Raw genomic sequence first — 41,107 nt, 5'->3', positions numbered from 1 at the left:
CGGTCTTCTTTCAACACCCGATTGATGTCTAGCATTTTTCTGTCTCATTCCAGTTGCTAATCGTTACTCTACCTTATTAAGCGACAAGTCTATTAGTTATTCTTCCCCAATGCCCAATGCCTACTGACCCTTATGCCTGGCTAGAACATTCCTTAGCAACAATTCATCGTGCAGACTGGTATCGTTCAGTACAAACAATCCACGGTCGTCCGAGTGCAACGGTGATTTTAGCTGGCCAAAAGGTAATTAATTTTGCCAGTAATGACTATTTGGGGCTGACTGGGGATGAGCGGTTGATGGCAGCCGCAACTGCTGCGATCGCAGAATTTGGAACTGGTAGTACTGGTTCTAGATTACTCAGCGGACATCGAGAATTGCACAGGGATTTAGAGGAGGCGATCGCATTTACCAAACAAACAGAAGATGCCTTGGTATTTAGTTCAGGGTATCTAGCCAATTTGGGTACAATTACCGCCCTCGTTGGCAAGCGTGATTTAATTTTATCTGACCAGTACAATCATTCCAGTCTGAAAAATGGGGCGATTCTCAGCGGTGCAGCAGTTGTGGAATATCCGCACTGTGATCTTGCAGTACTAAAAATCCAGTTGAACTTGCAGCGACAAAACTACCGACGTTGTTTGATTCTTACTGATACTGTCTTCAGCATGGATGGCGATTTATGCCCGTTGCCAGCACTGTTGGATCTCGCTGATGAGTTTAGCTGTATGCTGCTAGTTGATGAAGCTCATGCCACTGGGGTACTAGGAAAAACTGGTGCTGGGTGTGTGGAACATTTTGGGTGTACAGGAAAGCAGTTAATTCAAGTTGGCACTTTGAGTAAAGCTTTGGGTAGTTTAGGCGGGTATGTGGCAGGAAGTAGCGCCCTAATTGACTTCTTGCAAAACCGCGCACCCACTTGGATTTATACCACTGGGCTTTCACCTGCTGATACAGCTGCGGCCTTAGCAGCAATCAAGATAGTGCAACAAGAACCGCAACGCCGTGCCCGATTGTGGCAAAATGTACATTACTTGAAAAATTTGCTGCAACAACAGTTACCTAATTTAAAATTACTGCCTTCAGAATCACCTATATTATGTTTTCAATTGCCCAGTGCGACAGATGCTCTCAAAGCTGGAAAACAGCTAAGAGATGCTGGCATTTTTGCTCCAGCAATTCGTCCTCCCACAGTGCCCACAAGTCGGATCAGAATATCTTTAATGGCAACTCATGAAGCAGCACATATTAACAAATTGGTAGCAGTGCTGAAGGATATCTCTTCACTCATAAGGTTCTAAGTAAGTGGGCAAAAATAAATCAACCTATATTATGCAATGTAAAATTAATTAAATTGGAACGTAGAAAGCGGCTCCAATTTAATTATTCACGCCTACTTACTTATAGCAATCCTAAACAGTATCTCTGACTTATTTGAGAAGTCAGGGATTCTGTGGCTTTGAATTTTTACAAATCAAACAGGATTGCTATATATAATTAAGGATAAATTTTTACTTTTAATACTATATTCTTGAGGAATTAGCTTCTAACAAAAGAGGTTATTAAAACTAAATAAAAATCTATCTGTGGATAAGTTACTAAAATATACAAACTAGCTTAGGGTATGTACAGCCGCTGCAATAAGTATTGGTTGATCCAAGACATTTTCATGCCCCATATTCATTATTCCCAGTTACTGCGTTATGGCATTGTTGTATTAATTGTTGCACTTACATTAGTGCCAATGTTGATACTAGACCCTTGGTTCAGCATGAATGGAACTCCTTTCTTGCTGTTTTTTAGCGCTGTAATGGTGAGTGCTTGGTATGGTGGTTTAAAGTCAGGGCTGTTAGCAACTTCCTTATCTACGTTACTGAGCGATTACTTCTTTCTCCCCCCAGTTTATGAGTTGAGTTTGGACTTATCCAATTTTGTGCAAATTGGATTGTTTGCATTACAAGGATTACTCTTTAGCATCCTATGTGAGGTATTAAAGACTGCTAAAAGATGGGCTGATGGAAATCTCCAAAAGCTGAAACTTAGTGAGGAGCGATTTCGATTAGCGTTAAGCAGTTCAGATATCGTGGTCTTTCAACAGGATCGCGATTTCCGATATCAGTGGATTCATAATCCGCAAGGTTTAACCACTGCTGAGGAAATGTTAGGTAAGTCTGATGATGAATTATTTCCAGCTTTAGTAGCAGAGCAATTGAGGGCTATTAAGCTGAAGGTACTAGAGACTGGTATTGCAACCCGTGAAGAGGTTTATCTGACAATTGCTGGAGAAGATCGCTACTATGATTTGCTGGTTGAACCGCTAAGGGATACAGACAATAGTATTCAGGGTATTATCTGTGCAGGTGTGAATATTACTGGGCGCAAACAGGCAGAACTAGAAACCGCCAGGTTGTATCAGGAACTTCAGCAAGCTATTCAGCAAAAAGATGAATCTCTGGCGTTACTCAATGCTTGGGTTACTTGTTCACCAGTAGCGCTGGCTTTTCTGGATAGTGAACTTCGCTACGTTCATGCTAATGAAGCGCTAGCCGCGATTAACGGTGTACCGCAAAGTCAACATATTGGTCGTACCTTTAGGGAAGTACTACCGGAATGGGCAGCGCAAATTGAGCCTGTTTTTGAGCAAGTGATGAGAAATAGGCAATCCTTGCTTAACCAGGAAATGAGCGGTGAAACTTATCCGCCTGGGGTGTATCGTTATGGTCTTGTCAGCTACTATCCAGTCTGTTTGCCGGATGGACAGTTGTTGGGAGTAGGCATCAGTTCAATTGATATTACTCAACTCAAACAAACTGAGCAAGCACTGCAAGAAAGCGAAGCGAAGTTTCGCAGCGTGGTTGAGTCAAATATGATTGGTATTGGCTTCTGGGATAGAGACGGTAGGATTACAGATGCGAACGATGCCTTGCTGAGTATGGTGGGTTATACCCGTGAAGAATTACTTGCCGGAACACTTCGCTGGCAAGACTTGACTCCCACAGAGTACGTGCAACTCGATAAGCAAGCACTGACTCAATTTCAAAACAGCCCCTTTTGCACACCCTATGAAAAGGAATATATCCGTAAAGACGGCTCACGCTTGCCGATTTTGGCAGGTGGTAGCCATTTTGAAGGAACTGTAGATCGAGGAGCTTTTTTTATTCTCGATACTACAGAGCGCAAGCAGGCTGAGGAAACACTCCGCTATATCGCCCAAATTAGTAGTGTACTCTCTACTTCGCTAGATTATGAACAAACATTACAACAGATCGCCAAAATTTCAGTTCCCCAGCTAGCTGATTGGTGTAGCGTTGACATTTTAAATGAAGATGGTTCGATTCGCCGCCTACCTATTGCTCATGCAGACCCATCTAAAGCGGAGTTAGCGCGTAAACTTCAAGAGTATGTGACAAATTATAAGATTGTAAGTGCAATTACTAGAGTACTGCAAACCGGGCAAAGCGAATTAATCTCAGAGGTATCTGACTCGCTATTAGTGGCAACTACTCAGAATCAGGAACACTTAGAACTTGTTCGGCAATTGGGGATGAAGTCTGTGATGATTGTGCCGTTAATCGCACAAGGGCGAGTCCTGGGCTGCATCAGCTTTGTCATCGCTCAATCAGACCGTCGCTACGATCGCTCTGATTTAACTTTAGCAACAGATATTACCAATCGTGCTGCCTTAGCAGTGGAAAATGCGCGACTTTATCGAGATATCCACCAGGCTGTAGTCCATTATGCCGAATCTCTATCTCTTCTAGATGCGCTCTTAGGAGCTGCTCCTGTTGCAGTATGCTTTTTGGATCGGGAACTGCGATATATCCGAATTAATCAAGTTTTTGCTGAGATTAACGGTTTGACCATAGAAGAGCATCTAGGACGCAAATTTGGGGAAGTGTTGCCAAAGATGGCGGCTGAGTTGGAGCCACTCTTACAGCAGGTGTTGGATAGTGGAGAACCTCTGCTGAATGTAGAAATTAGCGGTGAGACAAGGGGGCAACCTAAACGTTACGGCTACTGGCTGGGCAACTATTACCCGGTCAACAATACAATAGGCGAAACGGTAGGAATTGGAATTATTCTGGCAGAAGTGACAGCAGCAAAGCAAACAGAAGTTGCTTTGCGGGAAAGCGAAGAAAGGTTCCGGGCAATGTTTAACCAGGCAGCTGTGGGCATTACTCTAATAGGATTGGATGGACGATTTCTGCAAATTAATTCTGCTCTGTGCGAAATTACTGGGTATAGCCATGAAGAGTTGATTCAAATGAACTTTCAGGAAATTACCCACCCTGACGATTTAGAAGTTGATTCGGAGAATGCTCGGCGAGTTTTGGCACAAGAAATTAGTGATTATTCCCTAGAGAAGCGCTATATCCGCAAAGATGGTTCCATTGTTTGGGTAAACCTAACTTCATCAGCAGTTTGGGATGCTAATGGACTTCCAAAGTATGCATTAGGCATTATTGAAGATATTAGTAAACGCAAACGAGTTGAAATTACACAAAACTTTTTAGTTGAAGCCAGCACCTTACTAGCCGCCTCATTGGATTATGAAATCACGTTGGAAAGTGTAGCTAATCTAGCAGTTCCTACCCTAGCTGACTGGTGTATTGTAGATGTTTTCCAGGAAGATTGGTCAAGTAAACAAATTGCGATCGCAATTGCCGATCCCACAAAACAAAATACTTTAAACGAAATCCAACGGCGTTACCCATCCCAAACCAGAGCAAAACAGCTTGTGCAGCAGCTAAGGCGGGGAATATCTGTCTTTTATCCCGAATTATCTGAGTCTCATCTTGTCCAGATGGCTCAAGATGATGAACATCTGCAATTGCTGCGAAGTCTGGGTATTCATTCTCTAATGGTGATTCCAGTTCGTTCCCGTGGGCAATTATTTGGAGCAATCTCTTTTTTTACAGCCGAGTCAGGTCGGCACTACAAACAGACAGACTTGGCTTTAGCAGAGGATATTGCTCGTCGGGCGGCGACAGCCATCGACAACGCCAGACTCTACCAAGAAACTCAACAGGCAAAACAGGCAGCTGAACGGTCTGTTAATCGCACGCTACTTTTACAAAGAATAACTGCTGCCCTCTCGGAAGCGCTAACTCCGCAGCAGGTGGCTGATGTAGTGGTGAATCAAGGGATTGCCGCCTTGGAAGCCACTGCTGGTTCTGTTGTCTTACTTTCCCAAGGAGATACTACCCTAGAAATTGTGCAAGCAAATGGCTATCCGCAATCACTCATAGATGCTTGGACAAATTTTCCGATTACTGCACCTAACCAAATAGCGGAAGCAGTCAGAACGAGGCAGCCGATTTTTTTAGAAAATTTAGCAGCCATGAATGTTAAATATCCGAACTTAGCAGATGCTGTGGCTCTTACAGGGAATAATGCCTGGGCTTCCATTCCCTTGATAGCAGAAGGCAAAGTAATTGGGGCACTGGGATTAAGCTTTGCCACTGCACAAATATTTAACGAAGAAGACTGGGGATTTATGTTGACATTGGGACAGCAGTGTGCGCAAGCGATCGCTCGCGCTCAACTTTATGAAGCCGAAAAGACTGCAAGGGCACAAGCCGAGACAGCCAACCGAATTAAAGATGAATTCCTCGCTGTCCTTTCCCATGAACTGAGAACTCCCCTGAATCCTATTTTAGGGTGGGCAAAGTTACTCAGAACCCGCAAGTTTGACGAAGCCAGTACAATCCGGGCTTTGGAAACAATCGAGCGCAATGCCCAGTTACAAACCCAATTAATTGGAGATTTACTTGATGTTTCGCGGATTCTACAAGGTAAAGTCAATCTAAATCTCTATACAGTGGATTTGAAAGTGCCGATCGCAGCTGCACTAGAAACGGTGCGTTTAGCAGCAGAAGCTAAATCAATTCAAATTCAAACAGTGCTGAGTAATGATATCGGCAAAGTTCTGGGCGATGGCGATCGCTTGCAACAAGTGATGTGGAATCTCCTCTCCAATGCCGTTAAATTTACACCCACAGAAGGACGAGTAGAAGTGCGTTTAGAGCGAGTTGGGTCAGATGCTCAAATTCAGGTGATTGATACAGGTAAGGGAATCATCGTAGAATTTTTGCCTTACGTATTTGACTACTTCCGACAAGCAGATGCCAAGACAACCAGGATATTTGGCGGACTGGGATTGGGACTGGCAATTGTGCGTCATATAGTAGAACTTCACGGTGGTACAGTTCAAGCAGAGAGTCTGGGAGAAGGACAAGGGGCTACCTTTACAGTCAGGCTGCCTTTAATCAAAAATTCTCAGTTGCGAGTCAGCAGTGCTGAGGCTTCTCAACCAGAACTCAGTACTGAGGACACATTACTTGCTGGAGTGCAAATCCTGCTGGTGGACGATCAAGCTGATGTGCGAGAGTTTTTTAGCTTTGCGCTAGAACAATATGGAGCAACTGTAACAGCAGTTGAATCAGCCGCCCAAGCGTTGGAAACATTAGCCCAATCAAAGCCAGATATCCTGTTAAGCGATATTGGAATGCCCTTGATGGATGGTTATATGTTGCTGCGCGAGGTGAGAAAATTACCGCCACAGCTAGGAGGGCAAATTCCCGCGATCGCTTTGACTGCTTATGCTGGAGAAATTAACTACAACCAAGCAATGGCAGCAGGGTTTCAAAAACACCTACCTAAACCCGTTGAAATAGGGGATTTAGCTACAGCGATCGTCAATCTTATCGGGCAAAATCAACCTTGAAAGAGGCACAAGACAAGAAGGTTTGGTCAACCAATGGGGCGATTACCAGGATTGACTGCATGAATATATTCACTACCCGATCGCGGTCTTCCTCGTTTATAATAAGCTTCTTCTGGTTTACCCCATCCTAGCTGCAAAATCATTTCCAAAAAGTTAGAATTTTCCCACTTGCACAAACTTGCCCATTCTGTTCTTTGAACAATTCTCTCCACATCAAATGTGAGAATTTGTTGGTATTGTTTACTATTATTGAAACTCAAGTATAAATCCATCCCCATAGAGACTTCATGCCAAAAATCTACGATAGAATTTTTAGCAGCTTTTAATATCTCTAAATCACTGGTGAGGGCTATTAGTTCGGTATTTATTTCGGGATAGCTCAAGTTTTTACCTTTGACTGTTACCTGCCGCCAGATAATACCTGAAACTTGATTTTCTTTCTGATAGTCGTGAATTGCAGCTTTGAAATCTTGATAGGCTGTGAATTGTTGCAGTCCATCAGTTCTGATAAACTGGTCAATTACAGGATTGCCAGAGACTGTGATTTCTAATTTTAGGCGTTTTCCGTTGAGGCAAGCTTGGCGTTCGGCTGCCAAAATTTGAATTAGCTCCTGGGTGGTGTAAACCTTTGACATCAGAATACACTTTATACGGGACTATAGATTAACTTCCTAAATGGTTAACACAGATATTCTAATATTATGCTTTTACATCAGCATAAATGTAGTAACAAGCACCAAAAGTTAAGGCAGACCAATTTGGTCTACCCCATAAGTTACTTAGCTAACTCACTACTGAACTCATTGAAAGCTCGCCGCTTTAGCTGTGCTGTTTCCGTGCGTGGTAACAAATCAAATATTTTGCGAAATTCATCGTCTATCTCTTCAAAAGGTACTTGACCCTTTTTATTCAAAACTACCTGACCTGATTTATTAAACACCAAGACTTGAGGAACAGTCCCAGAATAGTAATATCCTGGTTCTGTAGGGTCGTAGGTCTGTTTAGGTGGGATACTATCTACATTAATAGGCATAATCTCTGCTACCCGACCATAGAATTCCTGTACCCGTGAAATGGAAATGGCGTATCTTTTGGAATCGCTGCTGTCATCCACATAAAAGGCCAAAAATATAGGTTTATGTTCCGCTAAAGTCTGTGCAAGTGTCTGTCTGGGAGGAACCAATGAACCATTGCCAGCATAAACGACAAAGATGTTGCCATCATATAAATCATTATTGAGACCAGCATATGCAGGTTGCATACTTATAATGAAAAGACTTGCAAACAACAACAGGCATTTAGACAGCAACCTTCGCCAGTCAGTAATTTGTTTATGTAAAAAAAGAAACTTTGTGCTATTCATCAAAAGGAACCTTGCAAGCTACTACTTGTCGTGAGTTTGTGCTGAATTCGGCAAACTGGGCTGGATATGTAATTACGCCCGCGCACTACTTTTTAAGATAACGCCTACTGAGATTATCTCTCGGAAGTGGGGAGTAGCGGATGAAAGGAGGTTAACGCTTTTTCATCACTCTCATGAGATAATAGAGTTAAATGTCGCAAACTCTTTGCTGATATAGGTTTTAGGCAAGAGAGCCTGCCGAAACTATAAAATTTGTTGACGATTAGTATGAATGCTACAAAAGGCTATTTCTAGAAGTGATATCAATTCTTTAATTTACTTAAACCTTGGCTTAGGGTCTTTCCAATTTCACATTTCTCGTCAATTAAAGGGTTTAAGACTCTGACATTTTGAAGCGTTCTAGGCAGTCGGGAATCTTCAAAGCGTTTGCTATAGCCGTCATACTATTCGGCTGGAGCTAGTGACTTCAGGCAACTGGGAGTTAAAAGCCGTAAAAACTGTAAATAAATTTAATAAATACTTAAGTTTTTATAGCGATACATCCTCAATATTTGCCCTCTGATGTCAATTTTATGGAAAAATTACTGGAGTTTAGATATATTATGACTTTTTAGACCATCTTGCAGTAAATTAGACAAATCTTGGTTTAATGCCTAATATAGTCAAAATAGCCTCTATTAGTAGCTCTGGTTCAATTGGTTTGGAAATATGGCGTTGAAATCCGGCGGCTAGTGCAAGTTGTTGATCAATTTCTCCAGCATAAGCAGTGAGAGCGATCGCCGGAATTTCTCCGCCTTGGTCAGGCGACTGCTTTCTAATTTGACGAATTAGTGTGTAGCCATCCATATCAGGCATACCAATATCACTAATTAGCAAATCAAATTTTGCTTGCCTTAAACTGCTCAGAGCATCATGTGCTGAGTCCGCTTCAGTCACTTGCGCCCCATACTGTTCCAGCACGAAGGCGATAAACTCCCGCGAATCTCTGTCATCATCTACAAGCAGCGCTTGCAATTTATTTAGATTGAAGTCTGAGCGATTATCAAACTCAGTATCATCTTGATTCAGTTTTACCGCAGCGATGAATGGAAGCTTGACTGTAAATGTTGCTCCTTGCCCTTCTCCAGGACTCGCCGCCTGAACGGTTCCTCCGTGCAGTTCAACCAAATGACGCACGATCGCTAACCCCAACCCCAACCCCCCAAATCTTCGGGTCGTTGTCCCATCGGCTTGGCGGAAGTAGTCAAAGACGTAGGGCAGAAAGTCACCAGAGATACCCTTGCCAGTGTCGCTAACAATGATTTGAGCATATTCCAAAGGATGAGTATCTACTTCATTCATCCTTTCACCTTCATCGTTGATCCTTTTTAACTGCACCTTTACTCGACCACCGTGGGGGGTAAATTTAATCGCGTTAGAAAGTAAATTCCAAACAACCTGTTGCAGGCGACCGGAATCACCCAACACTTGGGCAATGTTCGATTCAAATATTGATTCAATTTGAATAGATTTAGCTTCAGCCGCAAGCCGCACGGTTTCAAGGGCAGCTTTGATGGTGGACGTTAAACCAATTGGCAGTGTATTCAAACTCAACTTGCCTTGGAGAATACGCGATACATCAAGCAGATCCTCGATTAGTTGTGCTTGTAGTTTGGCATTGCGTTCGATCGTTTCGAGCGCGTACTGAGTTTTGGCTGCGTCCTGCTGGCTCGTTTGCAGAATTCTTGCCCAACCCAGGATTGGATTTAGGGGCGATCGCAATTCATGAGACAGCACTGCTAGAAACTCATCTTTGATTCGGTTGGCTTGCTGTGCTTGTTCAGTTTGTTCTTGCAAGGAAATCATCAGCTGATTGAGGCGATCATTCTGATCTTGCAGTAAGGTTTCTGCCTGTTTGCGCTGCGTAATATTTGACAGGATGAAAACGGCGCCTGTGAGAGTCCCCTGCTGATCAAATACCGGGTCGATGGTTTTGGCAAACCACTGTCCTTTGAACTGAAATTCTAGAATTTGCCGTTGATGAGTTTCTTTAGCACGGTGAAAACACGTGCCGTCGCCCATTCCCAATTGTGCGTTCATCAACTCATGGTGAGCACAACCTAAAATTTCCTGGGAGGGCTTGCGAAAAATCTGCATTATCGCTCGATTACAGCGCAGAATTATACCTTCTCGGTCTACCAGACATACGCCGTCGTTGATCGAGTCAAAGGTCGTTTGCCACTCTCGTGCTGAGGACAGAGCAGCTTCCTCCGCCTGCCGAATTCGCAGCAGCGATCGCACCGTGGCAAGCAGTTCAATGGGTTCAACTGGTTGTGCTAGATAGGCATCGGCACCACTGTCTAAGCCTTCTGCTTTATCCTGGCTTTGGACAAAACTTGCAGAAAGATGTAGCACGGGAATAAAAGCCGTTTCGGGGTTTGCCTTAATTTGACGACAGACTTCAAAGCCGCTGATATCTGGTAGTTGGACATCCAAAATCACCAGAGCAGGCTGATGCTCGACAACTGCCTCTAATCCTGTTGCTCCAGTTGCTGCCTCCACGACCGTAAAGCCTGCATTTTGCAAAATACGGGACACAATGTAACGGTTGGCTTCATTATCATCAACATGCAGAATCGTCACCTGTGACTCAGACATTGCTTTCCTCCCAAGCACCCAGAACTAGTCCGGCTTTGATGAGCGCATCTTGGAGTTGGGCGTAGACGCCTAGCGGTGAGGGGGTCGCAGTCTTGGCGGTTCCCGTCGATTGCGACCCCCCGAACCCGAAGGGCTTGTCGTCAGACATCGCCGCCGTTTGAGAGCCTGTTTCTTTAGAAAGAATGGCGATGCTTTGTTCAGCTAAACGCTTGTGCACTTCTGCATCCAGTTGGACAGATGAGTGGATAATCACAGGAATCGACTGAGTGACGGAATTGTTTTTAAGCTGCTTGAGTACATCAAACCCGCTGATCTCTGGCATATCCAAGTCAAGCACGATCACACTTGGCTGCTGGCGTTGTGCCAAATTTAATCCTTCTTGCCCGTTGGCAGCTTCTAAAATACTCAACGGTGTATTTGCCAACAGTTTTTTTATAAGATACCGATAAGCGGGGTCATCGTCAATTAATAAAATTTTTTGAGGTCTATTCTGATTAATTAGCGCATTGAGTTTATTCAACAGCGGCAATCTGTCCACAGGCTTAATTAGAAAGCCGTTAGCTCCTAGCGCCAGTGCTTGCTTCTCGTTATCAATAATGGTAATAATCAGTACAGGGATGGTGCGAGTTATTTCATCTGCTTTGATTTCTCGCAAGAACGTCCAGCCGTTTTCTCCTTCTAGCATAATATCTAGCATAATCGCCGCCGGTCGAAGTTGTTGTAAGGCAAGCCTTGCCTGGGCTAAGGTGCGGGTCGCAATTAATTGATAGGTTGACTCCCGAAGGTGGTTTTCGTAAATAAATAGTGTTTCCGGATGATCTTCAACCACCAGAATGGGCAGGCGAGTTGGCTCAAGTGATGTGATGGGTTGCAGTAGGGTGGGAAATTCAGTCGCATGTGGGTAGGCGATCGGAATTGATAGCGTAAAGGTGGAGCCTTGACCTAGATCACTTGTAAGCGAAACGCTGCCGCCCAGTAGCTGTGCTAGCTTGCGCGATAACGGCAGTCCTAACCCGGTTCCCTTCACCTGCTTTTGCAAAGGGGACTCAATTTGCACAAAATCCTCAAAAATGCGCTCTTGATCGGCTGGAGCAATGCCGATGCCCGTATCTAATACGGAGAATATTACAGTATAACCCATTTGCATTGCACTGACGCGCACCTCTCCCTGCTCGGTAAATTTGAGCGCATTCGAGACAAAGTTTCTCAGAATTTGAGCGACTTTGCCCTCATCGGTATAGAGCGGAGGTATGGTATCGGGTTCCTCCACAATCAGGGCGACAGAGGAGCCTTGAACCAATAATGGGCGCAGCATTCCTCGCAGCGTGGCAAACAAGTCGCTGACTTCAAAGGAACTGGGACGCACTTCAATTTTTCCAGCTTCCACCTTTGCTAAATCCAGCAGGTCATTGACTAATTCTGATAATCCGCTCGCCGCCTTTTGGATATATGTCACCTGCTTTTCCTGCTCGGTAGTCAAATCGCCATCCATCCGTACCAGCAAGATCCGAGAGAGCGACAAAATCGAGTTGAGGGGCGTGCGAAACTCGTGGCTCATGTTCGAGAGAAAACGGGTTTTTAGCTCGTTTGCCTGTTGCAAAGAACTTGCCTTCTCATCCAGTTCTGCATAAAGGGCAATCACACCGCGATTGGTATCTTCCAGTTCCCGGTTTAGATGGGTCAGTTCTTCCTCGCGCTTCCGTAGCTCTGCCATTGCCCGCAGTAACTCCTGGTTTTGTCGCTGGATTTCTTCATAGGGATTCTGGGGCGATCGCCCGATCACGGTTTCTCGAATCTGCTGCAATTGCGAATCGGTAAAAGTAGGTGTGCGCTTCGACAACCTTTTGCTCATCACCACCGTTGTTCCCTCTCCCGGCAGCGATTCAATCTCAAAGAAATCCATCAGTCTGCGGGTGCCCACGATGCCGAGCCCCATTCCTGTGCCAGAGGTATAGCGTCCTGCCAAAACGTCTGCCAGATCAGGAATGCCCCCACCCCAATCTTGAATCCGAATCAGAAACGCCTGAGGCTCTCTTTCCAGACAAAATTCAACCCTTCCGCCTTTGGCATACTGAAACGCGTTGCGGGCAATTTCTGAAACTGCCGTTGCCAATCGTGCCTGATCTTGAGTATCCAAGCCCAACTGCTCGGCGATCTCGCGAGTTCGTTGCCGAGCTTGCACAACATCCTGTTCATAGTGGATTTCGAGCGTGAAAATGATTGTCATCTGCCCATTCCTTTTACCACTAACACCGTCACATCGTCCCGTTCTCGGTTAAAGTCCCGGTATAGCATACCTGCAATCAAACTAGGATGTTTTTGACTCAAGCCTGGATAGCGATCAAGCTGCCACTTAGCGCCTAATCCGTCAGAATGCATAATTAAAAGTCCGTTGGAATACCAAGGGTAGCTAAACTCTTGAATTTTGCGGATTTCATGCCCGACCGTGCCGTTATGAGACAGCAGATTGTGGTGTTTAGTAAACGAGAAAATGCTGGCAGCGATATTGCCAATTCCGGCAAAGCAGACGGACTGTTGTTCAAAGTCTATTTCGGCAATGGCGAGTACTGCTCCTCGTGTACTTCGCAAGGCTGTGTGGGCAGCTTCGAGGATTGCACCAGGAGAACGATGATGATTGTCTTGAAAAATTCTCACGGCTTGTGAAGCAGCAGTGGCAGCCGCAGGTCCATGTCCTAAGCCATCAGCTACTAGCAGCAGGCTACGGCGACCATCGACAACACAAGCCCAGGCATCTCCTGAAACGTCTTCTCCTCGTTTGGGCAAACAGATCGCTCCAATTTCTAAGGTCTTTTCAGGTGGATGGGGTGTCGAGTCTGACCAGAGGTGGGCGAGGAGCGCTGTCCCTTGGTTGGGAATGGAGTAAATTTCAAATAAACCAGAGAGGCGACGAATTGCGCCCATTCCATTACCTGACGTTCCAGCTGTGGAAAAGCCATCTTGCAAACACTGATCTACATCGACCATGCCCGATCCTTTATCAAGCGACAAAACCTCAATGCCGACTGCTAAATGCTGGTTGAGCGTCCGCAGCAGCACCACTCCGCCATCAGCGTGCTGCACTAGATTGTTAGCAACCTCTGTCACCACAATGCCAACCTTGGCCCGTTCCGTTTCCTGAAAGCCGAGCCGAGTTGCCAAAGCCATCGCTACCCGTCGAGCTTCCCCGGTCTGGCTGGATTCAGTAATTGTGATGGCGAGAGATTCTCTCATTTTATTTCCATCGTACAATTTTTACCCGTGTCCCTTCTCCCACCGCAGACTGAATCTCAAACTCGTTGGCAAGTCGTCTGGCACCGCCCAGCCCCATACCCAATCCACCCCCAGTAGTAAACCCATCCTTCAGCGCCAGCTCAATATTAGAAATTCCCGGACCATGATCTTCAAAGATGAGCCTCAGTCCTCGTCGTCCCCCTTCCTGAAGCGTTTCTAGCTTTACTGTGCCGCCTCCCCCATAGTCTAAGGTATTGCGGGCTAACTCACTGGCGGCGGTCACAATTTTAGTTTGGTCTACTAAGCTAAAGCCAATCTCCACGGCAAACTGGCGCACGGTCTGCCGAACCAAGACTACATCTGTAGAAGATTGAATGTCCATCGTTTCAGTCTTCTGGATCGTCATCTGCCCTCCATTTGGTGGCAGTGATTTGATCTGTGGTTTTATCGAGTGATGATCGCAACAGTGCCATGCCCTTTTCTACGTTTAGAGCAGTGCGAATGCCCGTCAGCGATAGCCCCAATTCCACTAAGGTGATTGCCACGGCAGGCTGCATTCCAACGACAACTGTTTGTGCATCCAGCACCCTTGACATTCTGGCAATGTTGCTTAAAATCCTCCCAATGAAGGAATCAACAATCTCTAATGCAGAAATATCGATCAGGACACCGTGAGCATGAGTTTGAGTGATGCGGTTGGTCAGGTCATCCTGTAGCGTCATCGCGAGGCGATCGTGCATGTCTACTTGGATTGTCACAAGCAGTAAATCGCCCATTTTGAGTATGGGAATGCGTTCCATTGGCTTTTCCTATCTCCCTATTTGGGTTGAGAGCGGGTGATGGTCACTCCCATCCGTTTTAGCGCCGTAAGAAAGGCATCGGCTAACGTTGCCTTTGTTGTGACATTAGCCAAATCAATACCGAGGTAGACGATTGTTTGGGCAATTTGAGGACGAATGCCACTGATCATACAATCGGCTCCCATGAGACGGGCAGCAGTAACGGTCTTGAGCAGATGTTGAGCAGTGAGGGTATCGACGGTGGGAACCCCAGTAATGTCAATGATCGCAACTTCTGACTCGGTTTCGACAATCTTCTGCAATAACGATTCCATCACTATTTGAGTGCGGGCACTATCCAGAGTGCCGATAATGGGCAATGCCAAAATTCCCTCCCAGAGTTTAACTACTGGGGTAGACAGCTCCATCAACTCTTCCTGCTGTCGCAAAATCACCTCTTCCCGCGTCTTCTGATATACTTCCATGATCAGCAATCCCATCTGATCAAGTAAGTTTGTAGCTAGCCAGATTTCTTCACCCAACTCAATCGGGTCTTTCAATTGTTGACGCATCCGGTTAAAGAGGGGTTGCTTGAACGAAAAAATGAATGTAGCCGTTTCAGTGGGTGTGAAGCCTTTTTGCGATCGCGATCGAGAAATGCTAGTCAGCATTTCCCGCATCTCGCGCCATGTCACTCCCTCAATATTGGTTAAGTTGCCTTGCCCAACGGCGATCCGAAACAAGCTAAGAAATTCCCGGCACTCCTCCTTGATCTCAGCTTGTTTAATCAAACCTCTGCGAATATTAATAGTGGCTAGCTCCTGAATCCACTCCGACAGCATATCTGCCTCGAAAGTTTCCAGGATCTCTGGTATCTTACTTTCGCTCATCGTTCCTATAAGGGCAACCCCTTTCATTAGTTCAAAATCAGTGTATGACGATTTAGCCTAACCTGAAAGCTGAAGTTAGAGAGCGATTTTTTTCCAGGGGTTCGGCGACATGGAATAGTTTATTAAGCTCCCTAACAATGTTGAGACTGGCTTTTTAAGCTAGGATTCGCTAAACTCACAAAATTAAATTTGCAACTAAAAACTTTCAATTAGCAACCGCCAGAAGACTAAGGTACGGATGTGGGAAACAAAATACAATTCATAGATAGGCTGCGACTGGGTTTCGCGGTGTCAGTGGCAAAAAGTGTGACGTTTATAGTGCGATCGCTCCGTCTGGGTGCTGCTAGTGTATTACCAGGCTCGATTGCTCGTCGCATTGAACCCCGACTTTTACAGTTATTGAGTCAGCAAGTTAAAAACGGGGTGATTTTAATTGCTGGTACTAACGGCAAAACCACTACAGCACTGCTTTTATGCACGATATTAGAACGCAAGGGTTACCGCATCGCTCATAATTCTACAGGTGCAAATCTAGAAAATGGCTTGATAAGTGCGCTATTAGAAAGCACCACTTTGCTAGGTACACTAGATGTTGATTACGCCATTTTGGAGGTGGATGAAAATATTGTACCAAGAGTATTAACACCACTCCAACCGCGAATTATTTTCTGTTTAAACTTATTCCGCGACCAACTCGATAGGTACGGGGAAGTAGACACAATTAGTAAGCGTTGGACAAAAGTTATTTCTACCTTATCAGTAGAAACGGTGGTAATTCCCAATGCTGATGACCCAACTTTATCTAACCTTGGTCAGCAGTTACCCCAACGGGTGTTATTCTTTGGCTTGAATGAACCAGAACATTATTTAGAAGCTATTCCTCACGCTGTTGATTCTATCTATTGTCCTAGATGTGGACATTCCCTAGATTACAAGGGTGTTTATTTGTCTCATTTGGGAGATTTTACTTGTCCCAAGTGTGGTTTTAGTAAAAGTAAACCGATTCTCGAAAGTAGTGAATGGTCGCAAATTCTTGTTGGTTTATACAACAAATATAATACTTTGGCTGCTGTGACTGCGGCTATTGAGTTAGGAGTTGATGAAGCAACAATTAGAGATACTATTAACAACTTCCAAGCTGCGTTTGGTCGGGCAGAAGATTTAGTAATTAACGGTAAACGGGTGCGGATTCTGTTATCAAAAAATCCTGTGGGAACGAATGAAACCATTCGCGTAGTTACTCAAAGCACAGATAAAACCACACTGCTAGTTTTGAACGATCGCACACCCGATGGCACTGATGTATCCTGGATTTGGGACGTGGATACCGAGAAATTAGTCGAACGTGGAGGGACTTTAGTAGTGAGTGGCGATCGCGTCTACGATATGGCACTACGTCTACGTTACAGTCAGAAGTCCTGTGAGAGTAAGTTAAATTTAATAGTCGAAGAAGATTTGCCACAGGCCATCGCTACTGCATTAGAGCATACACCAGAGAATGAAACTTTGCACATTCTGCCTACCTATTCAGCGATGTTAGAAGTGCGAGAAGTCCTGACGGGTCGAAAAATTCTTTAAATTAGGGAGTGGGGAGTAGAGAAATTTTTCCCTATGCCCCATATTTCGTTACTCAAAGAGTTTTCAACCACCAGACACATCACCGAGGACAAATTCACGATATGCTAACCCAAACGGAAATTGCTCCTCCAAGTCTGGATATGCACAGAGTAATTTCAGCATAAGTTGATAAAAACTATTAGTTATTAATCAAGAGTTATTTATGAGTTCTCAACATTTGGAATTAACAATTGGTTGGCTTTATCCAACGCTGATGAGTACCTATGGCGATCGCGGTAATGTAATTACTATAGAACGTCGCGCCCAGTGGCGGGGATATGATGTTAAAGTGTTACCCCTGGATCAAAATGCCACAGCCGCAGATATTAAAACTGTAGATGTAATCGTTGGTGGTGGCGCACAAGACCGTCAGCAAGAAATTGTCATGCGTGATTTGCAAGGTGCAAAAGCTGACGCCATGCGCGAGAAAATCGAAAATGGTACGCCAGGAGTATTTACCTGTGGTTCACCCCAACTGCTAGGACATTATTACGAACCAGGCTTGGGACAACGGATTGAAGGTTTGGGAATACTCGATTTAGTTTCCGTGCATCCTGGTGAAAATACTAAGCGCTGTATTGGTAACTTGGTAATTGAAGTGACAGCCTCACGTTTGGCGCGAGATTTAAAAGAGATGACGGGTAGCACACCATATTTGGTAGGCTTTGAAAATCACGGCGGACGTACCAAACTGGGGAAAGTAGAAGCATTAGGGCGAGTGGTGTATGGTTTGGGAAATAATGGTGAAGATGGGACAGAAGGAGCATTTTATCAGAATGCGATCGCAACTTATTCCCACGGCCCTTTGTTACCAAAAAATCCTTTTGTCGCCGATTGGTTAATTCAAACAGCACTGCGGCTAAAGTATCAGCAGGCGATCGCACTGCAACCTTTAGATGATAATCTTGCTGTACAAGCGCGGGAAGCGATGTTTAAGCGGTTGAAAGTAAGTTTACCAAGTGTTGCTGCGGCGAAAGTTTAACCTCAGTTCGCTAATTAAGCCTCTCCCCGTGTCGGGGAGAGGTTTGGAGAGGGGTCAAATTTGACATAAAGCAAGGGGACAAAGTATGACTCAAGCCTTATCTAAACAAGTAACATTTGATGAATTTATCGCCTGGTATCCCGAATCTTCAGACAGGCATTATGAACTACATGATGGGGTAATTGTTGAAATGCCTAAGCCAACAGGGAAGCACTCAGAGATAGCTGGGTTTATTAATGGTTCTTTGTTTATTGAAATCACCCGTTTGTCTATGCCTTGCTTTATCCCTAAAGAATGCGTCATCAAGTCAGTTAATACTGATTCAGGTTATGAACCAGATGTAATCGTTCTTGATAGACAAGCTGTTATGAATGAACCTCGTTGGAAAAAAGAATCTATCATTACGTGGGGTAGTTCCGTCAAGTTGGTTGTAGAAGTTGTTTCAACCAACTGGAGTGATGATTATGCTTTGAAGCTAGAAGATTACGAGTCTTTGGGCATTCTTGAATATTGGATTGTAGACTATCTAGGTTTAGGTGGTAGGCGGTTTATTGGCAATCCTAAACAACCAACTATCTCGATTTACCAATTAATTGAAGGTGAGTATCAGGTTAGGCAATTTAGAGGAAATTACCGTATTCACTCGCCAGCATTCCCAGAATTTAATTTAACTGCTGAACAGATTTTTAAAGCTGGATAAGTCGCGTAATTTAGAGACAGATTGAGGTTTTACATAACGCTAAAGTAACAGGCAAGTATGACTCAAGCCTTATCTAAACAAGTAACATTTGATGAATTTATCGCCTGGTATCCCGAATCTTCAGACAGGCATTATGAACTACATGACGGAGTAATTGTTGAAATGGCTCCTCCCACAGGTGATCATGAACAGATTGTTGGATTTTTAGTTGGGGAAATAGTTACAGAATACAAACGTTTAAAACTATCTTATTTCATTCCCAAAACAGCATTCATTAAACCGACCCAGAGCGAAGCAGCTTACTCACCAGATGTACTGTTGTTGAATAACTCTAATTTAGTAAATGAACCTCTGTGGAAAAAAGAATCTACTGTAAGCTTTGCGGCATCAATTCCTTTAGTAATTGAAGTGGTAAGTACCAACTGGCGCGACGAGTATTTTACCAAAGCAGGTAAATATGAAGAGGTCGGAATACCTGAATATTGGATTGTAGACTATCTCGGCTTAGGTGGTAGGCGATTTATTGGCAATCCTAAACAAGCAACTATCTCAATTTATCAACTAATTGAAGGAGAGTATCAGGTTAGGCAATTTAGAGGAAATGACCGCATTCAGTCGCCAGCGTTCCCAGAGTTGAATTTAACTGCTGAACAGATTTTTCGGGCTGGAGAATTTTCTTAACTTACCATACACCGCCAATCTTCTGCGTAGGCGTAGCCCGCCGCAGGCATCGCTACTTATTTCCACTAACTTTATGGCATAGATTATATTGGCAAAAAATCACCAAAAGATTTCAATCCAGTTCTGATTAAAATCTTTTATCCACAAAAAAATTTATGCGAAATTGGCCATCTTGGATTCCTACTCCCCGGTTTTGGGTAAATGCGATCGCCCTCATTTTGTTGATAATTGGTTTACAGTATGCAATCGTCTATTTTTGGAATATTATTTCCACCCTGATTAACTTCTTACCCCAGCCTATTTCTGTCAAGTTCTTGTACTTATTAAGTTTAGTAGCCCAACTTTTGCCCATCGTAGTAGTCGCATTGGTTCACCATTGGCTGCATCGATTTTTAGATAGCTTCTTTCCTGAGAGCCAACTACCACAAACAGAGCCAACAACAGGAGTTTTTCCTAGTTTAATCAGTTGGTGGGAAGGATTGTATGGCTGGTTGGTGAATATTCTCTCGCTAATCATAGCATTTGGTATTATAATGCTTTTCTTACCATCTCCTGATTTATTCAATTTGTTCAGTTTATTTAAGATTCAAGCGCAGCCTCTGCTGATAGTCGAAACCATAATTCGAGTCATTATTGCTGCCTATCTTTATCAATTTGAGTATTTAGTGCATCAGCGTTTGATAGCCGCAGGTAGATAGTATAGCAATCCTATTTGATTAGTGAAAATCTCAGCCTCAGATCCCCGACTTCTTGAAGAAGTCGGGGATCTTGTTGTTTGCGAATGATTTAGGATTGCTATAGACTTCTACGAAACGCTAAAGGTAGTTCGCTTAAGGTAAGGGTACGCCTCCATTTGTATGCCCGTAAACTCCCCGAATTTTATTCGCTTCACTCATCCACTAGGAAAAAAGACTTCATTCACGAGTCTCAAAGACTCTTTAACAGAGTTCGTAGCCCCATCCACGAATATCAAAGACTAATTAACAGAGTTCGTAACTCCATTAATCAGTCTTTGATACTCACTGACGAGATACAAACACTCGTCCACGAGTATCAAAGACTCGTGAATCGGCAAAATATCCTCGTGAACTGGCAAAATATCCTCGTTCACGAGGATAAAAGACTCATTAACGAGTATCAAAGACTCATTAACGGAGTTCATAGCTCCATTAATGAGTATCAAAGACTCATTCACGAGTCAACCTAAACATTGGTAATGATAAATTCTGTTTAAAATCCCGTAAAAATTATTAGCGCTCGTGTAGTGTTACACAGCATAGTAGATTGCTTTGATATCTTGCAACATTCTTAATTAGTAGCTGCGATCGCCTGAAGCTCGAAGTTTTAGGAACTAATAGCCAAAGCCACTCAAGTAGACTAAAACCTAAGTCTGGAAAGAATTTAGTCCTCTTAAGACGACTTTCGCTATCAGCCATAAGTTAGAAACCTATGGCGGTTGTTGGGATTAGTGCAAAATATTAAGGGTTGCGAGATTGTCCAGCGAACCAGGGGCATTACATATAACTTTCGTTGACAGGTGAACCTCATTATGGCAAGAACGCCTCAACGTTTCCTTGAAAAAATCCGAGAAGCGAAAGAGAAACAGCTTAAACAATTAGATTTAAGCAATTATTTCGATACTGATAACAAGAAAAAATTAACGAAAATTCCTGCTAATGTGTTTGAACTAGAATGGTTGGAAGTTTTGAATTTGAGCGGCAACCAATTAACGGCACTGCCAGAAGCGATTGCCAGACTGCAACAACTCACTTCCCTGAATTTAAGCAGCAACCAATTAACGGCACTGCCAGAAACGATTGCCAGACTGCAACAACTCACTTCCCTGAATTTAAGCAGCAACCAATTAACGACACTGCCAGAAGCGATTGCCCGCCTGCAACAACTCACTTCCCTGAATTTAAGCCACAACCGATTAACGACACTGCCAGAAGCGATCGCCCATCTGCAACAACTCACTTCACTAAATTTAAACTACAACCAATTAACGACACTGCCAGAAGCGATCGCCCATCTGCAACAACTCACTTCCCTGAATTTAAGCAGCAACCAATTAACGACACTGCCAGAAGCGATCGCCCGCCTGCAACAACTCACTTCACTAAATTTAAACTACAACCAATTAACGACACTGCCAGAAGCGATCGCCCGCCTGCAACAACTCACTTCACTAAATTTAAACTACAACCAATTAACGACACTGCCAGAAGCGATCGCTCATCTGCAACAACTCACTTCACTAAATTTAAACTACAACCAATTAACGACACTGCCAGAAGCGATCGCCCATCTGCAACAACTCACTTCCTTGGATTTAAACAATAACCCCATCGAAAAGCCGCCGCCAGAAATTGTTAAACAAGGTATTAAAGCAATTAGGGACTATTTCCGGCAACTCAAAGCAGAAGGCACAGATCATCTGTATGAAGCAAAGTTACTAATAGTTGGCGAAGGAGGAGCAGGGAAGACAACACTGGCGAAGAAAATTAAAGACCAAAATTATCAACTTCGAGAGGAAGATACTACGAAGGGAATTGAGGTGATCCAGTGGGGTTTCCCAATGGAAAATGAGCGAGAATTTCGAGTCAACATCTGGGACTTTGGGGGACAAGAGATTTACCATGCAACTCACCAGTTCTTTCTCACTAAGCGTTCCCTTTACGTTTTAGTAGCAGACACCCGCAAGGAAGACACGGATTTTTATTACTGGCTGAATGTAGTAGAACTGTTGAGCGATAACAGTCCGCTGCTAATCATTAAAAATGAGAAGCAAAACCGCCACCGAGAGATTAATGAACTCCAGTTAAGAGGGCAGTTTACTAACTTGAATGGTAAATTTCTGTTTTCATTCAGAGTCACAAGCAATGTCTACGACGGGCTACGCCTACGCACCACCGCAACATATTACTGTTCTTCACCTTTTTCCTGAAGGAGCGATCGCCAATCTGCGATCGCCTTTTCTGTCCACAGCCAATTTTTAGCTAATTTATCTACCTGGAAATTGGCTGGATCAGACTTAACTACCAATTGTCGCAACTTGATTGCTTCCTTAAGATATTGTGTCTGCTTACCATTAGATTGACTAAGTGCAGATTTATACAATCCAAGAGCTAAACCAGCATAGGAAGTTAAAGCATCCTGAGGCACTGCTGCCTTTTTGGATCTTAATTGTGTGTTCTGCTCTTTGAGAGCTAAATTCAAAGCTTTGAACCAAGAATCATTACCTCGATTCAAATTGCCTTCCGTGTAGTAGGCAAATCCCAAGGCGTTATTATACAAAGGCGATTCTGGTTTAGCTTTTGCAGCAGTTTCCCAGTAACGGCGGGCATCATCGACGCTATAGTTATTGTCTCCAGTTTGGATAGACTGCCACGCTAATCGTCCCTTGTAAAAGTTGACAGATGGATCGTCAGATTGTTTATTTGGAATTAGTTTCAGGGCAGTTTCAGCCGCAGCCAGTGCGCCACGATTGAGTAGTTCTTCTACAGCCAATAATCCACCTTCCAAGTCGCCCTGGCTCAATTTATCAGTAGCGGTGGCGGTGACAATCCCAGTCGCTGCTGTCTGTAAGTCGATATTTTGCTGCTTTTGAATGGGTAGAGACTGGGTAGGAATTACTGGTATGTTAGGTAGAGTTACTTGGTGTCGATTTTGCCACCACCAATTTAAACCGATCGCAGCTGCTAAGGCACTGATCCCCATAATACCCACAATCGGCCACAGCTTACGGCGTTGGGTACGAGGTCTTGGTGGGGCTGGTTGCAGGGCTGGTTGCGGGGCTGGTTGCGAGCGCAAAAAATCAGCAGAATTTTGCCAATTTCCTTCAAGGTTCGCAGCAGTTGGAGGTGGCGGCGGTGGAACTTCTCCCCACAAATCTGCTTCCTCTTCTGGGGAAGTCATTTCCTCTGAAACCTGGCTCTGGTGAAGACTATTTTCTCGAATCTGTTCATTCGGTTCAGTTGGAGCTTTTTGGTTATCTAACTGACGAAACAAATCCGAAACTATAGCAGAATCTTCTTCATAGCTTGGGTCATCATACTCAATTTCATCAACGAGATCGCCCCAAGTATCGTCACCTAGCCAGTCCAACCCAGAAGAGTCATGCGCCAAACCAGAAGGGATCATTTGCTCCATTCCTAAAGGCATCTCGGTATCATCTGCGATCGCAGAGTACATCGTGGAAGTTGCCCCTAAAGGTGAACTATACTGATTCAGCGACTCCGCACTTTCGGATAACTCAGTTTCCTCACTCAGAAAACCGTCAAACTCTGGCTGGAGATACAAAATCGGTAATGCCCAGTACATCTGGTGAGAACCATAGGCAGAAATTAATCCTTGACGCACGCGACTGACGCACAAATCTACTGGATATCCCTGACTCAAGTTGCGGTAAAACAATTGTGTGAGCGTCAGTGCCACTTCATCAGGAATCCGTTCTGACATCGCCAAAACGCTTCTGATTCCGCGCTTTACGAGACTTTCTGCTAAGTTTCGTTCACCAGTATCTCCAGAGGGATCGGATGCGGCTGTGTACGCCCCCAAGCAGGAGTTAAACACTGCCATTTGGATATTATTGTTGACGAGCAAACCTGCCAGATCGTCCCCAGTCAAGATTTCTGTTAACCCAGTTCTGCGACTAACAAGATAAATTTCTCCGCCATTGGAACCTAAGTTACTATGACCAGAGTAGTGGAGAACATGGTATCTGCCTTGTTCTAGGGCTTGGGTTAATTCTTCCCGTCCTGGTTGGTCTAATACAGTGAGTTCAATTTGGGGGAAACGATTGCTACCTTCAGCCAATCGTGATGTTTGCCGATGAAGTTCAGCTTGCAGTTTAATAGCTTCCTGTTTCTGTAAATCAAGGCGGACTTGATCTGAGGGGGAAGCAATTACCATCAATACTTTCACACCACCTTCTGGTAGTGTGGGCATATTTTGCGTAGGCGTAGCCCCCCGCAGGGATCGCAAACGGGAAGCCCCCAAAATTCCACTTTGGAAGCGAGAAAAAGCCACATAAGGCCCAGTAGCCAGAGGGCGATCGCCTGCGTGCATCACTTCCCAAGGTAGACGAGCTAACCTAGTGTCTTTTAGCCCCAAGCGTAAGCGTAGTACTTGTTGGTGGTTTTGGGCAATACCTTGGGCAGTAATCCAACTATCTCTAAGAGTGCCTTGAAATAGGGCGTTATAAAATTGTTGACCCAACGCCACTAAATTAACAGAGTTTCTGGCGATATTGCTTTCGTGCCCACCAGAGGCGAATGGATCTCCTTGCAACACCGATTTCAACGGGTCATTCATCAAATGCCCAGCAGCCATCAACCAATCAGCTACAGGCCAAGTCACCAATTCTTCTGCCAATGGTACCCCAGGCGCGACTTGTTCCGTCCGCACCAAGTAGTCATTTTGCCCTACTGGGGTCACGGAAATATGAAATTCCTGGGTCACAGCTTCTCCTGTCCGCCTCCTAAATCTGGTTTGAAACGCGAAAGTTTCAAGTCGATTTTTCGCTCCCTCTGATAACTTAGATGCATCCTACCCCTGAATGTTTCTGATTCGGTGTTGTTTTGCTTTTTTTGCCTTTACAACTTTATCCGGATCGGATTACTTGGGTCTAGAACATTTAATTGGTAGATGCACCTTGATCTTCAACTCCCCTAGATGGCTAACACCCACTGGGGGTTTTTTTCAATTTTGGCAAACTACAGCAACTTCTAACGCAGATATTCTCTCCCAGAAAATAGTGCTTAACCCTAGAATACTTGATTACTAGATGAATGTAGCTTGATTTTTAACTCTCCTTATTCAGTTAATATTCACTAGAGTTTTTTTACACACAACAACAATCAACTTTCTAGTAAATTTATCCGGAGGATGGTGGTTAAACCTAGAACACTTAATTGGTAGATGCACCCTGATAACTAGCTCCCCTGGTTGGCTAACACCCACTGGGGGTTTTTTTATGAAGAAAGTAAGCAGCAATCATCTCTGACGCATCAATTTTTTAAGGCAGCGCACTGGTTATTTAATTGGTAGCTGCGACCTGATAACTAGCTCACCTGGTTGGCTAACACCCGTTGGGGGTTTTTTCTGGTGGCTAAACAGCAACAACTTTAACCTCTGCTAATTTATCCGCTAGCTACCCATTTACTTTAGAAAAGATTATTGGTAGATGCACTCTGATAACTAACTCCCCTGGTTGGCTAACACCCACTGGGGGTTTTTTCTAGTTGCCGAGCTACGCCCGTCGTAGCACATCGCCATCAACCCTGATTTTTACCATTTTCTCAGGAAGATACTGCTGCCCCTAGAAAAGATTACTGGTAGATGCATCCTGATCACTCACTCCCTAGTAGAATATACACTATCTGGGGGTTTTTATTAAAAAAAATAACTAACATTTGTACAAATTTATCCGGAGTATGGTCTTCAACCTGAGTACATTTAATTGGTAGATGCACCCTTATAACTAACTCCCCTGGTTAGCTAACGCTCACTGGGGGGTTTTTATTTAAAAAAATAACTGACCTTTGTACAAATTTATCCGGAGTATGGTGTTCAACTTGAGAACATTTAATTGGTAGATGCACCCTGATAACTAACTCCCCTGGTTGGCTAACACCCACTGGGGGTTTTTTTGGCGTAGCGGCTTGTCCTTAGACATCGCCCTAGCATTTTCTACCGATGTAACTGAAATGCACCACTACTCTTGTTGCTACTACTGGTAGACCTTGAGTATCATCCTGTTGCCAGGATAGAGCATAAGCTGCTTACTCAATCCCTGAATCGCTTTCTTTTTATTGTGAGCTAGAGATGCCACATCAAAATGATTGCTATGATATTTAATCACATTCTTAATTTTTTTTCTATATTTTTGCGTTTAACTGTTTGTCTGCCAGCAATCACTGCTTTCAACTTCAGAATCAGAGCTTCATCGCCGACTACATTTGTATATTTCTCGTTCCCAGGTTCAGCCTGGGAATGCGGTACTGGAGGCTCTGCCTCCCAAAAAATTGCCTTCTCTATTAAAAGCAAGGAAGGAAGAAAAGATATTAAATGAGGATTTCAGCCTTAAGTTGACACTAATGACCAGCTATATGGTAATATTTCATAGCATTATGCTAAAATAGCCTCCCTAAAACCTAAGAGTCGCCAACCCATGAGTTTAGCTGTAATTAAGTTCTCTTCAGAAGAGTGCGGCATTTGCCACAAAATGTCTTTTTATGACAAAAAGGTGGCTGAAGAACTGGGTTTAGAATTTATCGATGTGAAAATGCAGGATACGACTGCTTACCGCAAGTATCGCAAGATTTTATTAACTCAGTATCCTGATAAATCAGAAATGGGATGGCCTACTTACATCATCTGCAATTCTCCAGAAGGAGAATTTCTGATTGTGGGTGAGGTAAAAGGAGGTCATCCCAAAGGGGAGTTTAGAAGCCGTCTTCAAGAGGTTCTGAATTCCACAGCTAATCAGAACTAATTACCTCAAAAGATTTTACCTCCAAGACAGATCCAATCATCGCAGTTGTCATAATATCTTCACGCACCTGTCCTTTAACTTTTGCTTTTTGTCCAGCTTTGAGTAAGTCTTTGTCTGCCCCTTTAAGGATTTCGTAAGTAACGCCCTCTTCTGTGACTAAAGCCCATGCGCCTGTGCCAATATCACGGCGTTGAATTGTACCTGTAAGTGTAATGCTCATAAACAGTGCTGAGTGGGGGAATAGGAAATTAAGAGTTAGGAGTAAAGACGCGATTAATCGCGTCTGTCCCCTTCTATGCTATTTTTTCTTCGTTTTTCAATGCTAAACGAGCAAGTCCATAACAGATTACGGCATTGGTGATGAGGAAAAGACGTGCTAAGTGACCACTTCCCAAACCCCAAACAGCTGGATCGAAAAACGCACTTACCGTTAAGCAGGCTGCGACACCTAAGGTTGAACCAATGGCAAACCATTTCCAACTAGGATGTCCCAACAGCAATGCCATTAAGACAATGGGAATCAGTACGCTGGCAAACAGGGGATTGAACGCATTAGTTCCCTGGAAGGTATTGCCTAGTTCCGGAATTGAACTGCCCAAAACCCGGAAAGGCCACTGGGGAAGGTCAAAAATATAGATTCCCTTGAGGAAGAATAACCCAGAACTGCCAGCAATTAAGCCACTAGATAAAGACCAACTCCAAGTGAAGGGGAAGTAAACCCGTAAAAACCAAGCCAGTAGATAGGAACCAACTACCATTAAAATCTTGGGTAAGAGTGCGATCGCACCACCATCAATCCAAAAGCCGGGGTTAAGATAGCCGTTATCGCGTAACCACCGGAAGAAATCTGGGAAACTGATTTGCCCCGCAAAGGCTAGTTTGACTGCTGCTTCTGCATTGAGTTGTCCAGCGCCATAATAGTTCAAACCATCATCCTGGATAACTCGCGCCGACTGCTTGAGGACTTTTAAAACTTCATCTGGTTCTTTGATGCCAGCAGCTTTGATTAATGCCGCAACACCTGCAACGTGTGGGGAAGCCATGCTTGTACCCTGGAAGCCAAGAAATACTCCTTCGCCGTTTTCATCAATAGTTTCTTGGAGAATTTTACCAGCTTCACTGCCACCAGGAGCAGAGATATCTACCCCAGCACCAAAGTTAGAATAGGGTGCTTTTTCCCCATCTGGGCCAATTCCGGAAACGCCGATGACATAGGGATAGCGGGCTGGATAGCTTGCCCCATTGGTATTTTCATTCCCCGCCGCGGCAATGATAACTACACCTTTTCTATGGGCATACTTGATCGCTTCTTTCATCAACTTGCTTTCACCGCTACCACCCAAGCTCATATTAATTACATCTGCGCCTTTATCAGCAGCAAATTTAATTGCTTCGGCAATATCGGCAACAGTACCGCCACCATATGAACTCAGCACCTTTAAGGGCATCAGACTGGCTTCATAGGCAATTCCAGCTACGCCATATTTGTTATTTGTAGCTTGGGCAATAGTTCCAGCAACATGAGTGCCGTGGCCGTTATCGTCTTTGGCTTCTTCTCGGTCGTTAACAAAATCATAGCCTTTGACGAATTTTGTCTCATATAAGTCCCGCACCTTAGTAATCCCGGTGTCAATTACTGCAACTGTGATGCCACTGCCTTTAGTTTGACTCCATGCGCCTTCAATACCAATTTGGTGCAAGTTCCACTGCTTGCTGTAATATTGGTCATTGGGGCCAGTTAATGAGGGGCTTGTCTCATCATCATCTTGGGGTCTCAAAAATTCTCCTAACCAAGCTGCTTTACCTGGTTGTGGAATCTTTCTATAAATGTAATTTGGCTCAATAAATTCTGTAGCTTGGGCAAATTGAGATTTTTTCAGTTCTTGGAGTCGCTGGCGATCGCCTTTGACAATATACACATTATCTTTTTTGGAAAACTTGTTGTCTAATTGGGGTGTAACGTTGTATTGTTTGGCGATCGCTTGCAGATTCTGTTCCACCACAAGTGATGGAATATCTTCCCGAAAATCAAGCAAAATCGTCTCAAACTCTCCTTTAGTTGCCATTCCCTGGAAATTCAGGAAACCAAATATGGCAGATCCCAGCCCAATGACAAACAAGCACAATAATATAAGTTTTCTCATATTAACTCATCACCGCTTTTTGCCAGTTTGCTCACTACCATAGCTTATCTCCATCCTTTATGGGTGGATTTTGCACTTTTAGTTACAAGTTTCACTTCATTACTCAGGACTTTTTTAACCGATGGAACGTGGTCTTTTGTGGTTGCCTCTATTAGTAATATTTTTCTGGTTGACATGGGAAGGCTCGAAAGAGTATCAAAAAGTTGAAGCCTATCGCACTTGGGCAGAGCAATTTGAACGGGCTAAGTACGATATTTATGCTGTATTAGGTCAAAAAGGCAACAATCTAACTTGGGGAAAACCCACGCCTAAAGGGCTTATTAAACTAGAAACATTCTCTTTGCTTGATGTCAAAAAAATCCACCTTTTAGTAGATGACAAATCAGTTGATGTGGAAGATATACCCAATAAAGGTCGTTCTATAGAGTTAGAATTTCTATTTTCCGAATCTACTAACTCAGTGCGCGTTCCATTTACAGAAATCCCTTTGGCGGCGGAATGGGGTAAGTTTTTACAGGGGGTATTAGAAGACTTGCGATCACAACAAAATCAGTAGTTATTTGGGAACTGCAAAAAATAAATTATCGCAACTTCTTCGCCTTTTCCACCTTGTCCCTTTGCAATGGGATGTTTTTATATTTGTTTGTGTCGCTAGTTGCAGTAGTGTAGACAATATCAAAGCTTAAGGAATATATCAACAACCAAAACAGCCCAGAATGAATATCAGTCATGGCTCAATATTTATTCTGAACTGTAGACGGGTAAAAGTTGCTCTCGTTTGCCGTCCCCACACCTACTAAACGGAGTGTAGGGCTTCTACTGTTCTTGTGGTAAAAGACTTGAAGGGAAATGAGCGTTTGTAGTGGAGCGATTATTGATGAAAAACTTGTATTGTTATGGAGTGCCATGTGTGCGCTCATGGGTGGTGGCAGTTTGAGTGGCTGTCACTATCGTCATATCTGCGATATCGAGGGGTAAATCTGTCTCTTTAAGTAAATAAAAGTTGCGGTCACCTTGACAAGGATTAAAGTGAAGAGAAGCCCGATTCTATCAATTTAAGTGCTCAATATCAAATCTTTTCTCTCTAGTTATTTCCCTACACACTTATACCTGCTGTGACGAAGCTTGGTCATTGGAAAACACAATTAAATAGTTATAAAAGTCGTAGAAGCCTGAGCTAAGAGCGTTGTTGCACTAACCCCATCCAACTTCGCCAACACTTGATTGTCAGAACTATCCACAATGAAAGTTTGACTTCCTTGTTTTTGTATCAACAATTGACCAAACTGGAGACCACCTGACAACGCAATCTTGTCCTTACCCAGTTCAAAGTCAGTAATGGAGTCCGTGCCCTCACCAGAAGCTAATACAAAGGTGTCATTATCATACCCCCCAGTCAGCACATCATTGCCTTTACCACCGTAAAGCCAGTCGTTGCCTGCACGCCCGTAGAGTTGGTCATCGCCAAGACCGCCAAAAAGGGTATCGTTACCGTTATCGCCATAAAGCAAGTCATTGCCAGCATTGCCGTAAAGTCGGTCATTACCATTTTCTCCCCAAATCTGATCGTCTGGGTCACCTCCGGAAAGTTGGTCATTTCCTGAAGTACCCTTTATGGCAGCAGCAGGTCCAACTGTACCCTTAATAGCAAAGTCAAAGGGGCTTTCGTCACTATCGTTGTTGTCTAAACTGAGGCTACCACCATAGCTACCGACTTTAACGGTATTGAGTGCCACCGATATGGTGGTGGAAGCATTAACAGCCACGCTATCTGCAAGAGTTCCCACCAAACTAAATCCGTCAGGAAGTTTGAGATTACTCAAGTTGAGTGCGGCTGTACCGATGTTCTTAATAGTAAAGGTTTTGGTCAAGGTGTTACCAGCAGTGGTGTAGCCAAAGTTAATGGCGCTGGTGTTACCATCTGGAATGTTAAATATGCCATTGAGAACTTGAATTTCTGGAGCAGGAGCGGGTTTAATTGTGCCACTAATAGCAAAGTCAAAGGGGCTTTCGTTACTATCGTTGTTGTTTAAACTGAAGTTGCCACTATAGGTGCCAGGTGTAGTGCTATTGAGTGCCACCGATATGGTGGTGGAAGCATTAACAGCCACGCTATCTGGAAGAGTTCCCACCAAACTAAATCCGTTGGGAAGATTGAGATTACTCAGGTTGAGTGTGGCTACACCAGTGTTCTTAATAGTAAAGGTTTTGGTCAGGGTGTTACCAACAGTGGTGTCGCCAAAGTCAATGGCGTTGGTGCTCTCATCTGCAATATCAACTGTGCCATTGAGAACTTGAATTTCTGGAGTAGCGATGGTACTGCGGGCGGCTTCATATGCACCAATATCAGTCCCTACAATGCCATTACCATCGCCATCCAGGGGAATAGTTTTAATGATGCTATTAAAGGCATTGGAACCAGTATCAATCGCAGGACTTCCAAGTTTGAGCCGAAAGTCACCATTTGCTGGATCAACAAACAACGGGTCTTTGTTTAAAATATTTCCTGATCCTGGGGCAGTAAATGCTCCGTTGTAAGCAAGGTTATTGTTAAATGAAACATTAGTAGAAGAATTGATGGAAGCGGTAGACTCTCCTGTGCTTGCATACATAATATTGTTATAGACCCGAACATTTTTAGCACCGTTAAGAAAAATTTCTCCGCCTCGGATTATTCGTGAGTTGTGGTAAGTTGTATTATTTACAATATCTACAGGGTTTTCTCCTTTGAAAATCTGAATAGCTGCCCCACCATTGTTGTAAATTAAGTTGTTGCTGATTAAGGCTTTTCCCTGGTATGCAACATTTCCAATATAAGAAGTGTCAAGCATTATTCCATGACCCTCAGTTATTTTTCCTGCTTGATACCAAGGGACTAATTGTTTATTATCAAAAGAAGTATTTCCTTGGACAATTACTTTGTAATCTTTTACATTATTATCTGAGTTCCAAAGATGCCCTAATGTGATTCCTTGAGTTCCGTAGGGTGAATACCAAGAGGTTCCAGAAACGATATTGTTTTTTATTGTAATATAATCAGCTTCTCCTGCACCAATCCCGCCTCCTGGAAACTTAGAAATCTTGTTATTAATAAGTGTGATATGGTGTGAGCGTTGAGTTGAACTACTCTTGTTAATACTAATACCACTACCAGCTGTTGCTGGGTTATTCAAATTCTCTTTTTCTTGGAGCGCATATTCTTTTGTAATTTCATCTCGTGCTCCTACCAATGTTAAGCCATCAATTACTACGTATGAAGAGCCTGTAATTGATATAGCATTCCAATTGTTGCTGTGTGCTTCTATAACAGGTGTGTGTCCAGGATATGCAATAAATGTGATCGGTGCATCAGCCCTACCCTGCTTATTTCCAATACTCAGGATATTTGCATAAGATGAGGTGTAAGTACCATTCATGACGTAGACGGTATCACCTGCCTGCACTAAGTCTGCGGCTTTTTGGAGGGTGCGAAATGCGGCTCCTTCCTTGAAGCCATTATTTTTTTTATCATCGCCTGTTCCAGAAACGTAGTATGTTTTGCCAGCCATAGGTTTACTCCGAATATATGTAAGGGCAATTGGTAGTACACTCTCAGCAACAAACTCACTTGCTAAGTAGTTATTTGAATGGGTTATCTGTCTGGACTATTCAGGACAGTCACAGTTGTCCGATCGCGACTTGAAATCGCATCGGTTGTAAAAAAGCTGTTGTAAAACTGAAAATTTTTTCTCCTGTCAACCGGTGATGGTTAAACTAGGGATGTCGATACCATCAATCGTCAGTGTTTTATTGAGGGTGATCGGACAATTTGCACGCAGACAAGGCAGCGCAAAGCCAAAGATATTTCCTGTCATCTCTGCGTTTTTTGAGTGGTCAAAGTTGAATTGGTTGAAACCTTAGTAGGTTTACCCTTTAACTTAAGGGAACTAATGTAACAACTTAGTTGAACTTGTTGTACACGGTGTAATTGAGCCTTGTGAACTCATGTATTAAACTTAACCTTTGTATAAGCCAACTAAATCAGTGAATATTCTGAATCTAGTTATTTTTTTTACAAAAAAGACTAAAAAATTATGGAGATGTCCTGGTGGAGTCCTGTTAATTTCCAGAGTGATATGGGAGTGGAGAGCGCTTTATGGGAGGATTTGATGAAGTTTCTCTAAAAATTTTTAAATAAGCGATGCCTTCTTTACCAAACGCCCCGCTACCGCTAACAGCACTTTCAAGTCAGGTTGTCGTAAATTTTTGTGGTTGCGATCAGGAAGCAGGCTGGAAGGAAGAGGGTTTTAGCCTAGTTCATCAATCTTTGAGATATTTTGGTTTTATTGCGCCAACTTACTTAATCTTCATAACTATGAACACTGAAATAAGCTCCAGAATACCCGTTGCTTTAACCATTGCTGGCTCAGATAGCGGTGGCGGCGCAGGAATTCAAGCTGATTTACGCACCTTTGCTTTTCACTGTGTCCACGGTACTAGCGCTATAACCTGCGTCACGGCACAAAACACTCTAGGAGTGAGCAGGGTTGATGCCATGCCAACAGAGGCTGTTGTGGCGCAAATTCAGGCAGTAGTTGAGGATATTGGCGTACAAGCTGCCAAAACGGGAATGTTGCTCAATCAGGAAATTATCTTTGCTGTTGCCCAGCAGGTGGAAGCTTTACAAATCGATAATCTAGTAGTTGATCCAGTAATGGTGTCACGTACGGGGGCACAATTGATTGATGATGATGCTGTGAAGACTCTTTGCCATGCCCTGATTCCCAAGGCGGTTATAATCACACCGAATCGCTACGAAGCCCAGATTTTAAGCGGTATACAAATTAATTCCTTGGAGGATATGCAAGCCGCAGCTGAAATTATTCACAAGACTTTACGAACGAAGGCTGTTTTAGTCAAGGGCGGAGGTATGCAGGGAGATATGCGTGGTGTTGATATCTGGTTTGATGGGGACAAGTTGGAAGTTTTGACTTGCCAGCAAGTAGAGACAAAAAATACCCACGGCACTGGTTGTACACTATCGGCTGCGATCGCTGCTAATCTGGCTAAGGGAAAAGACTTGTGGCAAGCGGTGCAACAGGCAAAGGAGTATGTGACTACTGCACTCACTTACGCCCTAGATATTGGCGAAGGGCAAGGCCCTGTAGGACACTTCTTCCCATTGTTGCAAAATTAACCTCGTGGTTAGTTATCAAGCTGTTGACTGACTATTGACTATTGACTACTGACCATATCCAAAATGTAAATAAGAAATTTTTGCCCTTTCGGCATTTTTCTATTATTCTTGGGCATAGTTTCAGGGCTGACTATCTTTGTTAGCATCTCTGTACGATCTAATTACCTTGATTTTTAATACCAAGCCCCCGATGCGAACAACCATAGGTTCTGTTCACAGAAATTCGCCAACACCGACTACTCAAGCCTACCCTGCCTCTGTACCATTATCTGTATACCGGGAATTGTCAACAGAGTTGCAAGCAACACAGGCGAGGCTAGATGCACTCACCACCAAAAATCAGCAATTAGTACAAGAAAATCAACTACTACGCCAAGAAATTGCCAAAGTTGTTGAGTCTTTTTCTCACCTGCAAAAGTTTGTGGATTCCCATGCTACGCCTAGTTATCATCAAGTCCCCCAAGCTCCTGGCTACGTGAAAAGTGGTGCCAAACAGCCAGTAACCCAAGCGCGTCCACCTCAGCAAGTTTCTCGCCCATCTCCACCTGTCCCCAAAGCCCCACCCGAAAAAAGTCGCCGCCAAAACTTTTCTACACCTGTAATAGAAAGAAATTTCCCGATCCCAGAACCAATTTTTATAGAAGAGCAACAAGTAAGTTATTATTCCACTACTGAGCCAGATGCCAAGGGACTCAATGGCTGGTGGTTAATTATCACCATCTTGTTAATCATGCTTACTGCCTTTAGTGCTGGATATTTCGTTGTGCGTCCCTTGTTTGAACATCAGAAACGTTAGTTGACACTCCCACAGTTAGCAGCAGCATGGTTTCGGGCTACCGAGCAATTTCTCTGCAATCACTCTCTAAATATCTGAGTATATCTGCTAAATGACGGAATTTATTTATTTTTAGGTTATAAAAGCTATAAAAAATGCTAACTTGACAGCAACTTCTTTATGTTAAAACCTCAAAGATTATCCAATTAATAAATCCCTGCCGCTTCTCATGTCCCAAACCCTAGGCAAAGCATCTACACTTTAAAAAAGTGGTAATTATTACATATGTTTTAGGAAAAGCACTGCTAGTTACAGCTTCAGACAGCGGATCTGGTTAGATATATAAACGAAGCTAGTAAAAGTCAGGAGTCAAGAAGATGAAAAAAGTAGAAGCTATTATCCGCCCATTTAAGCTAGATGAGGTGAAAATTGCCTTAGTTAACGCTGGTATCGTTGGCATGACTGTTTCTGAAGTCCGGGGGTTCGGACGGCAGAAAGGCCAAACTGAACGGTATCGCGGTTCTGAGTACACGGTTGAGTTTCTCCAAAAACTCAAAGTGGAAATCGTAGTTGACGACAATCAGGTTGATATGGTGGTGGACAAAATTATTGCCGCTGCCCGCACTGGTGAAATCGGCGATGGTAAAATTTTCATCTCGCCTGTTGAACAGGTGATTCGGATTCGTACCGGAGAAAAGAACACAGAAGCAGTTTAAGTACTAAATACTGAGTACCAGTATGGTGGGCCTTGCTGAATAGTAGGATGAAATATATCGAAAATGTTAACTTTGAGATAGTCTTTCATTTCTTAAATCAGCAACGCCTTTTATTGAGTTTAAAATGGACACAAACAAAGTAAGAAACAGCAACGAAAGTTTTTTACTTAGTTGCGCTTTTTGTCTTATGGTTTATATTTTCACATACTAATGCTATGCAATCTGGTTACAGGGTCGGGCTTCAATGAGATTCCTTGGCATACATTATTCGTTCAACTACTACTTATAGGTGGATTTTCAGTGTTAGCAATAGGACTGGAAAGTGGCTGTAATAAATTTTGTATCGTCATTTGCTGGAATAAATAATCAATAACCTCTTCCAGGACTTTACTGGATCTGATAGATATTTTCCAAGTATTGGTAAAAAGTTCATTGTCACTAACTACCAAATAGCTATCTCTTCTGTTACTCATTATCTCAAATGGAAATTCAACTAAGGAAAATTTAGGCTCAGTGCATTCTCCACTTCCATATTCATCGTGGTAAAATCGATTCAGCAAACAATCACCTTTTACTTTACCTTTAAATAAATCTGCATACACAGGGTGAAGTGAATCTAAAAAGATATCAATTTTACTGGGTAATATCCAAAAAACACCTTTTGTAAAAGCCTCTACTTCTTCGGTAAATTCGTTATATTCCCAAGATTCTATTTTTAATAAACCAATATTCAAAATCTCTTTAAGAATATAAATATCTAGACCATCATTTCGCTGAAGTAAAACAAGTTGATAAAATTCATTGGCTTCACTAGGTTGCTTGAATTTATAAGCTACATATGCAGGAGATATACCTTTACTTTTGATAAAATATTGGTCAAATCCAAGCTTATCCAAAATGCTAATAGCCAAAGATATTAAAAATCCTGCTTCCCGTTTAGCAATAATTTTTTGTTGGATTTTGACTGCATCTTTTTCTCGAAGTCCCAAGTCTTGTTCAATTAACTTAAAATCATTAATAATCGATTTATCTAAAGGATAAAAATGCTGAATTGCTTCTGATAGCATTTCTTGATATTCTTTTAATTTGGCGTTGTATTCTCGGTAAGGCTTAATAACTTCATTTTCAATTATTCTTGCTTCCAAAAAACTTATTTTTAAATCATTCTTCTTTAAATCTAGTAGCTTACTTGTAAATTTAGGAAATTCGCCGTTTATAACATAACGTTCAACTACTTTACGATACTCCAACTTTGGGTCATTAATACGTACTTTAGCTAGTAAAATTTTGTACCCATCTTTGACTGGATAAAATTCAGGTTTCATTTTTCCAGGAGCAGTTTCTTGAACTTTCTGGCTAGCATATGTATGTAGTTCATCAATGGAAATATTACCATCACTATCTAAATCTGCTACGCCTGTTTTCAGACCCTCAATTAAAAAATGTGTATAAAGAGAAAGTTCAAATCCTGGATGTTCAAAAGAATACTGAGTTGAAGTTGAAGAGGTAAGAATAGCTCGTCCTTCTCCACCTAATTGTTGCTTAATAGGTACGGAACCGTCATCTTTAACTTTCATTCCTTGGCTGAAAGCACCACTAAAGCAACAATCAACAATCACCACCTGTCGTCTAGAACGACTATCACTCATCGTGTTCTGTACATAACTTGCTGCTATCGCAGTTGGGTGAACCAATTTTTCTTGCTCTTTGCGAGTATTACAGCTTGCTAAATAAAGATTACCGCTATCATCTTTAATTCCATGTCCAGAGAAATACAGCAATACAAGGTCATCTTTTTCACAATTTGCAAACAAAGAAAAGATTGCTTCCTCTATCGCCTGTCGCTCAGGATTTATTAGAAGTTTTACTTCATCAAAACCACCAATTTCTGGATCTCCCAATACTTGCTGCATTGCCTCCACATCCTTAGTGGCAGCAGCTAAAGGAGCTAAACCAGACTCATACTCACTTACTCCAATTAACAATGCTAGCTTCACCATATTTAAATTTTTATACTATTAAAATTGTCACTAAACTTGCTTGATTTTTTAGAAAATTGGTCAAAATTTCCAGCATTTTTAAAATTATTGTATTTCCCCATAATCAAGCAAGGTAAAACCATATTAACAGGAGGTTAAGCCTATGTGTTTGCTTCCCATCTCTCTAGTGCATCCAATTTTTCAATTCCCACATAATTATTTTGAAGTCAATTTAAAATGAGTAAAGCCAAATGGTGACTTATATTCTCCCTGACTCAGGACTCAGGAATAAGCACTGTGTCTAGTTGGGGAAGTAAAGTAGCAAAAGCCTTGCCTCGATGGCTAATTGACCCCTTCAATTCCCGTGTCATCTCAGCAAAGGTCAATTGCAACTCTTGCACATAAAAAATTGGATCGTAACCGAAACCATCATTACCACGAGGTGCATGGAGAATTTCGCCGCGACAAATACCTTCAGATTGTAATACGATCGCACCATCAGGACGAGCGATCGCTACTGCACAAATAAATTGAGCCTGCCGATTGACTTCGTTACCTAATTCCCTCAATACCCTAGCAATCCGTTCTGAGTCGGTTTTGGCATAACGTGCAGAATACACTCCTGGTGCACCATTTAGGGCATCTACTTGCAAGCCCGAATCATCAGCAATTGCCCAGTTTCCTGTGGCTTTAGCAATTTGTGACGCTTTCAGACAAGCGTTGGCGGCAAAGGTTTCGCCCGTCTCTTCAATTTCCAATTCTTCAGGTTTGAGGGTTAATTCCCAACCAGAATTTTCCAGGTAAGCTTGCATTTCCCGCAACTTACCGGGATTTCCTGTAGCTACTACGAGTAATGTCATGAATTACGAATTATTAGTTAGGAATGATGAGTTAGGAGCTAAGAATTAATAACTCCTAACTCTCAACTCCTCACTAATTTTACTCTGCCCACTGTTTCGCCCAAGCAAGAGTTTGATGCACTTGCTCAATTGTCGGGGCTTCGCAGTACAAGCGTAAAACTGGCTCAGTACCGCTAAACCGAATCATTAACCAGCTTTTATCAGCAAGGCGGTATTTGTAGCCGTCAATTGTTTGGCAATCAATCACTGCTAACCCTGCAATTTCCGTTAAGGGTTGGGTTTGTAGTTGTTGCAAAAGGCGCGATCGCACTTCCATACTTGCTAAGGGTAAATCAATGCGATCGTATGCTGAACTAAACCCTGTTTGTTTCTGCAAGTGGCGATAATATTCACCTAAATCCAAACCAGATTCTACGATCGCTTCTAGAACGTACAATGCTGACAGCAGTGCATCGCGTTCGGGAATATGGCTGCCATAGCCGATTCCTCCCGACTCTTCGCCGCCCAGCAACACTTTTGCTGCTAACATTCTGTCAGCAATGTATTTATAACCAACTGCTGTCTCAAATACTGACAGGTTATGTTGTGCTGCTACAAGAGGCATCAAGTCAGAACCACTAACAGTTTTGACTATTTCACCACTAAAGCCGCGCCTTAACGTTAAGTGGTCGATTAATATCGGGATCAATACTTGGGAACTTAAGAAGTTAGCTTCTCCATCCACTGCTGCAATCCGATCGCAGTCTCCATCAAATACTAACCCCACTGTTAAACCTGATTTATCGGTTTCTCGGTGAGTCTTGATGACTTCAAATAACTTTGAAAGGTATTTTGGCAAGGGTTCCGGCGCACCGCCACCAAATAGGGGGTCGCGTTCGCTGTTGATTTCTTTGACCTGATTGCCTAGTAGTTTCGCCAATCCGCCAGCCGCAGCGCCATGCATGACATCGGCAAATAACGTTAATTTACCAGATGCGATCGCTTCTCGAAGTTTGGCGATATCAACTTTACCTTCTAGTGCTTCTGTATAACTAGGCCAGGGATCGAATTTCTCTTGCTTACCTGGGGTAGCTGCTAGTGGGACTCCCACCGACAACTGCGCTTCTATCTCTTTTGTGACTTCTGGCGGTACCGACCCACCAAAAAAACCCTTGACTTTTAATCCTAAATATGACCCAGGATTATGGCTGGCTGTAATTACCAACGCTCCTAAAGCATTGAGTTGTTTTGCTGCCCAACTATAAGCTGGGGTTGGGGCAAAGGTTTCGCTCAGTAGGACATCAAAGCCGACAGCAGTGACAGTATCGGCAACAGCACGAGCAAAATCTTCGGCCATGAATCGGCGATCGTAACCGACAATTATTGTCCGGCTACCCACCGTAGAAAAGTATGTATCATATAATACTTTTGCGGCAACTGGCGCGACCAGGGCTAGGCGTTCAAAGGTGAACTCGTCACCAATAACGCCCCGCCAGCCGTCTGTACCAAACTTAATTGAGTTAGCTACAACTGGCATCTAGGTATCCTAACTGTCTACTTGAGGATTTTAGCATTTATACAGTGTATAAAGTAAAAAAAGAATATAGTATTAACATGTACTAGTGATAAGCTATGGCACATACGCAGCACATCTTTTCGTGTTGGTTATTGACTGTTGACGGTTAACATTTAATCTCAACAGTCAACAGCATAAGTAACTGTGCTATTTCAAAGCGAAATGATAAATCTTAAGTAGTGGTGTGGCAAGACTAAAATGGTGTAGCGAGAAAGGTGAGAGTATGAAGTTGTACATCGCGTTCAAATACTATTTCTAACATCACACGTAGGCTCTAGCTTCCCCTTCTAGACGTTCAATTTCTCTTTTCTACCGCTCAAGCCTGTTTTCTCGCTGTTGCAATTGATCTGCTGTAGGGTTTCTGGAACACTGGGTATCTGGATTAGTCAAAATTCCATTATTTGCAAGCCAGATGCGGGAAAATATCTGCCAAAGAAATTCATGATCGTGCTTATCGCCACCCAGACAGCGAATCCGCTTGACTGAAAGAATGGATTCACCAAAGAGGATTTGCTCATTTCTGGAATTTTTCGGAAACAGGCGCGTCTCACTACCTCTTCCACGAAAGAATTCGACTACAAACCACTCACCAAAATCGAATATACAGACTTCTGTCGGATCGCTACCATCATCTTCTAGTAAATCAACATCACCTTGGATTTGATACCCTATGGCAATTTGTGATGTCTTAGGTAACAAGATACGAAGCCTTTCAACTGGACTTTAGACTAAAAGAGAGCGATCATGCTTGTAGTTGTTGTGCAAAAAATAAAGGGATGCCTGTAATAACAAGCACCCTA

General features: G+C 43.1%; 31 protein-coding genes and 1 pseudogene. 15 read left to right on the top strand and 17 right to left on the bottom strand.

Translation table 11 applies throughout. The features are described 5' to 3' along the window. Positions 1–116 precede the first annotated feature (116 nt). Positions 117–1,298, top strand: coding sequence for an 8-amino-7-oxononanoate synthase (gene bioF, locus V7K40_RS15190; protein ID WP_334960919.1), 1,182 nt, complete (start codon positions 117–119; stop codon positions 1,296–1,298). 368 nt (positions 1,299–1,666) lie between these two features. Then, a complete protein-coding gene (locus V7K40_RS15185; RefSeq protein ID WP_334960917.1) occupies positions 1,667–6,724 on the top strand; it encodes a PAS domain S-box protein in 5,058 nt (1,685 codons plus the stop codon). A gap of 26 nt (positions 6,725–6,750) precedes the next feature. Here V7K40_RS15185 and V7K40_RS15180 read toward each other — a convergent pair whose 3' ends face one another. The 8 genes from V7K40_RS15180 to V7K40_RS15145 form a co-directional block, all read right to left on the bottom strand. Further along, positions 6,751–7,359, bottom strand: coding sequence for a hypothetical protein (locus V7K40_RS15180; RefSeq protein WP_334960915.1), 609 nt, complete (start codon positions 7,357–7,359; stop codon positions 6,751–6,753). Positions 7,360–7,499: 140 nt separating this feature from the next. Next, entirely contained in the window at positions 7,500–8,087 is a 588-nt protein-coding gene (locus V7K40_RS15175; RefSeq protein WP_334960913.1) for a thylakoid membrane photosystem I accumulation factor, read from the bottom strand. Between the two features lie 630 nt (positions 8,088–8,717). Next, a complete protein-coding gene (locus tag V7K40_RS15170) occupies positions 8,718–10,724 on the bottom strand; it encodes a response regulator (protein ID WP_334960911.1) in 2,007 nt (668 codons plus the stop codon). Then, on the bottom strand, positions 10,717–12,951 hold the full coding sequence (locus V7K40_RS15165) for an ATP-binding protein (protein WP_334960909.1): 2,235 nt from the start codon (positions 12,949–12,951) through the stop codon (positions 10,717–10,719). The genes V7K40_RS15170 and V7K40_RS15165 overlap by 8 nt, the downstream gene beginning before the upstream one ends. Next, positions 12,948–13,955: an ATP-binding SpoIIE family protein phosphatase gene (locus tag V7K40_RS15160; RefSeq protein WP_334960907.1), complete on the bottom strand. Its 1,008-nt coding sequence runs from the start codon at positions 13,953–13,955 to the stop codon at positions 12,948–12,950. Before V7K40_RS15160 ends, V7K40_RS15165 begins: the two co-directional genes overlap by 4 nt. 1 nt (position 13,956) lies before the next feature. Then, positions 13,957–14,361 carry an anti-sigma regulatory factor gene (locus V7K40_RS15155; RefSeq protein ID WP_334960905.1) on the bottom strand — a complete coding sequence of 135 codons (405 nt, stop codon included), beginning with the start codon at positions 14,359–14,361 and terminating at the stop codon, positions 13,957–13,959. Next, entirely contained in the window at positions 14,342–14,755 is a 414-nt protein-coding gene (locus V7K40_RS15150; protein ID WP_298920419.1) for an STAS domain-containing protein, read from the bottom strand. Before V7K40_RS15150 ends, V7K40_RS15155 begins: the two co-directional genes overlap by 20 nt. Before the next feature lie 17 nt (positions 14,756–14,772). After that, positions 14,773–15,624 carry an STAS domain-containing protein gene (locus V7K40_RS15145; RefSeq protein WP_334960903.1) on the bottom strand — a complete coding sequence of 284 codons (852 nt, stop codon included), beginning with the start codon at positions 15,622–15,624 and terminating at the stop codon, positions 14,773–14,775. A gap of 240 nt (positions 15,625–15,864) precedes the next feature. Here V7K40_RS15145 and V7K40_RS15140 point away from each other — a divergent pair, with 240 nt between their 5' ends. The 6 genes from V7K40_RS15140 to V7K40_RS15115 all read left to right on the top strand — a co-directional run bounded on the left by V7K40_RS15140 (position 15,865) and on the right by V7K40_RS15115 (position 20,302). After that, positions 15,865–17,202: a Mur ligase family protein gene (locus tag V7K40_RS15140; RefSeq protein WP_334960901.1), complete on the top strand. Its 1,338-nt coding sequence runs from the start codon at positions 15,865–15,867 to the stop codon at positions 17,200–17,202. Positions 17,203–17,210: 8 nt separating this feature from the next. Further along, entirely contained in the window at positions 17,211–17,366 is a 156-nt protein-coding gene (locus V7K40_RS15135; RefSeq protein WP_334960899.1) for a DinB family protein, read from the top strand. Between the two features lie 38 nt (positions 17,367–17,404). Beyond that, on the top strand, positions 17,405–18,223 hold the full coding sequence (locus V7K40_RS15130; RefSeq protein ID WP_334960897.1) for a type 1 glutamine amidotransferase: 819 nt from the start codon (positions 17,405–17,407) through the stop codon (positions 18,221–18,223). An 85-nt stretch (positions 18,224–18,308) separates the two neighbouring features. Then, on the top strand, positions 18,309–18,923 hold the full coding sequence (locus tag V7K40_RS15125; RefSeq protein ID WP_334960895.1) for a Uma2 family endonuclease: 615 nt from the start codon (positions 18,309–18,311) through the stop codon (positions 18,921–18,923). A gap of 57 nt (positions 18,924–18,980) precedes the next feature. Next, a complete protein-coding gene (locus V7K40_RS15120; protein ID WP_334960893.1) occupies positions 18,981–19,604 on the top strand; it encodes a Uma2 family endonuclease in 624 nt (207 codons plus the stop codon). A gap of 155 nt (positions 19,605–19,759) precedes the next feature. Next, positions 19,760–20,302, top strand: a complete 543-nt coding sequence (locus tag V7K40_RS15115) for a hypothetical protein (protein WP_334960891.1) — start codon at positions 19,760–19,762, stop codon at positions 20,300–20,302. A gap of 278 nt (positions 20,303–20,580) precedes the next feature. On the opposite strand, the gene V7K40_RS15110 is transcribed toward V7K40_RS15115, so the two are convergent. Then, entirely contained in the window at positions 20,581–20,799 is a 219-nt protein-coding gene (locus tag V7K40_RS15110) for a hypothetical protein (protein ID WP_334960889.1), read from the bottom strand. Between the two features lie 354 nt (positions 20,800–21,153). On the opposite strand from V7K40_RS15110, the gene V7K40_RS15105 reads away from it, so the two are divergent. Then, positions 21,154–22,551, top strand: coding sequence for a leucine-rich repeat domain-containing protein (locus V7K40_RS15105; protein WP_334960887.1), 1,398 nt, complete (start codon positions 21,154–21,156; stop codon positions 22,549–22,551). On the opposite strand, the gene hetF is transcribed toward V7K40_RS15105, so the two are convergent. Continuing rightward, positions 22,527–25,067 (bottom strand): cell division protein HetF, encoded by a 2,541-nt coding sequence (gene hetF / locus V7K40_RS15100; RefSeq protein ID WP_334960885.1) that lies wholly within the window; start codon positions 25,065–25,067, stop codon positions 22,527–22,529. The genes V7K40_RS15105 and hetF overlap by 25 nt on opposite strands. Positions 25,068–26,778: 1,711 nt before the next feature. Here hetF and V7K40_RS15095 point away from each other — a divergent pair. Further along, on the top strand, positions 26,779–27,102 hold the full coding sequence (locus V7K40_RS15095) for a thioredoxin family protein (protein ID WP_273769266.1): 324 nt from the start codon (positions 26,779–26,781) through the stop codon (positions 27,100–27,102). On the opposite strand, the gene V7K40_RS15090 is transcribed toward V7K40_RS15095, so the two are convergent. Further along, the gene (locus tag V7K40_RS15090) at positions 27,089–27,322 is read right to left on the bottom strand and encodes a hypothetical protein (RefSeq protein ID WP_334722637.1); all 234 of its coding nucleotides are present in this window, start codon (positions 27,320–27,322) and stop codon (positions 27,089–27,091) included. The genes V7K40_RS15095 and V7K40_RS15090 overlap by 14 nt on opposite strands. A gap of 73 nt (positions 27,323–27,395) precedes the next feature. Continuing rightward, positions 27,396–29,246: a S8 family peptidase gene (locus V7K40_RS15085; protein ID WP_334960883.1), complete on the bottom strand. Its 1,851-nt coding sequence runs from the start codon at positions 29,244–29,246 to the stop codon at positions 27,396–27,398. Positions 29,247–29,367: 121 nt separating this feature from the next. Between V7K40_RS15085 and V7K40_RS15080 the strand changes: the two genes are divergently transcribed. Then, on the top strand, positions 29,368–29,802 hold the full coding sequence (locus tag V7K40_RS15080; protein ID WP_334960882.1) for a hypothetical protein: 435 nt from the start codon (positions 29,368–29,370) through the stop codon (positions 29,800–29,802). A 293-nt stretch (positions 29,803–30,095) separates the two neighbouring features. Further along, on the top strand, positions 30,096–30,224 hold the full coding sequence (locus tag V7K40_RS15075) for a hypothetical protein (protein WP_334960880.1): 129 nt from the start codon (positions 30,096–30,098) through the stop codon (positions 30,222–30,224). A 167-nt stretch (positions 30,225–30,391) separates the two neighbouring features. On the opposite strand, the gene V7K40_RS15070 is transcribed toward V7K40_RS15075, so the two are convergent. Then, entirely contained in the window at positions 30,392–32,794 is a 2,403-nt protein-coding gene (locus tag V7K40_RS15070; protein ID WP_334960879.1) for a choice-of-anchor D domain-containing protein, read from the bottom strand. An 806-nt stretch (positions 32,795–33,600) separates the two neighbouring features. Here V7K40_RS15070 and thiD point away from each other — a divergent pair. The 3 genes from thiD to V7K40_RS15055 all read left to right on the top strand — a co-directional run bounded on the left by thiD (position 33,601) and on the right by V7K40_RS15055 (position 35,913). Beyond that, the gene (gene thiD / locus V7K40_RS15065; RefSeq protein ID WP_334960921.1) at positions 33,601–34,422 is read left to right on the top strand and encodes a bifunctional hydroxymethylpyrimidine kinase/phosphomethylpyrimidine kinase; all 822 of its coding nucleotides are present in this window, start codon (positions 33,601–33,603) and stop codon (positions 34,420–34,422) included. Positions 34,423–34,612: 190 nt separating this feature from the next. Continuing rightward, positions 34,613–35,218 carry a hypothetical protein gene (locus V7K40_RS15060; RefSeq protein ID WP_334960877.1) on the top strand — a complete coding sequence of 202 codons (606 nt, stop codon included), beginning with the start codon at positions 34,613–34,615 and terminating at the stop codon, positions 35,216–35,218. 356 nt (positions 35,219–35,574) lie between these two features. Next, the gene (locus V7K40_RS15055) at positions 35,575–35,913 is read left to right on the top strand and encodes a P-II family nitrogen regulator (RefSeq protein ID WP_012410794.1); all 339 of its coding nucleotides are present in this window, start codon (positions 35,575–35,577) and stop codon (positions 35,911–35,913) included. A 272-nt stretch (positions 35,914–36,185) separates the two neighbouring features. On the opposite strand, the gene V7K40_RS15050 is transcribed toward V7K40_RS15055, so the two are convergent. The 4 genes and pseudogenes from V7K40_RS15050 to V7K40_RS15035 all read right to left on the bottom strand — a co-directional run. After that, on the bottom strand, positions 36,186–37,913 hold the full coding sequence (locus V7K40_RS15050; protein ID WP_334960875.1) for a caspase family protein: 1,728 nt from the start codon (positions 37,911–37,913) through the stop codon (positions 36,186–36,188). Positions 37,914–38,167: 254 nt separating this feature from the next. Continuing rightward, positions 38,168–38,752, bottom strand: a complete 585-nt coding sequence (rdgB, locus tag V7K40_RS15045; RefSeq protein WP_334960873.1) for an RdgB/HAM1 family non-canonical purine NTP pyrophosphatase — start codon at positions 38,750–38,752, stop codon at positions 38,168–38,170. Between the two features lie 79 nt (positions 38,753–38,831). After that, positions 38,832–40,268 carry a phosphoglucomutase/phosphomannomutase family protein gene (locus tag V7K40_RS15040; RefSeq protein WP_334960871.1) on the bottom strand — a complete coding sequence of 479 codons (1,437 nt, stop codon included), beginning with the start codon at positions 40,266–40,268 and terminating at the stop codon, positions 38,832–38,834. Positions 40,269–40,616: 348 nt separating this feature from the next. Then, positions 40,617–41,012 (bottom strand): annotated as a pseudogene (locus V7K40_RS15035) (EH signature domain-containing protein); the annotation flags it as partial. Between the last annotated feature and the right edge of the window lie 95 nt (positions 41,013–41,107).

Origin of the sequence: Nostoc sp. (assembly GCF_036917195.1) — a bacterium.
Lineage (GTDB): Bacteria > Cyanobacteriota > Cyanobacteriia > Cyanobacteriales > Nostocaceae > Nostoc.
Note: the sequence above shows the minus strand (reverse complement) of the source record. Positions and strands in the feature narration are given on the sequence as shown.

Coding starts and splice junctions, on each gene's coding strand:
- bioF (WP_334960919.1), top strand. CDS start 117: ATGCCTACTGACCCTTATGCCTGGCTAGAACATTCCTTAGCAACAATT.
- V7K40_RS15185 (WP_334960917.1), top strand. CDS start 1,667: ATGCCCCATATTCATTATTCCCAGTTACTGCGTTATGGCATTGTTGTA.
- V7K40_RS15180 (WP_334960915.1), bottom strand. CDS start 7,359: ATGTCAAAGGTTTACACCACCCAGGAGCTAATTCAAATTTTGGCAGCC.
- V7K40_RS15175 (WP_334960913.1), bottom strand. CDS start 8,087: ATGAATAGCACAAAGTTTCTTTTTTTACATAAACAAATTACTGACTGG.
- V7K40_RS15170 (WP_334960911.1), bottom strand. CDS start 10,724: ATGTCTGAGTCACAGGTGACGATTCTGCATGTTGATGATAATGAAGCC.
- V7K40_RS15165 (WP_334960909.1), bottom strand. CDS start 12,951: ATGACAATCATTTTCACGCTCGAAATCCACTATGAACAGGATGTTGTG.
- V7K40_RS15160 (WP_334960907.1), bottom strand. CDS start 13,955: ATGAGAGAATCTCTCGCCATCACAATTACTGAATCCAGCCAGACCGGG.
- V7K40_RS15155 (WP_334960905.1), bottom strand. CDS start 14,361: ATGACGATCCAGAAGACTGAAACGATGGACATTCAATCTTCTACAGAT.
- V7K40_RS15150 (WP_298920419.1), bottom strand. CDS start 14,755: ATGGAACGCATTCCCATACTCAAAATGGGCGATTTACTGCTTGTGACA.
- V7K40_RS15145 (WP_334960903.1), bottom strand. CDS start 15,624: ATGAGCGAAAGTAAGATACCAGAGATCCTGGAAACTTTCGAGGCAGAT.
- V7K40_RS15130 (WP_334960897.1), top strand. CDS start 17,405: ATGAGTTCTCAACATTTGGAATTAACAATTGGTTGGCTTTATCCAACG.
- V7K40_RS15125 (WP_334960895.1), top strand. CDS start 18,309: ATGACTCAAGCCTTATCTAAACAAGTAACATTTGATGAATTTATCGCC.
- V7K40_RS15120 (WP_334960893.1), top strand. CDS start 18,981: ATGACTCAAGCCTTATCTAAACAAGTAACATTTGATGAATTTATCGCC.
- V7K40_RS15115 (WP_334960891.1), top strand. CDS start 19,760: ATGCGAAATTGGCCATCTTGGATTCCTACTCCCCGGTTTTGGGTAAAT.
- V7K40_RS15105 (WP_334960887.1), top strand. CDS start 21,154: ATGGCAAGAACGCCTCAACGTTTCCTTGAAAAAATCCGAGAAGCGAAA.
- V7K40_RS15095 (WP_273769266.1), top strand. CDS start 26,779: ATGAGTTTAGCTGTAATTAAGTTCTCTTCAGAAGAGTGCGGCATTTGC.
- V7K40_RS15090 (WP_334722637.1), bottom strand. CDS start 27,322: ATGAGCATTACACTTACAGGTACAATTCAACGCCGTGATATTGGCACA.
- V7K40_RS15085 (WP_334960883.1), bottom strand. CDS start 29,246: ATGAGAAAACTTATATTATTGTGCTTGTTTGTCATTGGGCTGGGATCT.
- V7K40_RS15080 (WP_334960882.1), top strand. CDS start 29,368: ATGGAACGTGGTCTTTTGTGGTTGCCTCTATTAGTAATATTTTTCTGG.
- V7K40_RS15075 (WP_334960880.1), top strand. CDS start 30,096: ATGAGCGTTTGTAGTGGAGCGATTATTGATGAAAAACTTGTATTGTTA.
- V7K40_RS15070 (WP_334960879.1), bottom strand. CDS start 32,794: ATGGCTGGCAAAACATACTACGTTTCTGGAACAGGCGATGATAAAAAA.
- thiD (WP_334960921.1), top strand. CDS start 33,601: ATGAACACTGAAATAAGCTCCAGAATACCCGTTGCTTTAACCATTGCT.
- V7K40_RS15060 (WP_334960877.1), top strand. CDS start 34,613: ATGCGAACAACCATAGGTTCTGTTCACAGAAATTCGCCAACACCGACT.
- V7K40_RS15055 (WP_012410794.1), top strand. CDS start 35,575: ATGAAAAAAGTAGAAGCTATTATCCGCCCATTTAAGCTAGATGAGGTG.
- V7K40_RS15050 (WP_334960875.1), bottom strand. CDS start 37,913: ATGGTGAAGCTAGCATTGTTAATTGGAGTAAGTGAGTATGAGTCTGGT.
- rdgB (WP_334960873.1), bottom strand. CDS start 38,752: ATGACATTACTCGTAGTAGCTACAGGAAATCCCGGTAAGTTGCGGGAA.
- V7K40_RS15040 (WP_334960871.1), bottom strand. CDS start 40,268: ATGCCAGTTGTAGCTAACTCAATTAAGTTTGGTACAGACGGCTGGCGG.